Source organism: Phenylobacterium sp., assembly GCF_013822795.1.
Taxonomy (GTDB): Bacteria; Pseudomonadota; Alphaproteobacteria; order Caulobacterales; family Caulobacteraceae; genus Phenylobacterium.
Genome location: NZ_PNLB01000011.1, coordinates 1 through 56714, shown reverse-complemented (window position 1 = coordinate 56714; position 56714 = coordinate 1). Strand labels below are relative to the sequence as shown.

At 68.8% G+C, this 56714-nt stretch carries 52 protein-coding genes, 1 pseudogene and 1 riboswitch (1 of these 54 running past the window's edge); of the genes and pseudogenes, 33 read left to right on the top strand and 20 right to left on the bottom strand.

The window, feature by feature from the left end; all coding sequences use genetic code 11:
* Positions 1 to 552, bottom strand: the 5' portion of a protein-coding gene (locus C0481_RS11390; protein WP_293403738.1) for a 2OG-Fe(II) oxygenase family protein. Its footprint begins 384 nt before the window's first position; the window shows 552 of its 936 coding nt (coding positions 1-552); it begins with the start codon at positions 550 to 552; its stop codon lies beyond the left edge, outside the window.
* An 85-nt stretch (positions 553 to 637) separates the two neighbouring features.
* Here C0481_RS11390 and C0481_RS11385 point away from each other — a divergent pair, with 85 nt between their 5' ends.
* The 5 genes from C0481_RS11385 to msrA all read left to right on the top strand — a co-directional run bounded on the left by C0481_RS11385 (position 638) and on the right by msrA (position 5405).
* Positions 638 to 1312, top strand: coding sequence for an OmpA family protein (locus C0481_RS11385; protein WP_293403736.1), 675 nt, complete (start codon positions 638 to 640; stop codon positions 1310 to 1312).
* 167 nt (positions 1313 to 1479) lie between these two features.
* Positions 1480 to 3306 carry a monovalent cation:proton antiporter-2 (CPA2) family protein gene (locus C0481_RS11380; protein WP_293403734.1) on the top strand — a complete coding sequence of 609 codons (1827 nt, stop codon included), beginning with the start codon at positions 1480 to 1482 and terminating at the stop codon, positions 3304 to 3306.
* Between the two features lie 72 nt (positions 3307 to 3378).
* Complete coding sequence (locus C0481_RS11375; protein WP_293403732.1) at positions 3379 to 4098, top strand: CoA transferase subunit A; 720 nt, start codon at positions 3379 to 3381, stop codon at positions 4096 to 4098.
* 1 nt (position 4099) lies between these two features.
* On the top strand, positions 4100 to 4741 hold the full coding sequence (locus tag C0481_RS11370) for a 3-oxoacid CoA-transferase subunit B (RefSeq protein ID WP_293403730.1): 642 nt from the start codon (positions 4100 to 4102) through the stop codon (positions 4739 to 4741).
* Positions 4742 to 4826: 85 nt separating this feature from the next.
* Positions 4827 to 5405 carry a peptide-methionine (S)-S-oxide reductase MsrA gene (gene msrA / locus C0481_RS11365; RefSeq protein ID WP_293403728.1) on the top strand — a complete coding sequence of 193 codons (579 nt, stop codon included), beginning with the start codon at positions 4827 to 4829 and terminating at the stop codon, positions 5403 to 5405.
* Here the strand turns inward: msrA and C0481_RS11360 are convergent.
* Positions 5374 to 6930, bottom strand: coding sequence for a glycosyltransferase family 39 protein (locus tag C0481_RS11360; protein WP_363223468.1), 1557 nt, complete (start codon positions 6928 to 6930; stop codon positions 5374 to 5376). The genes msrA and C0481_RS11360 overlap by 32 nt on opposite strands.
* Before the next feature lie 272 nt (positions 6931 to 7202).
* Here C0481_RS11360 and C0481_RS11355 point away from each other — a divergent pair, with 272 nt between their 5' ends.
* From C0481_RS11355 to C0481_RS11330, 6 genes are all read left to right on the top strand, one after another.
* Positions 7203 to 10457 (top strand): TonB-dependent receptor, encoded by a 3255-nt coding sequence (locus C0481_RS11355; protein WP_293403726.1) that lies wholly within the window; start codon positions 7203 to 7205, stop codon positions 10455 to 10457.
* 125 nt (positions 10458 to 10582) lie between these two features.
* Positions 10583 to 11590 carry an agmatine deiminase family protein gene (locus C0481_RS11350; protein WP_293403724.1) on the top strand — a complete coding sequence of 336 codons (1008 nt, stop codon included), beginning with the start codon at positions 10583 to 10585 and terminating at the stop codon, positions 11588 to 11590.
* A complete protein-coding gene (gene aguB / locus C0481_RS11345) occupies positions 11590 to 12468 on the top strand; it encodes an N-carbamoylputrescine amidase (protein ID WP_293403722.1) in 879 nt (292 codons plus the stop codon). The genes C0481_RS11350 and aguB overlap by 1 nt, the downstream gene beginning before the upstream one ends.
* A 157-nt stretch (positions 12469 to 12625) precedes the next feature.
* A complete protein-coding gene (locus C0481_RS11340; RefSeq protein WP_293403720.1) occupies positions 12626 to 13150 on the top strand; it encodes a GNAT family N-acetyltransferase in 525 nt (174 codons plus the stop codon).
* Entirely contained in the window at positions 13147 to 13683 is a 537-nt protein-coding gene (locus C0481_RS11335) for a GNAT family N-acetyltransferase (RefSeq protein WP_293403718.1), read from the top strand. Before C0481_RS11340 ends, C0481_RS11335 begins: the two co-directional genes overlap by 4 nt.
* Complete coding sequence (locus tag C0481_RS11330; RefSeq protein ID WP_293403716.1) at positions 13680 to 14213, top strand: GNAT family N-acetyltransferase; 534 nt, start codon at positions 13680 to 13682, stop codon at positions 14211 to 14213. The genes C0481_RS11335 and C0481_RS11330 overlap by 4 nt, the downstream gene beginning before the upstream one ends.
* Here C0481_RS11330 and C0481_RS11325 read toward each other — a convergent pair.
* A complete protein-coding gene (locus tag C0481_RS11325) occupies positions 14210 to 15010 on the bottom strand; it encodes a phosphatase PAP2 family protein (RefSeq protein ID WP_293403714.1) in 801 nt (266 codons plus the stop codon). The genes C0481_RS11330 and C0481_RS11325 overlap by 4 nt on opposite strands.
* A 55-nt stretch (positions 15011 to 15065) precedes the next feature.
* Positions 15066 to 15944, bottom strand: a complete 879-nt coding sequence (locus C0481_RS11320) for a MaoC/PaaZ C-terminal domain-containing protein (RefSeq protein ID WP_293403712.1) — start codon at positions 15942 to 15944, stop codon at positions 15066 to 15068.
* Between the two features lie 206 nt (positions 15945 to 16150).
* Here C0481_RS11320 and C0481_RS11315 point away from each other — a divergent pair, with 206 nt between their 5' ends.
* On the top strand, positions 16151 to 16954 hold the full coding sequence (locus C0481_RS11315; RefSeq protein WP_293403710.1) for a SapC family protein: 804 nt from the start codon (positions 16151 to 16153) through the stop codon (positions 16952 to 16954).
* A 64-nt stretch (positions 16955 to 17018) separates the two neighbouring features.
* On the opposite strand, the gene C0481_RS11310 is transcribed toward C0481_RS11315, so the two are convergent.
* Positions 17019 to 17411: an acyl dehydratase gene (locus C0481_RS11310; protein WP_293403892.1), complete on the bottom strand. Its 393-nt coding sequence runs from the start codon at positions 17409 to 17411 to the stop codon at positions 17019 to 17021.
* 114 nt (positions 17412 to 17525) lie between these two features.
* Between C0481_RS11310 and C0481_RS11305 the strand changes: the two genes are divergently transcribed.
* The 12 genes from C0481_RS11305 to hisG all read left to right on the top strand — a co-directional run bounded on the left by C0481_RS11305 (position 17526) and on the right by hisG (position 29354).
* On the top strand, positions 17526 to 18170 hold the full coding sequence (locus tag C0481_RS11305; RefSeq protein ID WP_293403708.1) for a CatB-related O-acetyltransferase: 645 nt from the start codon (positions 17526 to 17528) through the stop codon (positions 18168 to 18170).
* On the top strand, positions 18167 to 18454 hold the full coding sequence (locus C0481_RS11300; RefSeq protein ID WP_293403706.1) for a hypothetical protein: 288 nt from the start codon (positions 18167 to 18169) through the stop codon (positions 18452 to 18454). The genes C0481_RS11305 and C0481_RS11300 overlap by 4 nt, the downstream gene beginning before the upstream one ends.
* Positions 18455 to 18533: 79 nt before the next feature.
* The gene (locus tag C0481_RS11295; RefSeq protein WP_293403704.1) at positions 18534 to 20666 is read left to right on the top strand and encodes a protein-disulfide reductase DsbD domain-containing protein; all 2133 of its coding nucleotides are present in this window, start codon (positions 18534 to 18536) and stop codon (positions 20664 to 20666) included.
* A 19-nt stretch (positions 20667 to 20685) separates the two neighbouring features.
* The gene (locus C0481_RS11290) at positions 20686 to 21294 is read left to right on the top strand and encodes a thioredoxin family protein (protein WP_293403702.1); all 609 of its coding nucleotides are present in this window, start codon (positions 20686 to 20688) and stop codon (positions 21292 to 21294) included.
* Between the two features lie 177 nt (positions 21295 to 21471).
* Positions 21472 to 23088 carry a glucose-6-phosphate isomerase gene (gene pgi, locus C0481_RS11285; RefSeq protein ID WP_293403700.1) on the top strand — a complete coding sequence of 539 codons (1617 nt, stop codon included), beginning with the start codon at positions 21472 to 21474 and terminating at the stop codon, positions 23086 to 23088.
* Positions 23089 to 23116: 28 nt separating this feature from the next.
* A complete protein-coding gene (locus C0481_RS11280) occupies positions 23117 to 23971 on the top strand; it encodes an SDR family NAD(P)-dependent oxidoreductase (protein ID WP_293403698.1) in 855 nt (284 codons plus the stop codon).
* Between the two features lie 77 nt (positions 23972 to 24048).
* Entirely contained in the window at positions 24049 to 24411 is a 363-nt protein-coding gene (locus C0481_RS11275) for a metalloregulator ArsR/SmtB family transcription factor (protein WP_293403696.1), read from the top strand.
* Positions 24395 to 24865 (top strand): SRPBCC domain-containing protein, encoded by a 471-nt coding sequence (locus C0481_RS11270; RefSeq protein ID WP_293403694.1) that lies wholly within the window; start codon positions 24395 to 24397, stop codon positions 24863 to 24865. The genes C0481_RS11275 and C0481_RS11270 overlap by 17 nt, the downstream gene beginning before the upstream one ends.
* A 2-nt stretch (positions 24866 to 24867) precedes the next feature.
* On the top strand, positions 24868 to 25518 hold the full coding sequence (locus C0481_RS11265; RefSeq protein WP_363223460.1) for a glutathione S-transferase family protein: 651 nt from the start codon (positions 24868 to 24870) through the stop codon (positions 25516 to 25518).
* A 289-nt stretch (positions 25519 to 25807) separates the two neighbouring features.
* A complete protein-coding gene (gene hisS, locus C0481_RS11260; RefSeq protein WP_293403692.1) occupies positions 25808 to 27277 on the top strand; it encodes a histidine--tRNA ligase in 1470 nt (489 codons plus the stop codon).
* Positions 27274 to 28407, top strand: a complete 1134-nt coding sequence (locus C0481_RS11255; protein ID WP_293403690.1) for an ATP phosphoribosyltransferase regulatory subunit — start codon at positions 27274 to 27276, stop codon at positions 28405 to 28407. Before hisS ends, C0481_RS11255 begins: the two co-directional genes overlap by 4 nt.
* Positions 28404 to 29354, top strand: coding sequence for an ATP phosphoribosyltransferase (hisG, locus tag C0481_RS11250; protein ID WP_293403688.1), 951 nt, complete (start codon positions 28404 to 28406; stop codon positions 29352 to 29354). Before C0481_RS11255 ends, hisG begins: the two co-directional genes overlap by 4 nt.
* A 357-nt stretch (positions 29355 to 29711) precedes the next feature.
* Here hisG and C0481_RS11245 read toward each other — a convergent pair whose 3' ends face one another.
* From C0481_RS11245 to C0481_RS11220, 6 genes are all read right to left on the bottom strand, one after another.
* Complete coding sequence (locus tag C0481_RS11245; RefSeq protein ID WP_293403686.1) at positions 29712 to 31757, bottom strand: M13-type metalloendopeptidase; 2046 nt, start codon at positions 31755 to 31757, stop codon at positions 29712 to 29714.
* Between the two features lie 89 nt (positions 31758 to 31846).
* The gene (locus C0481_RS11240; protein WP_293403684.1) at positions 31847 to 33481 is read right to left on the bottom strand and encodes an AMP-binding protein; all 1635 of its coding nucleotides are present in this window, start codon (positions 33479 to 33481) and stop codon (positions 31847 to 31849) included.
* A gap of 102 nt (positions 33482 to 33583) precedes the next feature.
* Positions 33584 to 34081 carry a copper chaperone PCu(A)C gene (locus C0481_RS11235; RefSeq protein ID WP_293403682.1) on the bottom strand — a complete coding sequence of 166 codons (498 nt, stop codon included), beginning with the start codon at positions 34079 to 34081 and terminating at the stop codon, positions 33584 to 33586.
* Positions 34082 to 34091: 10 nt separating this feature from the next.
* Positions 34092 to 34580, bottom strand: coding sequence for a YcnI family protein (locus tag C0481_RS11230; protein ID WP_293403680.1), 489 nt, complete (start codon positions 34578 to 34580; stop codon positions 34092 to 34094).
* Positions 34568 to 36619 (bottom strand): TonB-dependent receptor, encoded by a 2052-nt coding sequence (locus C0481_RS11225; protein WP_293403678.1) that lies wholly within the window; start codon positions 36617 to 36619, stop codon positions 34568 to 34570. The genes C0481_RS11230 and C0481_RS11225 overlap by 13 nt, the downstream gene beginning before the upstream one ends.
* Positions 36620 to 36686: 67 nt before the next feature.
* Positions 36687 to 37019 (bottom strand): DUF2946 domain-containing protein, encoded by a 333-nt coding sequence (locus C0481_RS11220; protein WP_293403676.1) that lies wholly within the window; start codon positions 37017 to 37019, stop codon positions 36687 to 36689.
* Positions 37020 to 37163: 144 nt separating this feature from the next.
* On the opposite strand from C0481_RS11220, the gene C0481_RS11215 reads away from it, so the two are divergent.
* The 3 genes from C0481_RS11215 to C0481_RS11205 all read left to right on the top strand — a co-directional run bounded on the left by C0481_RS11215 (position 37164) and on the right by C0481_RS11205 (position 42568).
* Entirely contained in the window at positions 37164 to 38969 is a 1806-nt protein-coding gene (locus tag C0481_RS11215) for a cation:proton antiporter (protein ID WP_293403674.1), read from the top strand.
* A gap of 489 nt (positions 38970 to 39458) precedes the next feature.
* Positions 39459 to 40649, top strand: a complete 1191-nt coding sequence (locus C0481_RS11210) for an OmpA family protein (RefSeq protein ID WP_293403672.1) — start codon at positions 39459 to 39461, stop codon at positions 40647 to 40649.
* A 134-nt stretch (positions 40650 to 40783) separates the two neighbouring features.
* Entirely contained in the window at positions 40784 to 42568 is a 1785-nt protein-coding gene (locus tag C0481_RS11205) for an SLC13 family permease (protein ID WP_293403670.1), read from the top strand.
* Here C0481_RS11205 and C0481_RS11200 read toward each other — a convergent pair.
* Positions 42565 to 43122, bottom strand: coding sequence for a TMEM165/GDT1 family protein (locus tag C0481_RS11200; protein WP_293403668.1), 558 nt, complete (start codon positions 43120 to 43122; stop codon positions 42565 to 42567). The two genes, C0481_RS11205 and C0481_RS11200, sit on opposite strands and share 4 nt — an antisense overlap.
* A 79-nt stretch (positions 43123 to 43201) precedes the next feature.
* Positions 43202 to 43348, bottom strand: a riboswitch (yybP-ykoY riboswitch).
* A 324-nt stretch (positions 43349 to 43672) separates the two neighbouring features.
* Here C0481_RS11200 and C0481_RS11195 point away from each other — a divergent pair.
* The 3 genes from C0481_RS11195 to C0481_RS11185 all read left to right on the top strand — a co-directional run bounded on the left by C0481_RS11195 (position 43673) and on the right by C0481_RS11185 (position 47096).
* Complete coding sequence (locus tag C0481_RS11195) at positions 43673 to 45538, top strand: ribonucleoside-diphosphate reductase subunit alpha (RefSeq protein WP_293403666.1); 1866 nt, start codon at positions 43673 to 43675, stop codon at positions 45536 to 45538.
* 306 nt (positions 45539 to 45844) lie between these two features.
* Positions 45845 to 46681 (top strand): lipid A-modifier LpxR family protein, encoded by an 837-nt coding sequence (locus tag C0481_RS11190; RefSeq protein WP_293403664.1) that lies wholly within the window; start codon positions 45845 to 45847, stop codon positions 46679 to 46681.
* A gap of 169 nt (positions 46682 to 46850) precedes the next feature.
* Positions 46851 to 47096 carry a DUF2798 domain-containing protein gene (locus C0481_RS11185; RefSeq protein WP_293403662.1) on the top strand — a complete coding sequence of 82 codons (246 nt, stop codon included), beginning with the start codon at positions 46851 to 46853 and terminating at the stop codon, positions 47094 to 47096.
* 17 nt (positions 47097 to 47113) lie between these two features.
* Here C0481_RS11185 and C0481_RS11180 read toward each other — a convergent pair whose 3' ends face one another.
* Positions 47114 to 47767: a glutathione S-transferase family protein gene (locus tag C0481_RS11180; protein ID WP_293403660.1), complete on the bottom strand. Its 654-nt coding sequence runs from the start codon at positions 47765 to 47767 to the stop codon at positions 47114 to 47116.
* 128 nt (positions 47768 to 47895) lie between these two features.
* Between C0481_RS11180 and C0481_RS11175 the strand changes: the two genes are divergently transcribed.
* Positions 47896 to 48924, top strand: a complete 1029-nt coding sequence (locus C0481_RS11175; protein ID WP_293403658.1) for a ribonucleotide-diphosphate reductase subunit beta — start codon at positions 47896 to 47898, stop codon at positions 48922 to 48924.
* 89 nt (positions 48925 to 49013) lie between these two features.
* Here C0481_RS11175 and C0481_RS11170 read toward each other — a convergent pair whose 3' ends face one another.
* Both C0481_RS11170 and C0481_RS11165 read right to left on the bottom strand, forming a co-directional pair.
* Complete coding sequence (locus C0481_RS11170; RefSeq protein ID WP_293403656.1) at positions 49014 to 49307, bottom strand: hypothetical protein; 294 nt, start codon at positions 49305 to 49307, stop codon at positions 49014 to 49016.
* Positions 49308 to 49898 (bottom strand): class I SAM-dependent methyltransferase, encoded by a 591-nt coding sequence (locus tag C0481_RS11165; RefSeq protein WP_293403654.1) that lies wholly within the window; start codon positions 49896 to 49898, stop codon positions 49308 to 49310. It abuts the gene before it with no gap.
* Between the two features lie 77 nt (positions 49899 to 49975).
* Between C0481_RS11165 and C0481_RS11160 the strand changes: the two are divergent.
* A pseudogene (locus C0481_RS11160) lies at positions 49976 to 50751 on the top strand (enoyl-CoA hydratase/isomerase family protein).
* Between the two features lie 3 nt (positions 50752 to 50754).
* Here C0481_RS11160 and C0481_RS11155 read toward each other — a convergent pair.
* Positions 50755 to 51474 (bottom strand): carbonic anhydrase, encoded by a 720-nt coding sequence (locus tag C0481_RS11155; RefSeq protein ID WP_293403652.1) that lies wholly within the window; start codon positions 51472 to 51474, stop codon positions 50755 to 50757.
* Positions 51475 to 51665: 191 nt separating this feature from the next.
* On the opposite strand from C0481_RS11155, the gene fabV reads away from it, so the two are divergent.
* Positions 51666 to 52829: an enoyl-ACP reductase FabV gene (fabV, locus tag C0481_RS11150; RefSeq protein WP_293403650.1), complete on the top strand. Its 1164-nt coding sequence runs from the start codon at positions 51666 to 51668 to the stop codon at positions 52827 to 52829.
* A 16-nt stretch (positions 52830 to 52845) separates the two neighbouring features.
* On the opposite strand, the gene htpX is transcribed toward fabV, so the two are convergent.
* The 4 genes from htpX to C0481_RS11130 form a co-directional block, all read right to left on the bottom strand.
* On the bottom strand, positions 52846 to 53814 hold the full coding sequence (htpX, locus tag C0481_RS11145; RefSeq protein WP_293403648.1) for a zinc metalloprotease HtpX: 969 nt from the start codon (positions 53812 to 53814) through the stop codon (positions 52846 to 52848).
* Between the two features lie 68 nt (positions 53815 to 53882).
* Positions 53883 to 54716, bottom strand: a complete 834-nt coding sequence (locus tag C0481_RS11140) for an alpha/beta hydrolase (protein ID WP_293403646.1) — start codon at positions 54714 to 54716, stop codon at positions 53883 to 53885.
* A 113-nt stretch (positions 54717 to 54829) separates the two neighbouring features.
* Positions 54830 to 56308: an EAL domain-containing protein gene (locus tag C0481_RS11135; protein ID WP_293403644.1), complete on the bottom strand. Its 1479-nt coding sequence runs from the start codon at positions 56306 to 56308 to the stop codon at positions 54830 to 54832.
* Positions 56309 to 56498: 190 nt separating this feature from the next.
* The coding region (locus tag C0481_RS11130) for a cation:dicarboxylase symporter family transporter (protein WP_293403642.1) at positions 56499 to 56714 on the bottom strand (216 nt) is incomplete at its 5' end.

Sequence of the window (56714 nt, the reverse complement as noted above, 5' to 3'; positions counted from 1 at the left end):
GTTGGGGCCGTCCTTGGGCACCGGCGGATAGTGCAGCAGCCGCAGGATCGAGTTGCCGAAGTTCACGGTCGGATCAAAGAACTGGCGGTCCAGTTTCAGGTAGGCGGCGATGGCTTCCAGCACCTGGCGGCCCATGCCGTCCAGCGCGTTGAACAGCCAGGCGATCTCGCGGTGAAATTCGGGAACCTCAGCTGGCCAGACATTGTCGGGCATGAACTCGCCGAACGGATGGCCGGCCGGCAGGTCGCGGCCCATGTGCCAGAATTCCTTGAGGTCGAAGTGCTTGGCGTCCTTGGCGGTCTCGATGCCGAACGGGGTGTAGCCGCGTTGGCCGCCGATCCCGACGACATAGGCGCGCTTCACCGCCTCCGGCAGGGCGAAGAACGCCTTGGTCGCCGCCAGCGCCGCTTCGATGCGCGCCTGCGGCAGGTCGTGATCAGAGATCACCGCGAAGCCGTAACGGGCGAACGACCCGCCTAGATCCTGGGAAAAACCGTCGAAGTCGCCGTCGAAACGCTTGAACGAAACCGGCTTGATTGTCTCTGTCGTCACGTCTGAACCTTCGTCCCGGCTCGCGGGAACCTTGACCGTAGCGCTCGCGTTCGCACCTGAGTTTCACGATCGAGGAGATCGCTTAATGCGCAAACTGACCGCCCTCGGGGCTTGTATCCTGGGGGCAGGGGCCCTTGCCGCCTGCACCACCACCGACCCCTACACCGGACAGGTCGTCCGCAACAACTCCGGCACCGGCGCGATCGCCGGGGCGCTGGGCGGGGCCGCGCTCGGCTACCTGACCAACACCAACCGCAGCGAGCAGGGTCGCAAGAATGCGCTGATCGGAGCGGGCATCGGCGCGCTCGCGGGCGCGGGCGTCGGCAACTACATGGATCGCCAGCAGGCCGAACTGCGCCGCGAACTGGCCGGCAGCGGTGTCGAGGTGCAGCGCCAGGGCGACAACATCGTCCTGCAGATGCCCAGCGACGTGACCTTCGGCTTCGACCGTTCGGACATCCAGCCGCAGTTCTACGGCGCGCTCGACGACGTGGCGCGCAGCCTGAACAACTATCCGCAGACCCTGGTCGACGTCATCGGCCATGCCGACTCCACCGGCCGCGCCGACTACAATCAGACGCTCTCGGAACGCCGGGCGCTGTCGGTGGCCGACTACCTGACCGGGCGCGGCGGCGTGCTGCGCGACCGTCTCTATGTCGAAGGCCGCGGGTCGACCCAGCCGATCGCCGACAACTCGACCGACGCCGGCCGGGCCAAGAACCGCCGGGTCGAGATCGTCCTGCGGCCCTATACGGGCTGACGGGCGCGGGCCTGCCCCCAGAGCGGGCAGGCCCGCTCCCTGCGCCGCTCCGGCGGCGGCCCCCGTTGCACCAGGGGGGCTTTTGACACCACATACGCGCGAGAGCCGTCCCGCTCGGAGGGGCGGCGAAGCGTATTGGAGCGTCGATGGCGGCAGAGGCTGCGGGGATGAATCTTGGGCACGCCGTCGCCCTGCTGGCCGCCGGCGTCGTGGCCGTGCCTCTGTTCCGCAAGCTCGGCCTGGGGTCGGTGCTCGGCTACCTGGCCGCCGGCCTGGTCATCGGTCCGTTCGGGCTGAAGCTGTTCGCTGATCCCGAAGCCATCCTGCACGTCGCCGAGCTCGGCGTGGTGCTCTTCCTGTTCCTGATCGGCCTGGAGATGCGGCCCAGCAAACTCTGGAGCCTGCGCGGCGAGATCTTCGGTCTTGGCGCGGCCCAGGTGCTGGTCTGCTGCGCGCTGCTGTCGGGCGTGGCCATCCTCGGCGGGCTGCTGCCTGCGGCGGCGGTTATCGGGGCCAGCGGCTTCGTGCTGTCGTCCACGGCCGTGATCATGAAGATGCTCGACGAACGCGGCGAGACCTCGACGGAGGCTGGCCAGCGCGCGGTCTCGATCCTGCTGCTCGAAGATCTGGCGGTGGTGCCGCTGCTGGCGCTGGTCGTGGTGCTCGGCTCGATGAGCGGCGGCGCGGTCGAGAGCGGCCGCCCGGTCTGGCTCGGCCTGCTGATCGGCCTCGGCTGCATCGCCGTGGTGATCGCCGCCGGCCGCTGGCTGCTGAACCCGTTCTTCCAGATCCTGGCCCGCACCGGCGCGCGCGAGATCATGACTGCCGCCGCTCTGCTGGTGGTGCTCGGCACGGCGCTGTTCATGCAGTGGGGCGGGCTCTCCATGGCCATGGGCGCGTTCCTGGCCGGGGTGCTGCTGTCGGAATCGACCTTCCGCTTCCAGCTCGAGGCCGACATCGAGCCGTTCCGCGGCATCCTGCTCGGCCTGTTCTTCCTCAGTGTCGGCATGTCGCTCGACCTGTCGGTGGTGGCGGCCGAGTGGGGTCTGATCGTGCTCGGCGTGCTGGCCTTCATGGTCGTCAAGGCGGCCGGCATCTACGGCGTCGCGCGGCTGTTCAAGGCCGGCAACACCGAGGCGATCCAGCGCGCGGCGCTGTTCGCCCAGGGCGGCGAGTTCGCTTTCGTGCTCTACGCCGCAGCGGTCGCCGCCGGCGTCATGGATGGGCGCACCAGCGCGGCGATGACCGCCGTCGTCATCATGTCCATGGCGCTGACGCCGCTGGTCGTGATCGTGCTGAACCGGGTGCTGCCGCCGCCGAAGGAGTCGATGGACGGGGTCGAACTGGCCGCCAACCTCGAGGGCCGCGTGCTGATGATCGGCTTTGGCCGCTTCGCCCAGGTGGTCAGCCAGCCGCTGCTGGCCCGCGGCATGGAAGTCTCGCTGATCGAGACCGACGTCGAGATGATCCGCGCCGCCGGCACCTTCGGCTTCAAGGTCTATTACGGCGACGGCACCCGGCTCGACGTGCTGCGCGCCTCCGGCGCGACCAACGCCGAGGCGATCCTGGTCTGCGTCGACAAGCCCGAGGTCGCCGACAAGATCGTCGAACTGATCAAGGCCGAGTTCCCGCTGGCCAAGCTGTTCGTGCGCGCGTTCGACCGCGGCCACTCGCTGCGGCTGATCAAGGCCGGGGTCGACTACCAGATCCGCGAGACCTTCGAGTCGGCCCTGGCGTTCGGCAAGAACGTCCTCATTGAACTGGGCGTCGACGAGGTCGAGGCCGCCGAGATCACCCGCGACGTCCGCCGTCGCGACACCGAGCGGCTGGAGCTGCAGGTCGCCGGCGGCATCGCCGAGGGGCGCTGGCTGATGCGCGGCAACATGCAGACCCCGACACCCGAGCCGTTCTCCGTCCCCCGCAAGGAGGGCGAGGCCGGCAACAAGGAGGCGGCCGACGCCATGAAAAAGTCGCCCAAGGCCTTGGCTGAGTAATTCTTCGCCATCTGGTGAATTTTTTCACCCGACCCTGTTCTCAACGACGCGCTGGCAGCTTAAAGGGGCCTCATGGCTGGAAAGACCCGCAACGACGCCGTGGACGCCCTGGCTGGGCTGCTCTTTGACGGCATGACCATCATGGCCGGAGGCTTCGGCCTCTGCGGCATCCCCGAGAACCTGATCGGCGCGATCAAGGAATCCGGCGTCAAAAACCTGACGGTGGTTTCCAACAACTGCGGGATCGACGGCTTCGGCCTCGGCGTCCTGCTCGAGAGCGGCCAGATCAAGAAGATGATCTCGTCCTATGTCGGCGAGAACAAGCTGTTCGAGCAGCTGTACCTCTCCGGCGCGCTGGAGCTGGAGTTCAACCCGCAGGGCACCCTGGCCGAGCGCATCCGCGCCGGCGGCGCCGGCATCCCGGCCTTCTTCACCAAGACCGGCGTCGGCACGCTGGTGGCCGAGGGCAAGGAGGTCCGCGACTTCGACGGCGAGACCTACGTGATGGAGCGCGGCCTTGTCGCCGACCTCTCGATCGTCAAGGCCCACACCGGCGACGCCGAGGGCAACCTCGTCTACCGAAAGACCGCCCGGAACTTCAATCCGATGATGGCCACGGCCGGCAAGGTCACCGTCGCCGAGGTCGAGAACCTCGTGGCGATCGGCTCGATCGACAAGGACCACATCCACACCCCCGGCATCTTCGTCGACCGCATCATCAAGGGCGCGGTCTACGAGAAACGCATCGAACGCGTGACCACGCGTCCCCGCGAAGAAAAGGCGAGCGCGTAAAATGGCCTGGACCCGCGACGAGATGGCCGCCCGCGCCGCCAAGGAACTGCGCGACGGCTTCTATGTGAACCTGGGCATCGGCATCCCGACCCTGGTCGCCAACTACATTCCCGACGGCATGCACGTGACGCTGCAGAGCGAGAACGGCATGTTGGGCATGGGCCCCTTCCCCTATGAGGGCGAAGAGGACGCCGACCTGATCAACGCCGGCAAGCAGACCATCACCGAGCTACCGAGCTCGTCCTACTTCTCCAGCGCCGACTCGTTCGGGATGATCCGCGGCGGCCACATCGCCCTGTCGATCCTGGGCGGCATGCAGGTGGCCGCGAACGGCGACCTCGCCAACTGGATGGTGCCCGGCAAGATGGTCAAGGGCATGGGCGGGGCCATGGATCTGGTGGCGGGCGTGAAGCGCGTCGTCGTGGTCATGGACCATTGCGAGAAGTCGGGCGCGCCCAAGCTGCTCAAGGAATGCAGCCTGCCGCTGACCGGCGCCGGCGTCGTCGACCTGCTGATCACCGAACTCGGCGTCTTCGAGATCAACCGCGGCAAGACCCCGGTGAAGCTGATCGAGCTGGCCCCCGGCGTCACCGCCGACGAGGTGAAGGCCAAGACCGAGGCGGCGTTCGAGGTCGCGGTCTAAGGCATCCGAGGCGGCCGGGCGTCCGTATCTCCACCAGACCGCGGCGGGTCTTGTTCCGCCGCCTCGAGGTGAGATCATGACGTCCATGAAGACCCTTCGCACCGCCGCCGCCCTGGCGACGCTGAGCATGCTGGCCCTGGCTCCGGTCGCGCAGGCCGCGACCGCGGTGTTCGCCGGCGGCTGCTTCTGGTCGACCGAAAAGGCGATGGAGAGCCTGCCCGGCGTGACCAGCGTCGTGTCCGGCTACGCCGGCGGCGCCATGCAAAGCCCGACCTATCAGAACCACCGCGGCCATCTGGAGGCGGTGAAGGTCACCTACGATCCGGCGAAGATCAGCTACGCCAAGCTGGTCGACGGCTTCTTCCATCATATCGACCCGACCGACGCCAGCGGGCAGATCTGCGATCGCGGGCCGTCCTACACGACCGCGGTGTTCGTCGAGGGCGGGGCTGAGACGGCGACGGCTCAGGCGGTGAAGGCGCAGGTCGCCAAGACGCTGGGCAAGCCGGTCGCCACCCGCGTCCTGACCGGGGGAAAGTTCTGGCCGGCCGAGGCCTATCACCAGGATTACGCCAAGAAGAACCCGGCCAACTACGAGGCCTACCGTATCGGCTGCGGCCGCGACCGGGCGCTCAAGGCCGTTTGGGGATCGGCTTACCGGTGACCGGGTCGCGCGGGGCTGGCGCGAAGCCCTCGGCGATGAACAGCTCGGCCTTGCGCTTGCGCTTGCGGTCTAGCCAGATGCTGACGATCTCTTCGCTCGAGGTAGCGCGGAAATCGGCCTTCATCTCATCAATGAACACCTGCTCCAGGCTGACGGCCAGTACGCGCTTGCCGTCGGCCGCGGTCAGCGGGGCGACGGTCTCGGCCTGGTTCTGCGGATGGGCCTCGCGCACCCACATCTTCAGCGGCGGCTCGCCGTTCTGGCCGAAGTACTCGCGGCCGTAATAGGCCGCGGCGTTGAACAGGAAACGGTCGTTGACGGCGATGGCGCTCAGCGAGCCGGGCGGTTCGCGCATGGCGCGGTCGGCCATGGCCTCGGTCATCTGCTCCCAGCCCTTGGCGCGCTTGAAGGCGTTCGACAGCCCGACGCGATCGGCGAAGCCCGGGTTCAGCACGCAGGCCAGGAACACCGCGGCCACCGCGCCCTGCAGCGCCAGCGCCGCGATCAGCCACCCGCGGGCGCGCCAACGCACCAGCCAGGCGGCGACCACGATCACGCCGGGGACGTAGCCGGCTCCCGACCAGTTGGCGTTGGCGCGGCTGATGAACGCCTGGCCGGTGACGATCAGGATCGCCGGCAGGGCGAAGCACAGCAGCAGCACGTCGGCCGGCTGCAGTCGGCGGCGGAAGGCCAGCACCGCAGCCCCGCCGATCAGAACCGCGAACGGGATCGGCCCGAACACCCCGAACTGGGAGGCGAGGAAGTCACCGAGCTCGCCGAGATTGAACAGCTGGCGTCCGCCCCAGGCGGCGTTGGCCGCGGTGTGCTGCACGGTCGAGAAGCCGTGCGCGGCGTTCCAGATCAGGTTGGGCGACAGGATCGCCAACAGGGCGCCTAGAGCGGCGAGCGCCGACTTCAGGTTCCAGATCCGGCGCGCGTCAGGCGACAGCGCCAGGTGCAGGCCCAGGCCGATCAGTCCGTACACGGCCGCGTACTTCGAGAGGAACGCCAGGCCGAGCGCCGCGCCGAAGCCGGCGGCCAGCCAGAGCCGGCGGCGCGCATCCCCGGCCGGCATCTCGACATAGGCCAGCAGCGCCAGGGCCAGGAACAGGAGTAGCGGCGCGTCGGTCGCGGCGACCAGCGAGGACAGCTGCACCGCCGGCATCAGCAGGTACAGCACCGCGGCGGCGAAGCCGGTGGTCGAATCGTAGAGCCGCCGGCCGATCGCGAACACGCAGAAGGTGGTCACCGCGTGCAGCAGCGGAGCTGCGAACCGCACCCACGGCTCAGCGTCGCCGCCGATCGAGGTCGTCGCCCAGATCAGCCACGCCACCATCGGTGGTTTGGAATAGTAGCCCCAGTCGAGGGTCCGCGACCAAAGCCAGTACTGAGCCTCGTCGGGATAGAGCTCGAGCGGGGTGGCGAACAGAGCGACCATCCGCACGGCGGTCAGCGCCAGGGTGATCATCAGGACGGCGCGCCAATGGCGGTCGATTCCGTGCTCTGACAGTGGTTTGGTGGACAAGGCCGCCTCTTTGCGTCGCATAGGGCCGGAAATTTGCGCGCGCCAGCGTGTCTGTAAAGCGACAGGCGCCAGCTTATTTGGCGTCCGTCACGTCAAGTGACCAGGTCGTCACGATTCCGTCACCCACGGGCGAATTTTCCAAGCTATAGGGACCACCAGAAGTGGGGGGCATGGACCCAGCGTTCATCCCATTTCCGATGGATTAGGGGACCTCAATGCGAATGATGAATAGGCTCGCCGGCGGCGCGGCGTTGACTGCACTTGTGTGCGCCATGTCCAGCGCGGTGTACGCGCAGGAAACCACCGGCTCTGTGCGTGGTCAGGTTACGGATGAAAGCGGCGCGGGCGTGGCCGGCGCCACGGTGACGGTGACTCACGTCCCGACCGGCGCGACCTCGACCTCGGTCACCGGCGCCGACGGTTACTTCTCGGCCCGCGGCCTGCGCGTTGGCGGCCCGTACCGCATCGTCGCCACCGCGGCGGATTTCGAACGCACCCAAGCGACGCTGCAAAGCGTCGGGGTCGGCGACCCGGCCAACGTCCAGCTCGACATGTTCCGCGCGGGCTCCGCTGCGGTCGAAGAGCTGGTGGTCACCGGTGCGCTGGCCGCGCCGAGCCAAGGCGGCCCGTCGACGAACTTCACGGCCGCCGCGATCGAGTCGCTGCCGTCGATCAGCCGCGACATCAAGGACTTCGCTCGCCTCGACCCGTTCGCGACCATCGACGTCTCGAACCAGGACGCGCTGTCCTTCGCCGGCACCAACACCCGCTTCAACCAGCTGACCGTCAACGGCGTCCGCCAGAACGACGACTTCGGCCTGAACAACAACGGCTATCCGACCCAGCGCTCGCCGTTCCCGCTGGACGCCGTCGGCGCGGTCAACGTCTCGATCGCCCCCTACAGCCCGATCAACAACGGCTTCACCGGCGGCCAGATCAACGCCGTGCTTAAGTCGGGCGGCAACGACTTCTCGGGCTCGCTGTTCGGCGAAAAAAGCGGCCGCGACTTCCAGGGCGACACCATCCGCGGCAAGCCGGCCGGTTCGGCCTTCGAGGAAAAGACCTGGGGCTTCACCCTGGGCGGCCCGATCATCAAGGACACCCTGTTCTTCTTCGCCGCCTACGAAAAGTTCGACGGCGAGCTGGGCTTCGACGAGGGCCCGGTCGACTCGGGCGCTTCGGTCGTCATCCCGCGCATCACCACCGGCGCGGTCGACCAGTTCCAGGCCGACACCAAGCGCCTCTACGGCTACGATCCGGGCAACTTCCTGTCGGGCGCCTTCCCGGTCGAGGACGAGAAGAAGCTCGTCAAACTGGACTGGAACATCACCGACAACCACCGCGCCGAGTTCTCGTGGCAGAGCACGAAGGGCAACTCGCTGAACGGCTCGGTCACCTCGACCTTCGCCCAGGGCAACAGCGTCACCCAGCCGCGGATCGGCCTCGAAACCAACGACTACAACAAGGTCGAGGAGCTGACGGTCTACACCGCCCAGCTGAACTCGCAGTGGACGGACGCCTTCTCGACCGAGCTGCGCTACTCGCGCAAGGAAACCGACACCCAGCAGCTGCCGCTCGGCGGCCTGAGCGTCGGCCAAGTCGACGTCACCGTGAACGACATGCCGGGCGTGCTGCCGGGCGCGGGCAGCGCCCAGTTCCGCTACGGGGCCGACATCAACCGTCACGACAACTATCTGAACGTGAAGGTCGACACCCTCGAGGCGATCGCCCGCTACCACTACGGCATCCACGACTTCATGGTCGGTCTGCGGACCGAACAGGACGACGTCTTCAACGTCTTTGTCGCCAACTCGCTCGGCAGCTACACCTTCTCGAGCTACGCCAACTACCTGAACAAGGTCGCCTCGGGCTTCACCCTGACCGGCGGCGTCGATCCGAACGGCGGCACGGTTCCGGCGACCCTGGGCACCGCCCGCCTCGGCGCGGCCACCTTCGGTTACCGCCTGACCAGCGCCTATGCGGAAGATCGCATCCAGATCTTGCCGAACCTCGATGTTCTGGCGGGCGTGCGCCTCGACAGCTACTCGATGGACGACATGCCGACCTACAACTCGGCGTTCCAGTCGCGGAATGGCTTCTCGAACCAGCAGAACCTCGACGGCAAGTTCGTCGTGCTGCCGCGGGTGTCGTTCAACTGGGCGCCGATGGACCGCCTGCGCGTCTCCGGCGGCTTCGGCGGCTTCTCGTCGACCGGCCTGAACGTCTGGGTCTCGAACGCCTTCTCGAACAACGGCGTCAACCAGACCAACGCCGTCTGCACCGGCGCCAACCTGACCAACGTCGACATCACCAAGGCGCCGACGGGCTGCACGTTCACCCCGCGCGGCGGCAACACCAACGTCGTCAGCCCGACATTCCAGATCCCGGTGACCTGGAAGGGCAACCTGTCGGTCGGCTATGAGTTCGACCTCGGCCGCTTCGGCGACGGCTGGCTGGTCCAGGCCGACTACGTGCGCATGTCGAACCAGAACGCGCTGTACTGGACCGACCTGCGCGCCCGTCAGATCGGCGTCGCGCCGGACGGTCGTCCGGTCTACGGCCGCACGACCACGGGCGACCTGACCGGCAACTCCTACGACATGATGCTGGCCAACACCGACAAGGGCGGCTCGGAATCCTACGCGATCACCATCGCCAAGGAGTGGAACGAAGGCTTCCTGGAAGGTCTGGGCGGCAAGTTCATCTACACCCACACCGAGGCGACCGACGCCAACCCGATGACCAGCTCGATCGCCCAGTCGAGCTACACCCGGTTCGCTTCGTTCGACGTCCAGAACCCGCCGGCGGCGACGTCTGACTACGAGATCCGCGAGCGCTTCGCGTTCGACGTCTCGTACGCCCGCAAGTTCTTCGGCGACAACGAGACCTCGATCCGCATGTTCGCGCAAAGCCGCACCGGCCTGCCGTTCAGCTACACCTTCGCCAACAGCGCCACGAGCGGCTTCGACAACGACTTCGGCAACTCGGTCTCGAGCTACTCGGGCCGCCAAGCCTCGTCGAACGCGCTGCTCTACGTCCCGGCGGCGAGCGGCGGCCAGGTCACCGCGACCTCGGACCCGCGCGTCAACTACGCGGCCGGCTTCGACGTGGCGGCGTTCAACGCCTTCCTGCAGCAATCGGGCCTGATCGGCTACGCGGGCAAGATCGTGCCGCGGAACTCGCATACCAACCCGGACGTGACCACGGTCGACCTGCGCATCAGCCAGGAACTGCCGGCCTTCTTCCCGAACGGCGCCAAGCTCGAGGTCTACATGGACATCGAGAACCTCGGGAACCTGCTCAACGACGAGTGGGGCATTGTCGAGCAGTACGACTTCTACCGCGGCGTGCCGGTGGTGAACGTCCAGTGCGGCAATGGCGCGGCCGGCGCCTGCGCGGCTCCGGGCGCGACCTACACCTACTCGGGCACCGGCGTCGGCGGCGCCTTCCAGCAGCCGGTGAAGCCGTTCCTGCGCAGCGAAAACTCGCTGTGGCAGATCAAGATCGGCGCGAAGTACAAGTTCTAAGACCTCGGGCTTAGAACCAGATCGAAGGGGGCGGCTCGGCGACGGGCCGCCCCTTTTTCTATGCGACGCTTGACGGGGGGGCCGCGTCCGCCCATCTGCGCGCGTTCATTGGATGAAGGCAGGCCATGACCGTTCTCGTTCCCGCCGAATGGGCTCCGCACCGCGCCATGTGGCTGGGCTTCCCCAGCCATGAGGACCTTTGGGAGGACGATCTCCCCCAGGCCCAGGAAGAGGTCGCGGCTCTGGCGCGCGCCCTGGCGGGCCCCGGCGCTGAGCGCGTGCGTCTGCTGACCGGCAGCGCCGCCGGCGAGGCCGACGCCCGTCGCCTGCTCGGCGACGTGGCCGGGATCGAGATCGTGCCCGGCCGCTTCGGCGACATCTGGCTGCGCGACACCGGCCCGATCTTCGCCAAGAGCGGCGGCGCCGACGTCGCCCAGGGGTTCCAGTTCAACGGCTGGGGCGGCAAGTACCAGCTGGACCACGACGACGAGGTCGCCGCCCAGATCGCGACCGCGTCGGGCGTGAAGCTGAACGCCCACGACTTCATCCTGGAGGGCGGCGCGGTCGACCACGACGGCGCCGGCACGGTGCTGACCACCGGCCAGTGCGTGCTCAACCCCAACCGCAACGCGGGCTGGACGCAGGATGTCGCGGAAGCCGCGTTCGCCCAGGCGTTCGGCGCGACCAAGACCATCTGGCTCGGCGATGGCCTGGCCAACGACCACACCGACGGCCACGTCGATAACCTGGCCCGCTTCGTGGCGCCGGGCGTGGCGGTCTGCCCGGTCGGATTCGGGCGCGGCGACGTCAATATCGAGGCCTATGACGACGCCGCCCGGCGACTTGCCGAGGCGACCGATGCGGCGGGCCGCGAGCTGAAGGTCGTGCGTATTCCTTCGCCCGGCTGGATCGAGGGCGCCGAGGGCAAGGCCGCGCCGGCCAGCCACATGAACTTCATCATCGCCAACGGCGCGGTGATCATGCCGACCTATGGCGAGGGTCAGGCGGCCGATCTGGCGCTACAGGCCTTGGAAAGCGTGTTCCCGGATCGCAAGGTGATCGGCCTGCCGTCGATGGCCATCCTGACCGGCGGCGGATCCTTCCACTGCATCACCCAGCAGGAGCCCGCCTGATGGCCCGCACGATCAACGTCGCCGCGATCCAGACCAGTTACGGCATGGACCTGGCGGCCAACATCAAGAAGACCGAAGCCTTCATCCGCGAGGCCGCGGGCAAGGGCGCGCAGGTGATCCTGCCCTCGGAGCTGTTCCAGGGGCCGTACTTCTGCGTGGCGCAGGAGGAGCATTGGTTCACCCAGGCCTATCCCTGGCGCGAGCATCCTTGCGTCGTCGCCCTGGCGCCGCTGGCGGCCGAGCTGGGCGTGGTGATCCCGGTCTCGATCTTCGAGAAGGAAGGTCCGCACTACTTCAACAGCCTGGTGATGATCGACGCCGACGGCTCGCTGATGGGGGTCTATCGCAAGAGCCATATCCCCGACGGGCCGGGCTACATGGAGAAGTACTACTTCCGGCCCGGCGACACCGGCTTCAAGGTCTGGGACACCCGCTTCGGCCGGCTGGGCGTCGGCATCTGCTGGGACCAGTGGTACCCCGAGTGCGCCCGCGCCATGGCGCTGATGGGCGCCGAGGTGCTGTTCTACCCGACCGCCATCGGCTCGGAGCCGCATGACCCCAGCCTCGACACCGCGCTGCCCTGGCGGCGCGCCATGCAGGGCCACGCGGTCTCCAACGTCATTCCGGTGGTCGGCGCCAACCGCATCGGCTTCGAGCCCTGGGACGGCTACCCGAACGGCGGCCAGACCTTCTACGGCTCGTCGTTCATCGCCGACCATCGCGGCGACCTGGTCTCGGAATTGGGCCGCGGCGACGAAGGCATCGTCCAGGCCAGCTTCGACCTGGACTTCCTGCAGACCCATCGCGCCGCCTGGGGCTTCTTCCGCGACCGCCGCACCGATCTCTACGGGGCGCTCGCACAGGGGCGGCCGGCCTAACTGAGTGTGTCATCCCGGAAGCCACGCAGTGGCTGTCCCGGACCCATGAACGTCGATGGCGCCGGAAGCGGCGACGCCTTGCCACCTTCCGCCAGACGGTGCGAATGGGTCCCGGACAAACCCTTCGGGTTTTCCGGGATGACAGTTAGGCTGAGGCATGATCGAGACGCCCCGCCTTGTCCTGCGCCGCTTCCGCGAGGAGGACCGCGAAGCCTTCGCGGCGATCAACGGCGACCCCCGGGTCAGCGACTGGCTGGGCGGTCCGATCGACCGCGCGGCCAGCGATCGGACGCTGAACCGCATCAACGCCGAGATCGACGAGCTGGGCTGGGGCCTGTGGGCGGCCGAACTCAAGGCCGACGGCCGGTTGATCGGCATGATCGGGCTCGCGCCCGTCACCGACCTCCCGGTCGCGCCGGCGATCGAGATGGGCTGGCGGCTCAGCCCGGACGTCTGGGGGCAGGGCCTGGCCACCGAGGGCGCAAAGGCCGCGCTCGACTGGGCCTTCGAACATATCGACGCGCCGGAGTTCATCGCCTTCACGGCGGCGACCAACCTCGCCTCGCAGGCGGTGATGCGGCGCATCGGCATGGTCGCCGACCCCGCCCGCGACTTCGATCATCCGCGCCTGGCGGCCGACCATCCACTTCGGCGTCACGTCCTCTACACGGCCCGCCGATGAGGCTGGAGACCGAGAGGCTGATCCTGCGCCAATGGCGCGACGAAGACCTCGACGACCTGGCCGCGATGTCCGCCGATCTTGAGGTGATGGAGTGGATGGGCGGCGTGCTGACGCGCGAGGAGGCCCGAGCCTTCATGGATCGCGCCCACGCTTCGTTCGCCCGCCACGGCATGGGCCGCTTCGCCGTCGTGACTAAGGCGGATGAGGCCTTCGTCGGCGTCACCGGCCTGATGCCCGGCCACGAGATGCTCGCCGATGTGCTGGCGTCCTTCACCGACATGAGCTGGGTCCTGCGTCGCGAGGCCTGGGGGCAGGGCTACATGACCGAGGCCTGCCGGGCGGTGATCGCCGACGGCTTCGGCCGCCTGGACCTGCCGGAAATCACCGCCATGACGGCGCCGGCCAATCTGCGCTCGCAGGCGGTCATGCGACGCCTCGGGATGGTCGCCGAGCCGAGCCTCGACTTCGACCACCCGCTGTATCCGGATGGCCATCGCCTGCGCCGCAGTCTCGTTCACAAGGCGCGCCGATGATCGAAACCGAACGCCTGATCCTGCGCCAATGGCGCGAGGAGGACCTCGAGCCGTTCGCGGCGATGTCGCGCGACGAGGAGGTCATGCGCTGGCTGGGCGGGGTGCTGACCCGTGAGCGGGCCCGCGCCTACATGGAGCGCGCCCACGACGCCTTCGCCCGGCTCGGCATGTGTCGCTATGCGATCGAGCGGCGGTCGGACGGCGCCTTCATCGGGTCCTGCGGCCTGATGCCCTCATTCGAGGATCTGCCGGTGCCGCCGTTCATCGACGTGGGGTGGCGGCTGAGCCGCCAGGCCTGGGGCCATGGCTATGCGACCGAGGCCGCCCGCGCCGTCCTCGACGACGGCTTCACCCGCCTCGACCTCCCCGAGATCGACGCCATCACTGCAGCCGTCAACCTGCGCTCTCGCGCGGTGATGGAGCGGCTCGGCATGACCTACGACGCCGAACTGAGCGGCTTCCCGGGACCGGGCCACGAACTGGGCGATCCGATGCGCCCGACCGTGCTCTATCGGGCTGTGCGGCCCTAGGCGGCGCAACCGCTCGGCGCAGCCTTGGCGCGGGCGATTTCGCTGCGGGCCTTCTTCATGTCGCTCTGGAACTGCGGATCGCCATGCAGCCGCGCGACCATGGCGCTGGCCAGGGTGCGGCCGGCCTCGATGTCGCTGGCGTAGTGCACGCCGCAGATGATCCGGCTCTCGCCGATCTGCTTGCCGACTTCCAGCATGGCGTCGGCCTTGGCCGGCGCCAGTTCGGCGAGGATCAGCGCCCAGGCCCAGCCGGTCATCGAGTGGCCGGACGGATAGGAGGCGTTGGTCTTCATCCAGTCCTCGCGCGGGATGCAGATCGGCTTGTCGTCGCCGATCATCGGGCGCGGGCGGTCATAGTGGTCCTTGGCGGGCTTGCCGACCGCGCGCACGTCCAGCTCGACGCGGTGCATGATCTTCAGGGCCGTGGGCGTCTGCTTCTCGTCGATCGAGACGCCCAGCTTGCAGGCGTACTGCTTCAGCGCTCCGCCGCCCCACAGGTCGTTCTCGACGACCGCCTGCTTCCAGCGCGGCGAGCCGGCCAGGGCGCGGGTCTCTTCATAGCGGGCGCGGTCGGCCTGGCCGGTCAGGCTCTGCGGCGTCGGCGGCGGACCGAGCAGGGCCGCGCCGTCGAGATCGCTCTCGGCGAGATAGCCGGTCAGGTCGGTCGGCAGCGGATTGAGCGGCGCGGGCGCCAGGCTCTCGTCCACCGGCGGCGCGTCGGGCGCGGAGGTGGCGGCGCAGGCGGCGAGACCGGCGGCCATGGCCACGCCGGCGACAATGCTGAAGCTACGGATCATGGCGCCTCTCTAGAACGGCTCCCAAGCCTTGGGAACCGTTCCGGAGGCGGACGAACTACCGCAGGACGGTCAGCCCGTTCTTGATGACGGTGACGTTGCGCGCCTTCACGCGCGCCTCGAACGAGATGTTCTTGCCGTCTTTCCAGAGGTCGACCGTGATGGTGTCGCCCGGGAACACCGGCGCCGAGAAGCGGGCCTGGTGCGAATAGATCTGGTCGGGATCGAAGTCGGTGATCGCTTGGAGCACGGCGCGGCAGGTGATGCCGTAGGTGCACAGGCCGTGCAGGATCGGCCGGTCGAAGCCCGCCCGCTTGGCGATGTCCGGATCGGAGTGCAGCGGGTTGCGGTCTCCGTTCAGACGATAGAGCAGCGCCTGGTCAGGCAGGGTGTCGAAGTCGACCGAGATGTCCGGCGCGCGGGTCGGGACCACGTGCGGTTCGGGCGCGCCTTCCGACGGGCCGCCGAAGCCGCCGTCGCCGCGGGCGAAGGTGGAGCCGGTCAGGGTGGCGACTTTTTCACCCTTCTCGTCGGTCCAGATGGTCTCGTTGATGATGACCGCGCCCTTGCCCTCGCCCTTGTCGAAGGCGCCGGCCGTGCGGCTCTGGGCGGTGTAGGTGCCGCCGGCGGTGAGCGGCTTGTGCAGTTCGACCTTTTGTTCGCCATGCACGACCATCAGGAAGTTGATCTGGCTCGGGCGATGGTCGGCCGGCATTTCCGGAGCCGGCCCGGTCGCCTTGGCGCCGGCGGCCAGAACGGTCGCGGCGGTCGGGATGACCTTGAGATTCTTTTCGTAGACGAAGGCCAGCTCCGTCTCGTTCATGGGATCGCGGCCCATGCCCACGCCCAGGGCGTAGAGCATCACGTCCTTGTCCCCGTAAGTGAAAGTACGGGCGGGGGTCTTCTGATTCAGAATGTCGGGATAAAAGATCGGCAAAATATATCCTCCGGTATGTGGCCTTGGCGGCCTTATCGAATGGGGCGAATTGAAGCGGTTCGCCCCGGCGGAGGCAAGCGGGCTGCGTGCAGGTTTGCGGGCGCCTGCCCGATCAGGTAGAAGCGGCGACTTCGCTCGAGACGGCGCACCTAAGAAACGCCCGCTCGCGCAACCCCATTATCGCCCAGGATCATCGAAGGTATTTCATGGCGAACGAAACCCCGACCGGCATGGGTCAGATCACCGGCAACGTGCTTTTCTATTCGAAGCCGGAACCGCTCTCCATCGACCTGCACAGCGGCCTGGGCGTGAAGAGCCTGCCGGGCCCGTTCACCTTCGCCAAGGAAGGTCACGCGGTCCCGCTGACGGTCACCGAATTTGGCGTCTCGTCGCTCTGCGGCCCGATCATCTTCGTCGGCGACGACAAGATCCCGCTGGCGGTCATGGGCCTGAACCTCGGCCAGAACATGTTCCTGCAGGAAAACGGCCTGTTCGAGCCGGGCGTCTACGTCCCGGCCTATATCCGCCGCTATCCGTTCGTCTTCGCGACCGACAACAACGCCGGCCAGATGGTGCTCTGCATCGACCGCTCGGCCGAGTTCATCGTCGATAAGGCCGAAGCCGACATGCTGTTCTTCGACGCGGACGGCAAGCCGACCGAGTACACCCAGAACTGCATCAACTTCTGCAACGACTACGAGATGGAGCGCCAGCGCACCCAGAGCTTCGTGGACCTGCTGAAGGGCCTGGACCTGTTCGAGACCAAGAAGGCGCTCTTCACCCCGACCAATCCGGACGGCAGCGCCGGCCCGCAGCAGACCATCGCCGAGTACTTCGGCGTCTCGGAAGAGAAGCTGAACGCCCTGCCGCACGACAAGTTCATCGAGCTGCGCGACAACGGCGCCCTGGCCCAGATCTATGCCCACCTGGTCTCGCTGGCCGGCTGGGATCGCCTGATCGCCCTGGCCATGGCCCGCGCGCCGCAGGTCCCCGCGGCCGCCAACGCCTAAGGCGTGGTCTGGAGCTGAACTTCGGAACGGCGGGCCTTGCGGCCCGCCGTTTTCGTTTCTGGCTCTACCGCGCGAAGACGCTGCGGGTCAGGCAGGAGAAGACCAGCCGACCGGCCTCGTCGAGCAGGTCATGCTGGGCGATGATGATGCCCTTGCCGTCGCCGACCGGGTCCTTGCCCATCACGGTCATGCGGCCGCGCAGGGTCTCGCCGGCCGGCGGGTTGCGCGCCCAGCGCAGGGCGTCGACGCCCAGACGTTTGGTCTGCGGCCACTCCATCGCCGAGGCGGCGTCCAGCCGGCACCACAGCGCATAGACCATGGCGTCCGGCGCGCCCCGCTCCAGCGGCCAGCCTGGCGCGAAGGCGGTGATGAAGGCTTCGAGCGCGGCGGGCTCGACCGGGATCTCTCCCAACGAAACCACCTGACCCATTTCGATGTCATCGAACGACGCGGGCACGGTACGCACTCCAATCTCGGAAAAACGCTGATTCGCCGATCATCGCGCCTGACGGTGACAAGTCGAGCTTTTGTGCTTTGTTTCGAGCAGGGCCCGCGTCTAGACAGCAGCGTCATGACTTCACCCAAGCACTGGTCTCGCGTCGAGTACCTCCACGAGACGGTCAAGAACCCCAACATCCACATCCGCGGGACTGGCAGCTACTATAGCGACGCCTGGTCGGGCTCGTTCGAGGACAGCGTCGTCCGCTATCACTATGGCGACGCCTACAGCCTGGCGGCCTGGGAGCCGCAGTGGCCGATCGATCAGCTCCACATCGGCGACTATGTCTGCATCGGCGCCGAGGCGGTGATCCTGATGGGCGGCAACCACACGCACCGCACCGACTGGTTCAGCCTCTATCCGTTCGCCGACGTCATCCTCGACGCCTACGTCGGCAAGGGCGATACGGTGATCGGCGACGGCGCCTGGATCGGCATGCGGGCCATGCTGATGCCCGGCGTCACGATCGGCGAGGGCGCCGTGGTCGCCTCGGGCGCGATCGTGACCAAGGACGTCGCGCCCTACATGATCGTGGCCGGCAATCCGGCGGTTCCGGTTCGTCCGCGGTTCCCCGACGCGACCGTGGCGGCTTTGACGGCGCTGGGGATCTATGGCTGGAGCAAGTCCAAGTTCGAGGCGCTGCGGCCTCTGCTCTGCGCCGATGACATCGCCGCCCTGCAGGCGGCCGCGGCCCATTACGACCGGGAACATGCGTGAGCGGCTGGCTGATCGGGGTGATGATCGAACTGGCGGGGGAGCCGGCGCCCGTGCGCCACTTCTTCGCGGTCGGCCACGAGGACCGCAACAAGGCTGAATGGACCGCCATCGACCGCGCCATGCTGATCGGCGGCGTGGCGACCAGTCCGGTGAAGGGGCTGGAGCCGGTCCACGTCATCGGGCCGCTGGCCCCGCGCACCGTCAAGACGCTGGCGCTGAAACCCGGCGAGGTGCGCCCCTTGGGCTGGAAATGGCCGCGCCGCTGGTTGGCCCTGGCCGAATAGGACCCTCGCGACGTCAGCGTCGCTTTGCGCGCGGGCTCCGGCGGGCCATATAGCGGACGTACCTGATCGGGATGACCGGATGACGCGCCTTCTTGCGAAGCTCCTGGCGGCTTTCACTCTCGTCTGGGCGCTGCCTGCGGCCGCCCAGCCGGTGGACACCGGCCACCTGGTCGCTGAACTGGTGGCGCGCGACCAGTCGATCGCGCCGGGCGCGACCACCTACGTCGCCCTGCGCCAGAAGATCGACAAGGGTTGGCACACCTACTGGCGCAATTCCGGCGACAGCGGCGAGGCCACCCGGATCGCCTGGACCCTGCCGGGCGGCTGGACCGCCGGCGAGATCGTCTGGCCCGCGCCCACGCGCCAGCCGACCGGGCCGCTGATGAACTACGGCTACAAGGACGAGGTGCTGCTGCCGGTGCCGATCACCGCGCCGGCCAGCGCCAAGCCGGGCGAGACCGTCACCCTCAAGGCCCAGGCCTCGTTCCTGGTCTGCGAGGAGATCTGCGTTCCCGAGGACGCCGAGCTGACCCTGTCGCTGCCGGTCGCCGAGGGCCTGGCCGAGCCGAACCCCGAGTGGAGCGGTCCGATCGCCAAGACCCTGGCCAATGCGCCGGCCCCGGCCGGCCTCTCCGGCGCCTTCTCCAAGCAGGGGGCGATGCTGGCTCTGGCCATCACCGGCGAGGCGCTGAAGGGCGTCGACCTCTCGGACGCCTACTTCTTCCCCTTCGACTCCACGGTCATCGACCACGCCAAGCCGCAGGCCATCGAGCGCGGCCCCGACGGCCTGACCCTGGCCCTGACGCCGGGCTACGCTTTCCAGCAGCCGCAGACCCCGACCGCCATGGCCGGGGTGCTGACCGTGGGCGGCAAATCCTACGAGATCTCCGCCGCCGAGGGGGCGCTCCCAGCCGGCGCTGCGGGCCTCGGCCCGCCCGCCAAGACCGGCGGCGGCGCGGGCGGCTCGCTTGGCCTGCCGCTGGCCGCGGCCTTCGCCTTCCTGGGCGGCCTGATCCTCAACCTGATGCCTTGCGTCTTCCCGATCCTGGCGATGAAAGCCGCCTCGCTGGCCGGCCACGCGCACGACCGCCGCGCTGCGCAAGGACAGGGGCTGGCCTTCCTGGTCGGGGTGCTGGCCACCTTCCTGGCGCTGGCCCTGGCGCTGATCGCCGTGCGCGCCGGCGGCGCGGCCGTCGGCTGGGGCTTCCAGCTGCAGTCGCCGCCGGTGGTGGCTGGACTGGCCCTGCTGATGTTGGCTGTGGCCCTTAATCTGTCGGGCGTGTTCGAGGTCGGCTCCTCGCTGCAGGGCGTCGGCACGGGTCTGGCCGGCAAGCGCGGCTTGGCCGGAGCCTTCTTCACCGGCGCCCTGGCCGTGGTGGTCGCCGCGCCCTGCACCGCGCCGTTCATGGCCCCGGCCCTTGGCTGGGCGCTGACCCAGAGCGCGCCCGCCGCCCTGACCGTCTTCCTGGCGCTCGGCCTCGGCTTCGCCGCGCCGTTCGCCCTGGCCGCCTTCGTGCCGGGGCTGCTGGCCCGCCTGCCCAAGCCCGGCCCGTGGATGGACGGGTTCAAGAAGCTGTTGGCGTTCCCGATGTACGGCGCGGCCGCCTGGTTGGTCTGGGTCCTGACCCTGCAGGCCGGCGACACCGCCCTGGCGCGGATCTTCATGGCGGCGATCGTGCTGGCGCTGGGCGCCTGGCTGCTCGGCGTCGCCCAGCGCCGCCATGCAAACGGCGCCTCGGTGATCGCGCCCGCCGCCGTGGGCGGGGTGCTGGCGCTGATCGCCGCGCTCGCCGCCATCTGGCCGAACTACGCCGAGCCCGGCGCGGCGGTCGCCGCTTCCGGCGGCGGCGGCAAGGCGAACGTCCCCTACGAACCCTATTCGCCCGAGAAGCTCGCCGCGGCCCAGGCCGCCGGCAAGCCGGTGTTGGTGAACTTCACCGCCGCCTGGTGCGTGACCTGCCAGGTCAACGAGCGCGTGGCTCTGACCAGCCAGGCGGTCGCCGACGCCTTCAAGGACACCGGTGCGGTCTACTTGAAGGCGGACTGGACGCGAAAAGATGCAGAGATCGAGGCCGAACTCGCCAAGCACGGGCGTGCGGGCGTTCCCCTCTACCTCGTGTATGGCGCCAAGGGCGGCGAGGGCGTTATCCTGCCGCAGATCCTTACCGAAGGCCTCGTCGTCCGGGCTCTGAAGGACGCGCAAGGCCGCTGATCCCGCAAAGGAGGCACCCATGCTCAGTCGTTCGATCCTCTTCGCCGCCGCGCTCGCGCTCACGGCGCCCGCCGCCTATGCCGCCCCTGTCGTCGGCCAGGCCGCCCCCGCCTTCACCGTCAAGGACGCCGACGGCAAGACCCGCTCGCTGTCGGAGTTCAAGGGCAAGACTGTGGTCCTCGAATGGACCAACGACGGCTGCCCCTACGTTCAGAAGCACTACAAGTCCGGCAACATGCAGGGCCTGCAGAAGGGCGCCGCAAAGGACGGCGTGGTCTGGCTGACCCTGATCTCCTCGGCGCCGGGCAAGCAAGGCTATGTCGAGGGCGCCCAGGCCAAGGGTTGGAAGGCGACCAACGGCGCCGGCTCCACGGCCCTGCTGCTCGATCCCGCCGGCCAGGTCGGCCGCGCCTACGCGGCCAAGACCACGCCGCACATGTACATCGTCGATCAGACCGGCAAGCTCGCCTACATGGGCGGCATCGACGACAGGCCGACCGCCGATCCGGCTAGCCTCAAGGGCGCCAAGAACTACGTCTCGGCGGCGTTGTCGGACATCAAGGCCGGTCGCGCGGTGTCGACCCCGGTCAGCAAGCCCTACGGCTGCACGATCAAGTACTCGGAGTAGGGCCTCAGGCGGCGCCCGCGGCCAGCCAGCGCGGCGGTTGGCCGGACGACCGGGCGCATTGCGTCGGCGCGCGAGACGTCGGCCGCGACCTTCCTGGAATCGCCCAAGACACGCCGGGCGCCTTTTGCTAACGGCGATACCGTAAACGCCCCGCTATCGCCTTCAGAAGGGTTTCGCATGACCGACCTCGCCGCCGCCTGGACCACGCTGGAAACCGCCGCCCAGGACGCCCGCGAGCGTCGCATCGCCGACCTGTTCAAATCCGAGCCCGACCGCCTGGACCGGCTCAGCGTCGAGGCGCCGGAGCTGCTGCTCGACCTGTCGAAGCAGCCCTGGTCGCTGGGCGAGTTCGAGACCGCCCTGGACCTGGCCCGCGCCGGCGGGATCGAGGCCGCCCGCGATCGCCAGTTCGCTGGCGAGGCGGTCAATCCCTCCGAGGACCGCGCCGCCCTGCACATGGCCCTGCGCGCGCCGAAGGGCGCGGCCTTCGCAGCCAAGGGCGAGCCGGTTTCGGCCGAGGTCGACGCCACGCGCGCCGCCATGGCCGCCATCGCCGACGCCATCCGCTCGGGCGGCAAGCGCGGGGCGACGGGCCAGGCGTTCAGCGCCATCGTCCATATCGGCATCGGCGGCTCGGACTTCGGCCCGCGCCTGGTCTGGGAGGCGCTGCGTCCGCTAGCGCCCCAGATCGAGCTGCGCTTCGCCGCCAACGTCGATCCGGCCGACATGGCCCTGGCGCTCGACGGCCTCGACCCGGCCCGCACCCTGGTGGTTGTGGTCTCCAAGACCTTCACCACCCAGGAGACCATCGCCAACGCCACCGTCGCCCGCGCCTGGCTGCGTGCCGCGCTCGGCCAGGCCGGCGACGCGCACCTGCTCGCCGTCTCCGCGGCGCCCGCGGTGGCCCAGGCCTTCGGCGTCCCGGCCGACCAGATCTTCGGGTTCCGCGACTGGGTCGGCGGCCGCTATTCGGTGTGGTCGGCGGTCGGGCTGTCCTGCGTGATCGCGCTCGGTCCCGAGGCGTTCGAGGAGCTGCTGGCCGGTGCGCGCGCCATGGACGACCACTTCCGCCGCGCGCCGCTGGCGGCCAACGCCCCGGTGCTGCTGGCCCTGGCTCACATCTTCAACCGCAACGGCCTCCACCGCCCGATCCGCGCGGTGGTGCCCTACGCCCAGCGCCTGCGGCTGCTGCCCAACTTCCTCCAGCAGCTGGAGATGGAATCCAACGGTAAGCAGGCCGGGGTCGACGGAAAGCCGGTCCCCCGCGCCACCGCTGCGGCGGTGTTCGGCGACGCCGGCACGAACGTCCAGCACGCCTTCTTCCAGCTGATGCACCAGGGAACCGACATCATCCCGCTGGACATCGTCGCCGTGGCGCAGGCCACCGAGGGCGAGCCGTCCAACCAGACCAAGCTGCTGGCCAACGCCATCGCCCAGGCCGAGGCGCTGATGGTCGGCAAGCCGGAAAGCGAAGTGCGCGCCGAGTTGGCCGTTCAGGGCATGGCCCCCGCCGCCATCGACGTTCTCGCCCCGCAGAAGACTTTTCACGGGAACCGGCCGTCCAGCTTCATCCTGCTGGACCGTCTGACGCCCCAGGCGCTGGGCGCGCTGATCGCGCTCTACGAGCACAAGACCTTCGTCGAAGGCGTGCTTTGGCGGATCAACAGCTTCGACCAGTGGGGCGTGGAGCTGGGCAAGACGCTGGCGACCCGCATCCTCGGCGAACTGGAAGGCGGGCCGCGCGGCGCGCATGATCCGTCGACCGAGCGGCTGGTGAGCCGGCTCAAGGTCTAAGTCAGAACAACAACAGGGGGAGGCCCACATGCGCGACCTGACCGGAAAAACCGCGTTCATCACGGGCGGGGCCAGCGGCCTTGGCCTGGCCATGGCCCACGCCTTCGGCGGGGCGGGCATGAACGTCATGCTGGCCGACATCGAAGACGCGCCGCTGAAGGCGGCCGTCGCAGACCTCGAAGCCCGCCAGGTCCGCACCGCCAGCGTCTTGTGCGACGTCGGGGACCGCGCCGCCGTGGTCGCCGCCGCCCAGGCGACGGTCGAGACCTTCGGCAAGGTGCATGTGGTCTGCAACAACGCCGGGGTCGGCGCCGGCGGTCCGATCGGCGAAGTGAAGCCCGCCGACTGGGACTGGATCGTCGCGGTCAATCTGATGGGCGTGGTCTACGGCATGGAGGCTTTCCTGCCGCACGTCCGCGCGCACGGCGAGGGCGGCTGCTTCGTCAACACCGCCTCGATGGCCGGGATGATCTCGGTGCCGGGCATGGAGCCCTACACCGCCACCAAGTACGCCGTGGTCGGCATGTCCGAGGGTTGGGCCGGTCAACTGGCGCCTGAGAACATCAACGTCGCCGTGCTCTGCCCGGGCTTCGTGAAGACCAAGATCAACCAGTCCGGCCGCACCCGTCAGGCCAAGTACGGCGGACCCGCCGAGCCGGCCGCGACGCCCGGCGGCTCGCTCGTCGACAGCGGCATCGATCCGGAACGCGTCGGCCAGCGGGTGCTGGAAGCGGTGCAGGCCGACGAGCGCTACATCTTCACCCATCCCGATATGCGCGCCCTGGTCCAGGGCCGCTTCGGGCGGATCATGGCCGGCTTCGACGCCGCCGACGCCAGCCCGGCGCTGGCCGGCATGGAGTACGTCACCCCCGCCCTGGGCTAGCTCGATCGACACCTCTTTCGGCAGCTATCGACTCGGGCCTTGCATTTAACTGATGGGTTAATTAACTTATAGGTTAAATGAAAACGACGCCCGACCCGCTCAGCACCACCTTCCAGGCCCTGGCCGATCCGACCCGGCGCGCGATCCTGGCGCGCCTCGCCCTGGGCGAGGCCTCCGTCTCTGATCTCGCCCAGCCGTTCGAGATCAGCCTGCCGGCGGTCTCCCGGCATCTGAAGGTGCTCGAACAGGCCGGCCTTGTTTCACGGACGCGCGAAGCCCAATGGCGGCCCTGTCAGTTGAATGCGGGGCCGCTCAAGGACGCCGCCGGCTGGATCGAGCACTACCGCCGGTTCTGGGACGGCAGCTTCGAGCGGATGGACGCTTATCTTGCGGAACTGCAGGCCAACAAGGAGGCCAAGGATCATGAGCGCGACGACTAACGCCGCCGTCCTCCAGGACGACGAACTGCTCATCGAGCGCGTATTCGAAGCTCCGCCCGAGCTGGTCTTCGAAGTTTGGACCAAGCCCGAGCACCTGATGCGATGGTGGGGGCCGAAGGACTTCGTCACCACCACCTTCGAGCAGGACTTCCGCGTCGGCGGCGCCTATCGCGCCTGTATTCGCGACGACAAGGGCGCCGACCACTGGATGCAGGGCGCCTACAAGGAAATCGTGCCGGCCGAACGCATCGTCATGAGCTTCGGCTGGGCCGACGGCGCGATGGACGTGCGTGACCACACCGTCACCGTCACCTTTGGGCGGCTGGCCGGCGGCCGCACCTTGTTCCGCTTCCACCAGACTTCGTTCGCCACGGTCGAGGCCCGCGACTCCCACATCGGCGGTTGGAGTTCGCTGCTCGACAAGCTGGCCGTCTACCTCGCCAAGGAGTCCTGATCATGATCGAGGTTTCCGCCTTCAAGTGGGTTCCGCCCTTCGCCCGCGGCCTGGTCCGCGACCTGCGCGTCCGCTGGGCGCTCGAGGAGGCCGGTCTGCCCTATCGCGCCCGGCTGATCGATTTCGATGACCGCGAGACCGCCGCCTACCGCGCCTTGCAGCCGTTCGGTCAGGTCCCCGTCTATCGCGACGGCGAGCTGGAGCTGTTCGAGAGCGGGGCGATCGTGCTGCACATCGCCGCCCGCGCGCCTGGTCTCGTGCCGGCCGACCCGGCGGGGCAGGCCCGCGCCACCACCTGGCTGTTCGCCGCCCTCAACTCGATCGAGCCGCCGATCCAGAACCTGGCCGAGCTCGATCTCTTCAACGCTGACCAGGAGTGGGCCCGCCTGCGGCGTCCGGGCCTCGTCGCCTTCGTCGAGCAACGGCTGGGCGAACTGGCCGCCAACCTCGGCGACAAGGACTATCTGGAGGCGGACGGCTTCACCGTCGGCGACCTGATGATGGTCACGGTGCTGCGCAACCTGCGCCACACCGACCTGATGGCGAAGTTCCCGAACCTGGCCGCCTACCAGGCGAGGTGCGAGGCGCGGCCGGCCTTCCAGACGGCGCTGGCCGCCCAGCTGGGCGACTTCGCCGAGCTGCAGCCGGCCTGAGCTTCCGACTCGCTATCTTCACACATTGCGTCTAAGACCCGGGTCGCAATGACCCGGGTTTCGCACCATCACGGCCATCACCATCCGACCGCACACGCGGGATCGGCCTGGGATCGCATGGCCTAAAAGCGACCCCCGCCCGAGCCACCCGCACCAGCGGATGGGGCTCCGGGCATCCCAGCTCCATCCGTCGAACATCTCCTTCCAAAGGACCCGACGAATGGACATCTCCGCTTCCCAAACCCAGCCGCGCCTTGCCGCGCGCGCTGCGACCCGCTAGGCGAGCGCCATGACCGACGCTCCCCGCCCCGAGGCCCGCGCCCCGCGCGGTTTCAACGACCGCCGCGCCCGTGATCTGGCCGCCGAGCGCCAGATCCTGGCCAAGGTCTCCGCCGTCTATGAACGCTATGGCTTCGAAGCCTTCGACACCGGGGCCTTCGAGTACGCCGACGCCCTGGGCAAGTTCCTGCCCGACGCCGACCGTCCGAACGAGGGCGTCTTCGCCCTGCAGGACGACGACGAACAGTGGATGGCCCTGCGCTACGACCTGACCGCGCCGCTGGCGCGGTTTGTGGCCGAGACCAAGGAGGGCCTGCCCAAGCCGTTCCGCCGCTACGCGTTCGGCCCGGTCTGGCGCAACGAGAAGCCCGGCCCCGGCCGCTTCCGCGAATTCATCCAGTGCGACGCCGACACCGTCGGCTCGGCCCGGCCCGAGGCTGACGCCGAGATCATCGCCATGGCGGTCGAGGGCCTGGAGGCCGCGGGCCTGCCGGCCGGCTCGGCGGTCATCAAGATCAACAACCGCAAGCTCCTCAATGGCCTGCTGACCACGGCCGGCGTCCAGAACGACGTCCAGAAGCTGGCGGTGCTGCGCGCCGTCGACAAGCTCGACCGCCTGGGTCCGGAAGGCGTGCGGCTGCTGCTGGGCGAAGGCCGCAAGGACGAGTCCGGCGACTTCACCAAGGGCGCGGGCCTCAACGCCGCCGGCGCCGAAGCGGTGCTGGCCTTCGTCGGCGCGGGCCTCAGCGGCCGTGCGGAGACGCTTGATCAAATCGCGAACATCATCGGCGGTTCGGCCGAGGGCGACGCCGGCCTCGCCGAACTCGCCGCGATCGACAAGGCCCTGACCAGCCTCGGCGTCGGCGTCGAGCGCGCCGCCTTCGATCCCTCGATCGTGCGTGGGCTGGAATACTACACCGGCGCGGTGTTCGAGGCCGAACTGCTGCTCAAGACCAAGGACGAAAAGGGCCGCGGCGTCCGCTTCGGCTCGATCGGCGGCGGCGGCCGCTATGACGACCTCGTCGCCCGCTTCACCGGCGAGCAGGTGCCGGCCACCGGCTTCTCGTTCGGCGTCTCGCGCCTGGTCTCGGCGCTGCGCGCCGCTGGCCGCGACCTCGGCGACGCCGTCCGCGGCCCGGTGGTGGTGATCGCCTTCACCCCCGACGACATGGCCCACTACTTCTCGGTGGTCGGCGAACTGCGCGCCGCCGGCATCCCGGCCGAGGTCTATCTCGGCTCGGCCGGCATGAAGGCCCAGATGAAGTACGCCGACCGCCGCATGGCGCCGGCCGCGATCATGCTGGGCGGCGACGAGATCGCCGCCGGCAAGGTCACCATCAAGGACCTCGACCTCGGCCGCGTCCTGTCCTCGGGCGTCGCCGATAACGCCGAGTGGCGCGAGCAGCGTCCGGGGCAGCAGACCATCGACCGCGCCGAACTGGTCGCAGCGGTGCGCAAGATCCTCGAGGCCGGCCAGTGAGCGCCGAACCCGCCGTTCCCGCCGAGCCGCTGGCCGCGATCCGCGCGCCGTTCCTGGACCAGGCCGCCGAGGTCGTCGATGCGCCGATCCTGCAGCCGCTCGGCCTGCTGCTGGAACTGGCCGGCGAGGCCATGCGCCCGCGGCTGTTCGTCGTGCAGTCGGAAGGCGGGCAGGAGACCTGCCTGCGTCCGGACTTCACTGTCCCGGTGGTGCGCCAGCACCTCGAAAGCGGCCGTTCCTCCGGCCGCTATTTTTATGAGGGCAAGGCCTTCCGCGCCTCCCCCGAGCCGGGCCGCCCCGATGAGTTCCGCCAGATCGGGCTGGAAAGCTTCGACGGGGCCGAGGCCTCAGTGGTGCAGGCCGACGCTCAGATCGCCGCCCTGGCCTGGCGTTCGGCCCAGGCCGGCGGGCGCAGCGACCTGTCGCTGTGGCTCGGCGACATCGCGCTCTTCGCGGCCTTCGTCGACACCTTGGGCCTGGCCGCCCCGCTGGCCGCCCGCGTGAAGCGGGTCGCGGCCCGCCCGCGGCTGCTGGCCGCCGAACTGGCCCGCGCCGACGGCGTGGCCGCAGCCCCGGCCGAGGACGGCAAGCTCGCCGGCCTGCTCTCGGGGCTTTCGGAAGCAGACGCCGCCACGGTGCTGGAAGAGGTCTGGGCCCTGGCCGGGATCGATCCGGTCGGCGGCCGCGGCCCCGCCGCGATCGCCCAGCGCCTGATCCGCCGGGCCCAGGCCGCCCAGGCCCCGGCCCTGACCCCGGACCAGGCCGACCGCATTCGCCGCTTCCTGGCCATCGAAGACGCGCCGCAGGGCGCCTTCGCGGCCGTGCGCGCCGTGGCCGGCGCCGGCGCGCTGGACGCGCCGCTGGCGGCCTGGAGCGAGCGCCTGGACCTGCTGGCCGCCGCCGGCGTGCCGTCGGCGCAGATGCGCTTCTCCACCGCGCTCGGCCACGCCTTCGACTACTACGACGGCCTGACCTTCGAGATCCGTTCGGCGGCCTTGGACCCCGAGCGCAGCGTCGCCGTCGGCGGGCGCTATGACAGCCTGCCCTCGCGGCTGGGCGGAACGGCCGGCGCGCGGGCCGTCGGATGCGTGGTCCGGCCCTGGCGGGCCTGGGCGGGAGGCGAGTCGTGAGCGAACCCCTTATTCTCGCCGTCCCTTCCAAGGGGCGCCTGAAGGAGCAGGTCGAGGCCTGGCTCGGCGACTGCGGGCTGAAACTGTCCGTGGCCGGCGGATCGCGCGGCTACATGGCAGAGCTCAAGGGCGTGCCCGGCATCCAGGTGCGGCTGCTCTCGGCCGGCGACATCGCCGAAGCCTTGGACCTCGGCGAAGTGCACATGGGAATCACCGGCGAGGACCTGCTGCGTGAGCGCGGCGGCGACGTCGACGCCCGGGTGCTGCTGCTGCGGGCGCTCGGCTTCGGTCGCGCTGACCTGGTCGTCGCCGTGCCCAAGAGCTGGATCGACGTCGAGTCGATGGCCGACCTGGAAGAGGTGGGCCACGATCTGCTCGCCCGCTCGGGCCGGCGGATGCGGGTGGCGACCAAGTATCTGGTCCAGACCCGCGCCTTCTTCGCCCGGCACGGCGTCGCCGACTACCGGATCACCGAGTCCGGCGGGGCGACCGAAGGCGCGCCGGCCGCCGGCTCCGCCGAGCTGGTGGTCGACATCACCACCACGGGCGCGACGCTGGTCGCCAACGGCCTGAAAGTCCTTGGCGACGGGGTGATCCTGAAGAGCCAGGCTCAGCTGACGGCCTCGCTGCGAGCATCCTGGAGCCAAGATCAACTTGCGGCCGCCGAGCGGCTGCTGCGGGTGATCGAGGCCCGCGCCGCGGCCCACGACAGCGCCACTCTGATCTGGCCGTCCGACCCGCGCGAGAGCGCGGTGGTCGAGGCGTTGGTCGCGGGCGGAGCTAGCCGCCGCCCCAACGGCCTGCTCGTTCCGGCGGGCAAGGTCGCCGAGGCGTCGTTGGCCCTGGCGGCGGTTGGAATCGGACCGGTCACGGCCTCGCGGCCCGACTTCGTCTATGACGTTGGTTGTGCCCCGAGCGATGAACTACGCAGGCGAGTGCGTAATTGACAATACCGTCAAAAAGAATCCCGCAAATCGCCGAAAAAGTCTCACTCGCGTAAATCTGATCGATAAATCCCTAGGTCTTCGATTTCGGCGCATTGACTCGGGTCAGAAATTACCGTTTTCTCAGTCCTGCGAGAGACATGACGGCCACCAAGTCCGACAGTCTCCGGCGTTTCGGGGAGGAAACGCCCGCTCTATAAGAGCGACTGCTCAAAATAAGGCCCGCTGCGATTATCCCCCGCAGCGGGCCAAATTTTTGCCCGAAGCAAATTTTGACTCATCCGTCAAAAATGTCGGCGACCAAAGAAAAGGGCGGCGACCCGGCTGGGCGCCGCCCTTCTTTGTCGCGTCAGGCGCGGCCTACCAGATCTTCACGCGGTCGCCGGGGGCCAGATACATGCCGTCGCCGGCCTTGACGCCGAACGCCTCGTAGAAGGCGTCGATGTTCTTCACCGGCACGTCGACGCGGTACTTCGGCGGCGAATGCGGGTCCGAGACCAGCTGCTGGCGCATCATGTCGTCACGGTACTTGCCGCGCCACACCTGCGCCCAGCCCAGGAACACCCGCTGGTCGCCGGTGACGCCCTCAAGAACCGGCGAGGGCTGGCCGTTCAGCGACAGACGATAGGCGTCCAGCGCCACCAACAGGCCGCCGAGGTCGGCGATGTTCTCGCCCATGGTCAGCTCGCCGTTGATGCGCGCGCCGGGCAGCACCTCGACCGCCGAGTACTGGGCCCCGAACTTCTTGGCCTGGGCGTCGAACTTGGCGGCGTCCTCGGCGGTCCACCAGTCGGTCAGCTTCCCGTCGCCGTCCGACTTGCGGCCCTGGTCGTCGAAGCCGTGGGTGATCTCGTGGCCGATCACCCCGCCGATCGCGCCGTAGTTCACCGCCGGGTCGCCGTCAGGATCGAAGAACGGCGGCTGCAGGATCGCGGCCGGGAAGGCGATCTCGTTCTTGGTCGACAGGTAGTAGGCGTTGATGGTGGCCGGGGTCATCAGCCACTCGTCCTTGTCGACCGGGCCGCCCAGGCGCGCGACGCGGTAGTCCCAGTCAAAGGCGCTGGCGCGTTTGACGTTGCCGTAGAGGTCGCCGTCCTTGATCTCCAGGCCCGAGAAGTCGCGCCACTTGTCCGGATAGCCGATCTTGGCGCCGAACTTCGACAGCTTCTCCAGGGCCTTGGCCTTGGTCGCTGGGCCCATCCACTCGAGCTTCTCAATCCGGCCCTTCATGGCGATTTTGACGTTGGCGACCAGCGTCTCCATCTTCGCCTTGCTCTCCGGCGGGAAGTAGGCCGCGACATAGAGCTCGCCCAGCGGGTCGCCGACATTGTTGTCGGTCGCCGCAACGGCCCGCTTCCAGCGCGGACGCTGCTCGGGCTGGCCCGACAGGGTCTTGTTGCGGAACTCGAAGCTGGCCTGGACGAAGTCCTTGGACAGGTACGGCGCGGCCTGGTCGACCAGGTGGAACGCCGACCACGCCTTCAAGGTGTCCATCGGCGTATCGGCGAAGATCTTGGCGATCTTCGGGAAGGCGGTGTTCTGGGCGACGATGACCCGGTCGACCTTCTCCAGCTTGGCGCCCTTCAGGTACGCGGCCCAGTCGAAGCCCGGCGCGTACTTCGAAAGCTCGGCGACGGTGTAGGGGTTGTAGGTCTTGTCGTCGTCGCGGCTCTCGGCCTTGGTCCACGACGCCTCGGCGATCTGGGTCTCCAGGGCGACGATGGCGGCGGCGCGCTCGGCGGGCTTGTCCCAGCCGGCCAGGCTCAGCTGCTTGGCGACATAGGCCTCGTAGGCGGCCTTCTGGGTCTTGAAGCGGTCGGCCAGGTAATAGTCGCGGTCGGGCATGCCCAGCCCGCCCTGGTTCACATAGACCGTGTACTGATCGGGGGCCTTGGCGTCGTCATGGATGTAGGTCCCGAAGAACGCGCCGCCGAACTGGCGCATGGTCGCGCCCATCAGTTCGGAGAGCTCGGCCTTGGTCTTGATCTTGCGGATGACGGCCAGGTCGCCGGCCAGCGGCTTGGCGCCCAGCGCCTCGACGGCGGCCTCGTCCATGTAGCTGCGGTAGAAGGCGCCGACCTGCGCCTGGCCGCCGGTCGCCGCCTTGTTGGCCGCGGCCGCTTCGGCCACCGCGCGCATGCGCTGCTGCGACAGGTCCTGCAGGGCGTCGAACGCGCCGAAGCGCGAGCGGTCGGCGGGGATTTCCAGCTTCTTCAGGTACGCGCCGTTGGCGTATTCGAAGAAGTCGTGCGAGGGGGCGACAGACGTGTCGCGGCCGGCCATGTCGAAGCCCCAGGGGCCCATCCGGGGCGCCTTGGAAAGGTCGGGCAGGTTGTCCGCCAGCGCCGGGGCCGACACGCAGAGAAGGGCGACGGCGGAAGCCGCGCCCAGCCACAGGGTCTTCATCGGTATTTTCGAGCCTTCTGAGGGTCTTACGAAGAGGGCGCGACCGTGGACCGGCCGCGCCCTCTGAAGCACGTTACTTTTTTGTTACGTTAGGCGTCCGCAGCCAGGGCGGCGATCGCCTGGGCCTTCAGCGCCTTGTAGTCGAGCTTGCCGTTCGGAGCGCGGGCCACGGGGGCCAGCACCAGCTCGCGCGGGGCCTTGTAGTCGGCGAGCAGGCCCTTCACGTGGGCCGACAGGTCGGCCAGGGTCGGCAGGTTGTCGCCGCCGAAGTCCACGATCGCGCCGATGCGCTCGCCGAACCGCGGGTCGGGCAGGCCGACCACGGCGGCGTCGCGCACGCCCGGGAAGCGCTTCAGGGCTTCCTCGACCTCTTCCGGGAAGACCTTCTCGCCGCCGGTGTTGATCACCTGCGAGCCGCGGCCCAGCAGGGTGATCGAGCCGTCCGCCTCGACGGTCGCCCAGTCGCCCGGCACGCTCCAGCGGCGGCCTTCGAAGGTGCGGAAGGTCTTGGCCGACTTTTCCTCGTCCTTGTAGTAGCCGATCGGGGTGTGACCGCCGACGGCGACCAGGCCGCGGACGCCGGAACCGGCTTCGACCCGCACGCCGTCCTCGGTGAACACCGCCGCATTGGGGCCGGTCACGAACTTGGCGGTGCCGGTGGCCTGGCCCGCGCCCGAGGTCGAGGACGCCAGGCCGAGCGCTTCGGACGAGCCGAGGCTGTCCATCAGCATCACGTTCGGCAGGTGCTTCAGCAGGCCCTGCTTGTTCTCCAGGCCCCACATCGCGCCCGACGAGGCGATGCGCTTCAGCGACGGCATGGTCCAGCGGCCCGGATTGGCGTCCAGGGTCTCCAGCATCGGCGCGGCGAAGGCCGGGCCGACGATGATCAGGCCGGCGGCTTCCAGGCGCTCGACCTCGTCGAACAGCACCGCCGGGTCGAACTTGCGGCCGGTCAGGGTGGCGACCGCGCCGCCGCCGATCAGGGTGCCGAACGAGATGAACTGGCCGGTGGCGTGCATGAGCGGCGCGACCGGGATGGTGATGTTCAGCGGCGCGCCCGAGGCGTCGACCGCCTTGGCCCGCTGGCCGGCTTCGGCGACGGTTTCCAGCGGCGGCAGGCCAAGCAGCAGGTTGGCCCCGCCGCCCAGCGCCTTGAACAGGTCCTCCTGGCGCCACATCACGCCCTTGGGCATGCCGGTGGTGCCGCCGGTGTACATGATCAGCAGGTCGTCGGCCGTGCGGCCCCAGGGGGCTTCGAAGCGATCAGCGCCGCCGCCGGCGACGATGGCGTCGTAGTCCGCCGCCCATTCGGGGACCGGATGGCCGGCTTCCGGCACGGCGATCCAGATCTTCACCTTGGGCAGGCGGCCGCGCACCTTGTCGGCCATCTCGGCGAACGAGGCGTGGAACACCACGGCCTCGGCGTCGGCGTTGTCGAACAGATAGGTCAGCTCGTCGCCGCCGTAGCGATAGTTGGTGTTGAAGGGGGCCAGGCCCGCCTTGAACGCGGCGTAGTAGCTCTCGAGGTACTCGGGGCCGTTATAGAGATAGGCCGCAACCTTCGACTGCTGGGTCAGGCCGGCGTCGACCATGGCCTTGGCCAGGGCGTTGGCGCGGCGGTCGAAATCGCACCAGCTCAGGCGGCGCTCGCCATGGATGAGGGCGGGGCGGTCAGGGGTCGCGTCGGCGACGGACTCCCAGAGGTTGGCGTAATTCCAAACCAAGGACGATCCTCCATTCTTAAAATATGGAGGGCATAGACGACGCGGGGGGCGGCGCTGTCAACGCCGCCCATGGGTCAACGCGCCGCCTTGCTGCGTAACGCCTCAGTGATGATGGTGGGCGTCGGCGGCCGGGGCCTTGGCGCCAGCTGCGCCGGGGGCGCCCGCCGCCACCTGGAACTCGACCTTCAGCTTCGCGCCGCTCTTGAACACCAGGGTCGCAGGGACCTTGTCGCCGAGCTTGGTCGCCTTGGTCAGACCCAGGAACATCACGTGATAGCCGCCGGGCGCGAAGGCCACCTGCTTGCCGGCCGGGATGGCGACCCCGGCGTCCTGCCGCTCCATCTTCATCACCCCGCCGGCGGTCGAGGAGCGATGCACCTCGGTCTTGCGGGCGGCGGGCGTTTCGACCGCGACCAAGGTGTCGGCCGCGGCGCCGCGGTTGACGATGGTCAGGAAGCCGCCGCCGTTGCCGTTCGCGGCCGCCGGTCGGCTCCACGGATCGACGACTTCCAGCGACCCGAGGCGATAGCTCGCCGCCTGGGCGGCGGTGGAAAGGGTCAGGGCCGCAGTGGCCGCGGCGATGATCGCAAGGTGTCGCATGGGACGTCCTCTAGTGCTGATGGGTTTCGGCCGCAGCGGCCTTGGGGGTGACGACGAGCGCGGGGGCCGGATGGCTGGCCCGTTCGCCCGGCGCGGGGATCTCGGTCCATTGGCTCGCGTCGGAACCGCAGGACTGCACGGTCGGGAAGTAAAGCGTCGCGGCCTGGTCGGGCAGTTTGAACAGCACCGCGAACTCGTCGAACTGGTCGCCCGGCAGTTCGCCGCGCCAGGTGACGGCGGTGACCTTGCCGTCCTGGCGCTCGATCTCCAGCGTCCAGCCCGGCTTGGGGCGGGGCCGGGCCGAGGCCATCTCAAGCGGGATCTCGATGCGCAGCGCCGTGGTCGCCGCATCGCCGCAGCCATGACCGACACGGAACACGACGGCCTGGTAGGCGCCGGCCTCCGCGCGACCCGGATCGGCGACCACATGCGCCGCCGCCGCGCCGGGCAGGGCGACGAGCGCCGCCGCCCCGATCAGCAAGGTCCTCAGAACGCCCATGTCACGCCTCCGAACACCGAGCGGCCTTCGCCGGGGAAGAACACCGCCTTGGAGACGCCGGGCGCCTGCGCGTCGGTGACGGCGCTGAAGTTCGAGACATAGCGCTCGTCGGCCAGGTTGCGCGCCTCGACGAAGACGCTGACCCCGTCCGGCCCGCGCCAGCCGCCGCCCAGCGACCAGATCGCATAGGAGGGCGCCTTCAGGGTGTTGGCGTAGTCGACATAGGTGTCGGTGATCGACCATTCGAGCGAGGGGGCGATGAACCAGCCGCTGGGGTGATCGTAGCGCAGTTCGGCCCGGTAGAGATGCTCGGGCACGACCGGCAGGTGGTTGTCGCCATAGACGCTGTCGCCGTCGAAGCGGAAGTCCGACCAGGCGTAGGTCTGGCGCAGCCTTAGCCCCCCGACCCGCCAGTCGAGCCCGGCCTCCAGCCCCTGGTGGATGGTCGATCCGGCGTTGAAGGTGGCGGCTGGAATGCTCGGCGAGACCACGAAGTTCAGCAGCTCGTTCTCGAGCTCGGCGCGATAGAAGGCGACGTCCCAGGAGACGGCGCCGCGCCGGCCGCGGGTCCCGACCTCGGCGGTCCAGGCCTCCTGCGCCTCCAGCGGCGCGAAGCCGACGAACTGCCCGGTCTGGACCAGGGCGCTGAAGTTGGGCGGCTCCACCGACTTGGTCAGGTTGGCGAAGGCCTGCGCCCCGTCCTGCGCCTGCCAAAGCAGCCCGATGCGCGGGGCGAACCATTCGTAGGTGATCGAACGATCGGCGCTGCGGTTGAGATTGTTGCGGAACTGGCGATTGGCCGAGCCCAGCGAGCCGCCGCCGACCAGGGCCAGCTGGTCGGTGACGAACAGGCGGCCCTCGGCGAAGACGTCGAGCGCGCGGGCGTTCTGGCGGCTGTCGGCACGCTTGTCGCCCTTCGAGGACTTCAGGTTCACCCATTGCAGCGCGTCCAGGTCGCCCAGCCGCGCCGAGGCGCCGACGAACAGGTCGGCCCGCCGGCCGGCCAGCTCGCCTTCGACGTCCAGCCGACCGAAGGCGCCCCAGTTGCGGCTCTCCTGGTCGATAACCTGGAAGATCGGATGGTCGAGGTCCTTCCAGCTGGCATAGACCCCGCCCTCGAACACCGCGTTGTCAGCCACCCGCCAGCGGGTCTGCAGCGTGCCGCGGACGCTGCGCATGTTGCGCTGGTATTCGTTGGCCAGGTTGCCGGGGCTGGCCTTGCGCGGCGAGTTCAGCGCCTGGCTCAGCTCGACAGCGCCGGGGATCTCCTGGTCGACATTGTGCCCCGACAGGATGAAGCGCAGCTCGCGGTCCTCGCCGAAGCTGCGGCCGATGTTCAGCGAGACGTGCTGGGCGGTCTGGTCGCTCTGCTCGCGCCAGCCGTTGGCCGAGATCGCGGTGGCGGCGGCGAACATGTCCCACTCGCCCCACTGCCGGGCGACCTCGCCGTGGCCGCGGATCGTGCGGTACGACCCGCCATCCAGCCGCAGCAGATTCTGCGCCCCGGCGTCCTTGCCGGTCGGGGTCACCATGTTGATCGCCCCGCCTAGCAGCGCGCCGCCGAAGCGCAGGGCGTTGCCGCCCTTATAGACCTCGGTGAAGCGGGCGATCAGCGGGTCGATCTGCTGGAAGTCGCCATAGCCGTCGGCCTCGTTGAACGGCACGCCGTCCTGAGCCAGCAACGTGCCGCGGTTGTGGTTGGGATTGCCGATCCCCGAGCCGCGGATCGAGAGCCGGGTGTCGTCGCCCCACTTCTTCTGGGCGTAGACGCCGGGCACGTCGCGCAGGGTTTCGGCCAGCCCCTGGGCGTAGCGGTCGCGATAGGCCTCGGCGGAGATCACCGCCACCGCGCCGGGGGTCTCGGACAGCCGGCGCCGGGCGTCGGCGACGACCGGCGGGTCTTCGGGATCGGGATTGGCGGTGACGATCACCGCGTCGACCAGGGGCCCGGCCTCGTCGGCGTGGGCCAAGGCGGGCAGCGAAAGAGCGGTGGCGGCGAGCAGCAGCGCGCGCGGCGAGGCGCGCAGGAAAGCGAACATGGTCGATGGTGTCCCTGGACGTACGAGAAGAGCCGCAGGCGCGCGGGGCGCTGCGGTCGGTTTCGGCTCAGACGTTCAGGGAAGGGGGGCCTTGGCCGGGCGGGCGCGGGGGCGCGCGGGCGCGGGGCTGGGCGGTCGCGGCGGGCGCCGCATGGCGGACCATGACGGCGGCGTAGGCCACCGGCGCGATCGCCAGTTCGGGAGTGACGACGACCGCCAAGGTGGCGGCCAGACAGTCGTGACAGGGCAGGCCGGCGAAGCCGCTCTTGCGCTCCTGGCCGTCGGCGCCGATGACCACGGTCTTGGCCCCGGTCTCGGTGCAGAGCTCGACGCGGACGGTGGAAAACGATTCGGCCGCCATGGCCGCACCCGGCAGCAACGCCTGGGCAAGCAGCGCCACAAGGGCCGCCAGGACCCCCAGGCTCGCCCGCGTCGCGCGCTTTTTTCGGCCGAAGTGCATGGGCGGGCGTCTTAAGCGCTGCCCGACGGGTTACGCAAGAGGCGTCGAAACCCCATAGTGGCGCTCATCACAGAAGGAGAGCGCATGGAAGGTCACGTTTCGCCCGGCGAATATAAGGACGTCGTCCTCTTCCTCGCCACCGCTGGCGTAATCGTGCCCTTGTTCCGCCGTTGGCGGATCAGCCCCATCCTCGGTTTTCTCGGCGCGGGAGTCGTGCTCGGCCCTTTCGGCCTGGGCGCTCTCAGCGACGCCTTCCCTTTTCTGAGCTCGATCACGATCGCTCAGCCTGACGAGATCGCCCAACTGGCCGAGTTCGGGGTGGTCTTCCTGCTGTTCATGATCGGGCTGGAGCTGTCGTGGGAGCGCTTGCGCCTGATGCGGCGTTGGGTGTTCGGCATGGGCGCGCTGCAGGTGACGCTCTGCCTGGCGGCCATTGCCCTGGCCGGCATGACTCTGGGCCTCGACATCGCGCCGGCCGTGGCCATCGGCGCGGCCTTGGCGCTGTCCTCGACCGCCGTGGTCATGCAGATCCTGACCGAGCACAAGCGCCAGCACTCGCCGGCTGGCCGCGCGACCTTCTCGGTGCTGCTGTTCCAGGACCTGGCGGTCGCCCCGATCCTGGTCACCCTGGCGATCATCGGCCGCGGCGGCGACGGCGAGGCGTTCTCGCCGAGCCTGCTGCTACTGGCCTTCGCTCCGGCGGCGCTGGGGGTGATGATCCTCGTCGCCTTCGGCCGGCTGCTGTTGCGCCCGATGCTCAAGTCCGTGGCCCGGGCCAAGAGCGAAGAGCTGTTCATGGCCGCCTGCCTGCTGGTGGTCATCGGGGCCGGCCTGGTCAGCGCGCTCACCGGCCTGTCGATGGCGCTGGGCGCCTTCATCGCCGGCCTGCTGCTGGCCGAGACCGAGTACCGGCACGAGGTCGAGGTCACCATCGAGCCGTTCAAGGGCCTGCTGCTCGGACTGTTCTTCCTCTCGGTCGGCATCGGTCTGGACCTGTCGCTGCTCGCCGCACAGCCCTGGGCGATCCTCGGCATGGCGGTGGGCGTCGTGGCGCTCAACGCCACGGTGGTGTTCGGCCTCGGGCGATTGTTCGGCCTGCCGTGGCGCGGCGCGCTGGAGGCCGGCCTGCTGCTCGCCGGCGGCGGCGAGTTCGCCTACGTCATTCTCTCGGCGGCGATGGGCGACGGCATCGTCCCGCGGCCGCTGGGCCAGATGGTGCTGGTCTCCTCGACCATCTCGATGATGTGCATTCCGCTGCTGGCGGCGCTGGGCCTGAAGCTCGGCGGCCGCAAGACCGGCGGCCAGGGGCTGGCCCCCGATCCGGTCCCCGCGCCCGCCGCCGATCCGGCCGAGGCCGAGGCGCCCAAGGTGCTGGTTGTCGGCTATGGGCGGGTCGGCAAGCTGGTCGGCGACATGCTGCACCGGCACGACATCGCCTGGGTGGCGGCCGAACGCGATCCCAAGCTGGTCGAGGCCGCCCGCCGCGCCGGCGAGGCGATCTATTTCGGCGACGCCTCGCGCCAGGAGTTCCTGCGCCGTTGCGGGCTGGAGACCGCCCCGGCCCTGGTGGTGACCATGGATGCGCCCGAAGGGGTGGAGGCGATCGTCGCCACCGCCCGGGCCATGCGCCCGGACCTGACCATCGTCGCCCGCGCCCGCGACGCGCGTCAGGCCCAACGGCTCTACGAGCTCGGCGCCACCGACGCTGTGCCTGAGACCGTTGAAGCTAGTTTACAATTGTCCGAAGCGGTTCTGGTTGAGATCGGTGTGCCAATGGGACTAATCATCGCATCGATCCACGAGCGGCGAGACGAGTTCCGAAAGGCGCTCAACCGTCCCGAGGCTCTGGGGGGACGAGTCCGGCGCTACCGACGCGCGCAAGAAAACTGACAGCTGCGGCGGAACTAAGCCGTAGGGGGGACGTTGTCCGCTCGAACCGGAGACGAGATTCGCGTCTTAGGCGAAGGGGGAGTGACCAGCCAGACAATTGAGCGTTTGCCTGAGGTATGCGGATGTTCGCGTGTCGAGCGGACTGGACGGTCCCGGTGAGTGCGCTCATAGTTCAAGAGAATCAACCGGCTTCAGTCGGGCGGCGCGCGCGCTGGGTAGCGCGCCCGCATTTTCGAACTGGATCGGATAACAAGAATTCGGCGTCGCGATGTAGCCCAGGGCGCATCGTTGGCGACCGAACGAGGGATATGTCTCTCGCCCCGAAGTTGATCGCCGAGGGGAAGAATGTGTAACGTCCTGGGGTTGGATTTGAGAGGCGCCACGAATTGGCGAAGGTGTTGCTCCGGCGACACTTTCGTAATGGTTGGGCCTTGATATAACAGCGCTGGGTCATTTGGCCGCAGCAGAGGGCAAGAGAGGGCTCTGAATATGAAATTCAAACTCCTAGCGGGGGCCGCCCTGGCTGCGGTCTTCGCCGCGTCGGGGGCTTCGGCGCAAGAAGTCGGTTGGTACGGCGCTGTCGACCTCGGCTACCACTGGCCGGACGGCATCGACGGTGAATCGTCGAACAACGCCGCTGGCGGCTCGCCCTATAACTGGACCTTCAACCAGGAAGAGGATTGGACCGGCTTTGCTCGTCTCGGCTACCAGCTGAACGAACATTGGCGCGTCGAACTCGAAGGCGGCTACCGTCCGGGCGACATCGAGTCGATCCGCGGTGGTTCGAACAATTCGATCCTCGGCCTCTGCACCCCGGGCGTGGTCCGCTCGGCCGCCGCTCCGAACTGCGGCTCGGCCTCGGGCGACGTGACGTCGTGGACCCTGATGGGCAACGTGATCTATGACATCGCGCCCAACGCGGTGATCAATCCGTTCGTCGGCGCCGGTATCGGTATCAACCACGTGACCGTCGACTCCGTCGGCCAGTTCTCGTCGGTGACCGGTGCGTTCAACGCCGCCAACCCGTCGATCCAGAACCTGACCATCGACGACGACGACACCGCCCTGGCCTGGCAGCTGATCGCTGGTCTGGCCTGGCGCGCGACCGACCGCCTGAACGTCGACCTGACCTACCGCTACCTGGGCGGCACGGACCTCGACTTCGCGTCGACCGGTTCGCACGCTCTGCAGCCGGGCGTCTTCACGGGCGAATACACGGACCAGTCGGTGACCGTCGGCCTGCGCTACTCGTTCGCGCCGCCGCCGCCCCCGCCGCCGCCTCCGCCGCCCCCGCCGCCGCCTCCGCCCCCGCCGCCGCCTCCTCCGCCGCCTCCGCCGGCGTATGAAGCCAAGCAATTCATCGTCTACTTCCCGTTCGATCAGTACGTGCTGACGCCGGAAGCCCAGACGGTGATCCAGGAAGCTGCGACCTACGCGACCAGCGGCAACGCGACTCGCCTGATCGTGGTCGGCCACACCGACACCTCGGGTTCGGCTGCGTACAACGTCCGCCTGTCGGAACGTCGTGCTAAGGCCACCGCCGACGCCCTCGTGGGCCTGGGCGTGAACCAAGCTGCGCTGCAAGTGGATTGGAAGGGCGAAACCCAACTCGCCGTCCCGACCGCCGACGGCGTGAAGGAACCGCTGAACCGCCGCTCGACGATCGACATCAACTTCTAAGTCGATCTCGGCGCTCAGCCGAACTAGCGAGGAGCCCGGCCGCAAGGCCGGGCTCTTTTGCTTTGAGGCCGCAGCTTTCGCCGACGTGCGGCGTTGTCCAAGCTCCACCGCAGCGGGTGGGGCGAGGGGCGACGATGACGCTCGACCAGGGATTGGCCTTCGGACTCATCGCGCTGACCATCGGCGCCTTCATCTGGGGCCGCTTTCGTTATGACGTCGTCGCGGTCTGCGCCTTGCTGGCCGGCGTCGCGATCGGCGTGGTGCCGGCCAAGAGCGCCTTCGACGGGTTCTCCAACGACATCACGGTGATCATCGCCGCGGCCCTGGTGGTCAGCGCCGCCTTCGCCAAGTCCGGCATCGTCGAGGCGGTGCTGCGCCCGCTGATCCCAAAGCTGAAGACCGAGCGCAGCCAGGTTCCGGTGCTGACTGCGGCGGTGACGGTGCTCTCGACCGCCACCAAGAACGTCGGCGCGCTGGCGATCCTGATGCCGGTGGCGCTGCAGCTGTCGCGCCGCACAGGCTCCTCGCCATCGCGGCTGCTGATGCCGATGGCGTTCGGGGCGATGCTCGGCGGCATCGTCACCCTGGTCGGCACCGCGCCCAACATCATCGTCTCTCAGGTTCGCGAAGAGCTGCTCGGCAAGCCGTTCGGCATGTACGACTATTCGCCGGTCGGCCTGGCCCTGGCGGTGGTCGGCTTCGTGTTCCTGGCGTTCGCCTACCGCATCCTGCCCAAGGACCGCGCCCCAGCGGTGAACCTCGAAGAGGCGCTGGCCGCCAACGCCTACATCACCGAGGTCGAGGCCCCCGACGACTGGACCCTGGCCGGCGCCCGAATCGGCGAACTGCACGAGTTGGCCGGCGGCGAGGCTCGGGTGATGATGCTGCTCAGCGGCGGCCGCCGCCGCGCCCGGCCGCACCCCAACACCAAGGTTCGCCCCGGCGACGTGCTGCTGCTGCAGGGCGAGCCCCAGGCCCTCGACGAACTGATCAATCGCGGCAAGCTGCGGCTGACCCGATCGGACCGTCCGGTCGCCATGGAGGAGCCGACCGACGAGGTGCGCGTCGTCGAGGCGGTGGTCGGCGGCGAATCGGAGCTGATCGGCCGCTCGGCCCAGCAATCTGACCTCTACGGCCAGCATGGGGTGAACCTGCTGGCGGTCAGCCGCTCGGGCTTTGATCTCAAACAGAGCCCCAGCCGCATCCGCCTGCGCGCCGGCGACATCGTCGTGCTGCAGGGATCCGAGCGCACTCTGCCTTTGGCTCTGGCCGCCCTTGGTCTGTTGCCGCTAGCCGAACGCGAGGTGCGGCTCGGCGGCATCCGCCATGCGGTCGCCCCGGCTGTCATCCTGGCTGCGGCCATGGTGCTGGTCGCTTTCCAGGTCGTGCCGGTCGCCATCGCCTTCTTCGGCGCGGCGGTGGCGATGATCATCGTCGGCGCCCTGCGCATGCGCGAGGCCTACGCCGCCGTCGACGGGCCGTTGATCGTGCTGATAGCCGCGATGATCCCGGTGTCGGAGGCGATCCAAACCACCGGCGGGGCCGAGCTGATCGGCGGCTGGCTCTCCAGCATGTTCCGCGGCCAGTCGCCGATGATCGCGCTGGTGTCGATTATGGCGGTGGCCATGGCCGCCACGCCGTTCCTGAACAACGCCGCGACGGTGCTGATCGTCGCCCCGGTCGGAGCCAGCATGGCCCGTCAGCTGGGCCTCAATCCGGACCCGTTCCTGATGGCGGTGGCGGTGGGCGCGGCGTCCGACTTCCTCACGCCCATCGGCCACCAGTGCAACACCCTGGTGATGGGGCCGGGCGGCTACCGCTTCGCCGACTATCCGAGGCTCGGCGCGCCCCTGACCCTGCTGGTGCTGGTCCTGGGCGCGCCGCTGATCGCGTGGTTCTGGCCGCTGAGCGCCGGCTAGCTCGCGATCAGGATCCAGGCGCCGATCGCCGCGAACGCCGCCGCCGCCGCCCAACGGATGTACTTGAGCGGCAGGCGCGTGGCCGCGGCCTCGCCGATCAGCACCGCCGGCACGTTGGCGATCATCATGCCGAGCGTGGTGCCGGCCGCGACCACCAGCACCTGGTGGAACTTCGCGGCCAGGGCGACGGTCGCCACCTGGGTCTTGTCGCCCATCTCCACGAGGAAGAACGCCACCAGGGTGGTCAGGAACACGCCGGCCCGGTCCTTGGGCTTGTCGCTTTCCTCGAACTTGTCGGGAATCAGCGCCCAGATCCCGAATCCGATGAAGGCCACGCCCAGCACCCACTTCATCCACGGGCCGTTCAGCAGCGACGCCGCGGCGACCCCGACCCAGGCGGCCAGGGCGTGGTTGGCGATGGTGGCGACGAGAATGCCGAGGATGATCGGCGCGGGTTTTCGGAACCGCGCGGCCAGCAGCAGGGCCAGAAGTTGGGTCTTGTCGCCGATTTCGGCGACGGCCACGAGGCCGGTCGAGACGAGGAAGGCTTCCATGGAGAACGGGCGTCCGGGCGGGGTCGAGACATACCAATGGCTTTCCGCGCCGCCGACCCCGCATGGACCGACGCACGAAAGCCAAAGGTCTCGCCAAGCACCCGGCCGCCGAGGCGACTCAGGATCTTTGCCGAACACGCCATGCCTCGGATCAATTGATCTTCGGCAAGTTTGTTGACGTGTCCCCCGCTGGAGCTACGGGCGGCTACTCCCCAGTGACGGCGTGTGGATAGGGTGGTGGTTGGCGGTGGGCAAGTGCGAACGACTCGCGATTAAATCGCCCCCAGATTTCACAGTCTCGTGAGCAGGGGCTTTGTCCGGGCCCGGAGCGCCTGTGGAAAACTCAAGCCCGCCAAGCTCTGGCCGCAAAGGTAAATGAGGCGTTAACGAAATTCTCGTGGGGATGACCGCTCCAGACCGTTGACGAGTCATTAGCCTTCGTGGCCCCATATGGAGCGTATCGGGGGCGGGGCAGCCACTAGATATAGCGGTGAATACGGCCGGGCGGTGTCCCGGAGGCAAAGCGTCTGATAGTTATGGGTTTTGGGGCATGAGCAGCGGCGAAGCGGTGATGCGAACGGTTTCGGAAGCGACCCAGACGGCCCCGGATCGGGCTGACCGGCCCGCGCTTCAGCTCGTTCGAAAGGTCGAGGTCGATCGCTCGCGCGACGCCCTGCTGACCGAGTTCGGCAAGACGACCCTCGAAGACCGCTACTTGCTGGCCGGCGAGAGCTACCAGGACATGTTCGCCCGCGTCGCGACGGCCTACGCCGACGACGCCGAGCATGCCCAGCGCGTCTACGACTACATCTCGAACCTCTGGTTCATGCCGGCCACCCCGGTGCTCTCGAACGGCGGCGCCGGTCGCGGCCTGCCGATCTCCTGCTTCCTGAACGCGGTCGGCGACTCGCTCGACGGCATCCAGAGCGTCTGGAACGAGAACGTCGCCCTGGCCTCGAACGGCGGCGGCATCGGCACCTACTGGGGCGGCGTCCGCTCCATCGGCGAAAAGGTCAAGGGCGCGGGCCAGACCAGCGGCATCATCCCCTTCATCCGCGTGATGGACTCGCTGACCCTGGCGATCAGCCAAGGTTCGCTGCGCCGCGGCTCGGCCGCGGTCTATCTCGACATCCACCACCCGGAGATCGAGGAGTTCCTCGAAATCCGCAAACCCTCGGGCGACTTCAATCGCAAGTCCCTGAACCTGCACCACGGCATCAACATCACCGACGAGTTCATGGAAGCGGTGCGCGAAGGGGCCATGTTCGGCCTGCGCTCGCCCAAGGACCAGGAAGTCCTGCGTGAGGTCGACGCCCGCTCGCTGTGGCAGAAGATCCTCGAGATCCGCCTGCAGACCGGCGAGCCCTACCTGATCTTCTCCGACACCGTGAACCGCTCGATGCCGCAGCATCAGCGCGACCTTGGCCTGTCGGTGCGTCAGTCGAACCTGTGCTCGGAGATCATGCTCCACACCGGGACCGACCACCTGGGCCGCGAGCGCACCGCCGTCTGCTGCCTCTCCTCGGTCAACGCCGAGAAGTTCATGGAGTGGCGCGACCATCCGACCTTCGTCGAGGACGTGATGCGCTTCCTCGACAACGTGCTCGAAGATTTCATCCGCAGCGCGCCGCCGGAGATGGCCAATGCGGTCTACGCCGCCCAGCGCGAGCGCTCGGTGGGTCTGGGCTTGATGGGCTTCCACTCCTTCCTGCAGATGCAGAACGTGCCGTTCGAGAGCGCCCTGGCCAAGAGCTGGAACATGCGCCTGTTCAAGCACCTGCGCCGTCAGTGCGACGCGGCCTCGCGCAAGCTGGCCGCCGAACGCGGCGCCTGCCCGGACGCGGCCGAGAAGGGCGTCATGGAGCGCTTCAGCCATAAGCTGGCCATCGCCCCGACCGCCTCGATCTCGATCATCTGCGGCGGCACCAGCGCCGGCATCGAGCCGATCCCGGCCAACATCTACACCCACAAGACCCTGTCGGGTTCGTTCGCGGTGAAGAACCCCTACCTGGAGCGCCTGCTCGACGAGAAGGGCAAGAACACCTCGCAGATCTGGGACTCGATCCTGGAGAACGAAGGCTCGGTCCAGCACCTCGACTTCATCAGCCAGGACGAGAAGGACGTCTTCAAGACCGCCTTCGAACTCGACCAGCGCTGGGTCATCGAGTTGGCCGCCGACCGCACCCCGGACATCTGCCAGTCGCAGTCGGTCAACGTCTTCCTGCCGGGCGACGTCGATAAGTGGGACCTGCACATGCTGCACTGGCAGGCCTGGGAGCGTGGCTGCAAGTCGCTCTACTACCTGCGCTCCAAGTCGGTGCAGCGCGCCGCTCACGCCGGCGGCGAGGGCGTGGCCATGGTCATCGACGCGCCGTCCGAGCGCACCGATTACGAAGAGTGCCTGGCCTGCCAATAGGCGGGTTCTAACCCCCGCCCTCCGGGCGAGGCGGATCTTCAGAGACCTGGATCGAGGGGCCGTCGCGCCCCTCGATTGCTGTCTGGGCGGCGGCCGTCCGCCTGGCCGCGGCGCGCACAAATTGCGCGCATTATCCTTGTTTTGTCCCAGTCTGGCGCATTGCCGCGCCTCCTGATGCGCCACCTCAGGTGTAAACCCGATGTGACGCAGGGCAGAGGAACGGATTTCCCGTTGGCGTCATTCCATCATCATGGAAGGGTGCTTGTTGAGCCGCACGCTCAACGATGCGGTACGGGAGAAACGCTGATGAGGCCGTTGGCTGGGCTGGCCATCGCCTTGAGTTTTGGCGCTGCGACGGGGGTCGCCGCCCAAACACCGAGGCCTGTAGGCGCCGCGGACGCGAAGGACGCGGCTTTTGCGCCGGACAAGGCGCCGAAGATCCGACAGGACGACTTCTCCAACATGGTCGAGCGCGAGCAATTCGCCGCCGACGGCGCTCCGGTGCGCTGGACGACCAGCAACTTCCAACTCGGCAAGACCCCGCGCGGCTCGGTCGACAACCTGCGCCTCAGCGTCGGCGGCACGGAGCGCTCGCCCAGCGGCCTGCCGTCCAACATCGATCCGCGCGCGGCCCAGTTCGACGCCGACGCCTACGAGGTGGCGGTCAGCCGCGACTGGGCGCCGGTGCGCATGCGGGCCGGCGAGCTCGACGTCGCCGTCACCCCGCATACGGGCGTGGGCCTCTCCAACAGCGGCGGCCAGGCCGAGGCCGGCGCCACGCTGACCGTCGCCCAGAAGCGCGACGATGAGGTCGAGGACCGCCTCAATGATCTCGGCGTCCGTGACGGCAAGGCCTATGGCGATCAGGGGCGCTGGTACCTGTTCGCCGCCGCCAGCGGCCGCGCCGTCGGCCTCAACGTGCTGCGCAACGGCAATAGCTGGGACGGCCAGGGCTGGACGACCGATCCGTCCAGCGCCCTGGTCGGCGACGCCCACGTCGGGGTCGCTTATCGCAAGGGCGCGATGCAGACCTCGTTCGGCTACATCCACCGGGAGGTGAAGGGCGAACACATGGTCTTCGGCCAGGAGACCAAGGAAGACTCGGTGCTAGCGTTCACCTTCTCGATCAAACCGCAGAAGTGACGCAGCTGGCGGGGCTTGAGATATATCGGGATGCCGCTATGACGGGGCCCGCAGCGCGTCCCGTGCTTCCGTAAGCGTTTACGTTAGCCAACGCATCCACCCTGCCCAGCCGGGCGAGGGCTGGTCCTGTCGGGGCCGGATGCATCGCGCGGCGCTTACGGAGTTCCATATGTCTGCACTTCCCCGCCGGCTGCCCGCGCGTTTCGCCGGCGTCGTCATGCCATTCGTCCTTTCGATCCTGATGACCTTCATCGTCTCCGGGATCTCGACCCTCAAGAGCGTCGGCGCCACCCCGGCCATGCCCGCTGCCTGGATGGGCGCTTGGGCGGTCTCCTGGCTGGTCGCCTTTCCAGCTCTGCTGCTGCTGCTGCCGGTCGTTCGCCGCATCGTCGCCCTGATCGTCGAGCCGGCCTGAATAGGCTGGGAGGGCGCTCAGCCCTCCCATGCTCCTTCGAACGGCATCCGTTCGGCCCAGAACGCGGCCAGCCGCGGCTCGGCGTCGACCCGGCGAACGACCTCGGCCAGCTTGGGGGCGACCTGGTAGAAGACCTTGCGCCGCGGGGTCCAGCGCGACATCACCGCCACATAGAGGTCGAGCACGCTCAAGGCGTCGCTCAGGATGTAGTCGCTGGGCGCGACCTGTTCGTCCATCATCCGCCAGCAGTCGGCGATCCGCTGGGCGGTGCGTTCGCTGATCACCTGCTCGGCCGCCGGGTCCGCCGCCAACCGGCTCGGATCGTCGCGCACCCAGAACATCGAATAGACCTGCGCCGGCAGGTAGATCATCCAGCGCAGGAACTGCGCCCGCTCGGCGGCGTCGATCGCCGGCGCCAGGCCCGCCTGCGGATGGCGGTCGGCCAGGTGGATGAGGATCGCGGCGCTCTCGGTCAGCAATTCGCCGTCCGGCGTGATCACCGCCGGCACCTGGCGCTGGCGGTTGATCTGGCCCACCGCGTCGGCCGCGGCCCGGCTGGCCCAGGGCGCGTTTTCGACCACCCGATAGGGCAGGCCCAGCAAGGTCAGCGTCGCTTCGACAGGCACCGAGCCCGATCCCGCGGCGCCGTGGACGACGTATGGCTGGTTCATTATCCTGCTCCCAAATGTTCACAACATGTTGGGGCGTCGCGCCAATTCGCCCCTAGATGTTGTCGCAAATCGGTGGCTAAACTTGCCGCGTTAACACACATCCGCAGTCAGATTCGAAAGCCGCACCCGTGACCGCGACGTCCGCTCAGCCCGGCCTGCTCACTCCGTCCTTCGCCTACAAGCCGTTCCGCTATCCGTGGGCGTACGACTTCTGGAAGAAGCAGCAGCAGGTCCACTGGATGCCCGAAGAGGTGCCGCTGGGCGAGGACCTCAAGGACTGGGCGGCCAAGCTCAACGACAAGGAGCGCAACCTCCTCACCCAGATCTTCCGGTTCTTCACGCAATCGGACGTCGAGGTGAACGACAACTACATGGAACGCTACAGCCGCGTCTTCAAACCCACCGAGGTGAAGATGATGCTGTCGGCCTTCTCCAACATGGAGACGATCCACATCGCCGCCTACGCCCTGCTGCTCGAGACCATCGGCATGCCCGATAGCGAGTTCACGGCGTTCCTCGACTACCAGGCGATGCGCGACAAGCACGACTACATGCAGAAGTTCGGCGTCGACTCGAACGCCGACATCGCTCGCACCCTGGCCATGTTCGGCGGCTTCACCGAGGGCCTGCAGCTGTTCGCCAGCTTCGCGATGCTGATGAACTTCCCGCGCCACAACAAGATGAAGGGCATGGGCCAGATCGTCTCGTGGTCTGTGCGCGACGAGAGCCTGCACTGCGAAGGCATCATCAAGCTCTACCACGCGTTCAACAAAGAGACCGGCGCGGTCACCAAGAGCGTCGGCGACGACATCGTCGACTGCTGCAAGACCGTGGTCGGCCTGGAGGACAAGTTCATCGACCTGGCCTTCGAGGCCGGCGAGATCCAGGGCATGACCCCGGACGACATCAAGGCCTACATCCGCTTCATCGCCGACTGGCGCCTGCGCCAGCTGGCGCTGCCGGAAGTCTACGGCGTGAAGGAAAACCCGCTGCCCTGGCTGCAGTCGATGCTCTCGGGCGTCGAGCACGCCAACTTCTTCGAGGCCCGCTCGACCGAGTACTCGAAGGCCGCGACCAAGGGCCAGTGGCACGGCGCCGACGGCGTCTGGTCGTCGTTCGACAACATGCTGGCCAAGCGCAGCGAAGCTGCGGAGTAGCCGCTGACAGTTCCTCCCCCGCTGGGGGAGGTGGCGCGCGCAGCGCGACGGAGGGGGCCTGCTGATGCAGCTGGGCCCCCTCAGTGTATTTAGAGCTCTTCGTCGATCGTCGCGGTCTGGTACGCGCCGATCTCAGCCTTGCCCGAAGCGGGGTCCACGAGCACCGAGTAGCCGGGGCCCGCGGGTTGGGGATGCGGGACGACGACCCAAACGACGCCGTCCCCTGTGACTTCATATCGTCCGGCCGGCGCGTATCCCTGGCGCTCGAGCTCAATCTTCGCGACTTCGATCGCCTGGGCCGCCGACGTGACGCGCATCGGCTTCTCGGCGCACCCGATCGGCGCGAAAGCCAGCGCGGCAGCGATGACCGTCCGTCCGATCATCTACTTCACCGCATCCACGAACCACCAGTCGCGCATCACCCCGTCGAAGCCGCCGCCCTGGCCGGCGGTGAGCTCCAGCGCCGACCAATCCCCCGCCGCGCCATAGGCCGCGCGCAGACTCTGCTCGGTCGGGAAGTTGTAGTATCGGCCCAGGCTGTCGCGCCCGCCGCCGTCGCCTGCCTTGAACCCGGCGTTGAACCGCCCGCCCGGCTTGAGCGCCCGATGGATGCGTCCCAGCACGTCGGCCAGCCCGGCCTCCGGCACATGCAGCAGGCAGGCGTTGGCCCACACCGCGTCATAGGCGGCGACCTCGTCCAGCTCTTCGAACCGCATGACCCGCACTGGCCGTCCCAGCCGCGCCTGCGCCTCCGCCGCCAGGCCGGCCGAACCGTCGGTGGGCGTCACGTCGAACCCGGCGGCGGTCATCAATTCGGCGTCCTGGCCCGCGCCGCAGCCCAGCTCCAGGATGCGGGCCCGCGGCCGCAGCTGCTCGAGGAACCGGTGCAGCCGCTCCGGGGCGCCCCGCTTGCGCGCCGCATAGGCCGCCGCTTCGCGGTCGTAGAAGGCCAGGGTGTCGGCGTCGTGCAGCATGGGGGTCCCCCTTAGGTCTGGCCTCCACCTCCCACCGCGTTCATTGTCCCGTCAACGCAAGAACGAGGGGAAACGCCATGTCCAAGCTTGTCGAGACGTCCGACGCCGGTCACGTCCGCACCATCCGTCTGAACCGTCCGGAAAAGAAGAACGCGCTCTCCCAGCAGCTGGCCTGGGGCGTGATCGCGGCGATCGACGAGGCGGCGCGTGACGACAATGTCTGGGTCGTGGCGCTGACCGGTTCGGGCGACGCCTTCTGCGCCGGCCTCGATCTCTCCGGCGCCGAGCCCTACCACCCGGACTCGGCGATGACCGCCCAGCTCGACGACATCAGCTGGGTCGGCCAGTTCGTGCTCGCCCTGCGCAAGCGCTGCGACAAGCCGGTGGTCGGCGGGATCAACGGCGTCGCCGTCGGCGCGGGCCTTGCGTTCGCCTGATCGCCTCCAGCGCGCGGCTGATGGCCGGCTACACCCGCATCGGCGGCTCGCCGGACGCCGGCCTGACCATCACCCTGCCGCAGGTCATGGGCTACGAGCGCGCCATGCGCTTCATGATGGAGAACCGCACGGTCGTCGGCGCGCAGGCGCTGGAGTGGGGCATGGCCGGCGAGGCGGTCGACGACGCCAACTTCCACGCCCGGCTGGCCGAGTACTGCGCCCAGCTTTGCGAGTGGTCGCCGATCACCCTGCGCCTGCTCAAGCGCGGCATCGTGAAGTCCTACGAGTCGATCGATATGGAGCAGCAGCTCCGCTACGAGGTCTCCAACATCGGCCGCGCCTTCCGCAGCGAGGACGGCCAGGAGGCCCGCCGCGCCTTCCTCGAAAAGCGCAAGCCGGTGTTCCAGGGGCGCTAGCGCTCAGACCAGGGTCACCCGGCCGCTCGCCAACGCGTAGTAGGCCGGGACGACTTTCAGCTCGCCCTTCTTGATCAGCTCGGCCAGCACCGGCGAGGCGGTCGCCAGCAGCGCGGCCTGGATGCGGGCGTTGGCCTTGGCTGTGGCCTCCGGATCGGGCCCGGCCTGGTCGACCGCCGCGCGCAGCGGCCGGTAGAGGGCGCTGATCTGGCCGGGGACCGGCTTGCCGTCGATCGCCGCCTTGACCGCCCCGCAGCTCTCGTGGCCCAGGACCATGATCACCCGGGTCCCCAGCACCGCCGCCCCGTACTCCAGGGTGGCGATCAGCTCGGCGGTGGCGAAGTTGCCGGCCACGCGGGCGACGAACAGCTGGCCGATGCTCTGGTCGAAGATCAGCTCGACCGGGATGCGGCTGTCGGCGCAGGCCAGCACTGCGGCGAACGGCTCCTGCTTGGCGAACGTCCCCTGTTTGAGGATCGCCAGATCCTCCTGGAACGAGTTCAGCGCCTTGGCGACGAACCGGGCGTTGCCGGCCATCAGCCGCTCCAGCGCCGCGTCCGGGGCCAGCGAGGACTGGGCCCGGGCCACGCCGCCGGCCGCCAACGCGCAACCCGCGGCGAATCCGGCCGCCAGGAACCTGCGCCGCTGGACGCTGGTCGGCGCGCTTGAGTGGACGCTGCAACCACATGCGCCGGACGGCGCCGGAACCGGGAACTGGGTCATGGGCGTCTTACCCCTCAGCGATCCCCATGAAACTAGACCTCAACTACGGCGACGCCGCCAGCGCGATCCGGCGGGCTAGGGATTCGACCCGAGGTCGCGGCGCGCCGCGGTTGAGCCTTGGCGTTGTGTTGGCCTCACCGACGCGTCACGCTATGCCGGACTGTCCCGCCAACATCGACAGGCTAGGCGAAGTGATCATCGAGCCCCGCATCCGCGGCTTCATCTGCACCACGGCGCACCCGGACGGATGCGCCGCCAACGTCCGTCAGCAAATTGAGCTTGTCCGGTCACGCGGCCCCCTCGTTGGTCCAAAGCGTGTTCTCGTGCTCGGCTGCTCGGCGGGATACGGCCTGGCCTCGCGCATCGTGACGACCTTCGGATGCGGCGCCGACACCGTCGGCGTGTCGTTCGAAAAGGAGCCGACCGAGACCCGGACCGCGACCGCGGGCTGGTACAACAACCGGGCGTTCGAACTCGAAGCCGCCGCCGCCGGCCGCAAGGCGGTCACGCTCGAAGGCGACGCGTTCTCGGACGAGATGCGCCAGAAGGTCCTGGCGAGCGTCCGCGAGGAGCTCGGGCAGATCGACATGCTGGTCTACAGCATGGCCGCGCCGGTCCGCACCGATCCGCGCGATGGGCAAACCTATCGCTCGGTCATCAAGCCGCTGGGCGAGACCGTGCGCGTAAAGAGCCTCAACACCGACAAGGCTGAGGTCTTCGAAAGCGAGTTGGCGCCCGCCACTCCGGAGGAGACGGCGGCCACGATCAAGGTCATGGGCGGCGAGGACTGGGAGATGTGGGTCGACGCCCTGGCCGGGGCCGGCTTGCTCGCTGACGGCTTTCAGACCCTGAACTACACCTACATCGGCTCGCAGTTCACCTGGCCCATCTACTGGCACGCCACCCTCGGCAAGGCCAAGGAGGACGTCGACCGCGCGGCCGGCGCCATCCGCGGGCGCCTGGGCCCGGACGCCGCGCGCGTCGTCGCGCTGAAGGCGGTCGTCACCCAGGCGAGCTCGGCCATCCCGGTGGTGCCGCTCTACGGGGTGGTGCTGTTCAAGGTGATGAAAGAGATGGGGCTGCACGAGGGCTGCATCGAGCAGGTCGACCGCTTGTTCCGCGAGGCGCTGCCAAAGCACGACTATGACGAGGCGGGCCGCATTCGCATGGACGACTGGGAACTGTCGGCGCCCGTCCAGGCCGAGGTGGAGCGGCGCTGGCCGTCGCTCGACACCCAGAGCCTCGGCGAACTCGGCGACCTCGCCGGTTTCCGGGCTGACTTCCTGAAGATCTTCGGCTTCGGCGTGCCTGGCGTCGACTATGCCGCCGACGTCGATCCGCGGGTCGTGCGCTGACGGGCGCCGCCTCGGCCTAGCTGTTCCAGGGGCCGCCCTGCGGCTTGCGCGGCTCGGTGGTCGGCACGGCGGTCGCGCCGCCGCGCCAGCGGCCGCCGCCGCTGACGATCGGCTCCTGCTGGCGCGGCGGGGCGCTGCCGCCCATCTTCATCAGCGCGGCGACGCGGTTGCCGGTCGCCGGGTGGGTCGAGAACAGATTGTCCGCGCCGCGGCCCGCCAGCGGGTTGATGATGAACATCTGGCCGGTCGCCGGATTGCGCTCGGCGGTGACGTTGACGATGCCGTGGGCGTAGGCCTCGATCTTCTGCAGCGCGCTGGCCAGGGCCTGCGGGTCGCCGCTGATCTCGGCGCCGTGCTTGTCGGCCTCGTACTCGCGGCCGCGGCTGATCGCCATCTGCACCAGCGCCGCGGCCATCGGGGCCAGCACCATCAGCGCGATGGTGCCGATGATCCCGCCCGGACGCTCGCGGTCGTTGCCGCCGAAGAACAGCGCGAAGTTGGCCAGCGAGGAGATCGCCCCGGCCAGGGTCGCGGTGATGGTCATGGTCAGGGTGTCGCGGTTCTTCACGTGCGCCAGCTCGTGCGCCATCACCCCGCGGATCTCACGGCGGTCCAGCATGCGCAGCAGGCCGACGGTGGCGGCCACGGCGGCGTGCTCGGGATCGCGGCCGGTGGCGAAGGCGTTCGGCTGCTCGGTCTCCATCACATAGACCTTCGGGCGCGGCAGGTTCGCGCGGTCGGCCAGCTCGTAGACGTCGCTCACGTAGTTGCGCAGCAGCGGATCGGAGGTGCTCACGTCGACTTCGCGCGCGCCGTACATGCGCAGCACGATCTTGTCGGAGTTCCAGTAGCTGAAGAAGTTCATCGCCACGCCGAGGGCGAGCGCGATGGCCATGCCGGTCGGTCCGCCGATCAGGTAGCCGATGCCGACGAACAGGGCGGTCAGGCCCGCCAGCAGCATGAAGGTGCGAAGATGGTTGTGCATGGCGGCGGATATGGGGGCGCAGAGGGCGGCTGCGCAAGGCGTAGCCTCCCTCTCGCCGTTCGATTCCGTCAGGCCTGGATGAAGGCCAGCAGGTCTGGATTGATGATCTCGGGATGGGTCGTGCACATGCCGTGCGGCAGGCCCGGATAGACCTTCAGCTCGCCCTGCTTAAGCAGCTTGATCGCCAGCAGCGCGGAGTCGGCGATCGGCACGATCTGGTCGTCGTCGCCGTGCATGATCAGCACCGGGACGTCGATCGTGCGCAGGTCCTCGGTGAAGTCGGTCTCCGAGAACGCCTTGATGCACTCATAGTGGGCGTTGGCCGCGCCCATCATCCCCTGGCGCCACCAGTTGTCGATCACGCCCTCCGACACCTTCGCGCCCGATCGGTTGAAGCCGTAGAACGGCCCGGCCGGCACGTCGTGGAAGAACTGCGCCCGGTTGGCGACCAGCGCGGCGCGGAAGCCGTCGAACACCTCGATCGGCAGGCCGCCAGGGTTCTTGTCCGACTTGACCATGATCGGCGGCACCGCCCCGATCAGCACCGCCTTGCCGACCCGGCCGCCGCCGCCGTGACGGGCGACGTAGCGGGCGACTTCGCCGCCGCCGGTCGAGTGGCCGATGTGGATCGCGTCCTTCAAGTCCAGGTGCGCGGCCAGCGCCGCCACGTCCGCGGCGTAGGTGTCCATCTCGTGCCCGCCCGAGGTCTGGGTCGAGCGCCCGTGTCCGCGGCGGTCATGCGCGATGACGCGGAAGCCCTTGGCCAGGAAGAACATCATCTGGGCGTCCCAGTCGTCGGCGCTGAGCGGCCAGCCGTGATGGAACACCAGCGGGCGTCCGGCGCCCCAGTCCTTGTAGAAGATTTCGGCGCCGTCGGTGGTGGTGATGGTCGGCATCGTCATTGCTCCGCATTGGATCGCCGTCGCGCCGCTGAGCGCGGCGCCGGCATCTCGCGGGCGGAGCCGAAGTTTGTCGAGTCGGGCCGGCGCCCTAGCTGCGGGGCGTCGAGAATTGCCTAGAAGGCGGCCATGCGCAGGGTCGCGGCGGCGGCCATGATCCGGTCGGTCGGCGCCTCGGCGCCGGCCGCCTGCTCGCGCATCAGCGCCTCGCAGGCGTCGCCCGGCATCGGGCGGGCGAACAGATAGCCCTGCATGCGGTCGGCGCCGGCGGCGCGCAGGAAGATGGCCTGCGCCTCGTCCTCCACCCCTTCGGCGACGATGCGGGCGTCCAGCGACTTGGCGGCGCTGAGCATGGCGCGCACCAGCTTGGAGACCCGCGGGTCGCGGCCGACCCCGCCGATCAGCGACTGGTCCAGCTTCACCGTATGGATCGGCAGCTGCAGCAGCGCGCGCAGGTTCGAATAGCCGGTGCCGAAGTCGTCGAGGGCGATGCGCACCCCGCGCGAGGCCAGCCGTTCGATGTGGCGGCGGGCCAGACTGAGGTCGTGGACCAGGAAGGTCTCGGTGATCTCGACGGTCAGCGCCGTGGCCGGCAGGTCGGTGTCGGCCAGCCGGGCGATCAGCTTGCGCGAGAAGGCCGGGTCCATCAGCTCGCGCTGAGAGACGTTGCACGAGATCGTGTCGATCAAGCCCTCGGAAACCCAGGGCGAGGCGCGCTGACAGGCGGACTGGAAGATCGCCCCGTCCAACTCGGCGATCAGGCCCAGCTCCTCGGCCAGCGGCACAAACACGCCGGGGGGGATCATGCCGCGCTCGGCGTGGTTCCAGCGGGCCAGCACCTCGGCGGCGATGATGCGGCCGTCGGCGGCGTTCACCACCGGCTGGAACCAGGGGACGATGTCGCCGGCCGGGATCGCCCGGCGAAGCTCGGTCTCCAGGCTGTGGCGCGCCTCGGTGGCCTTGCGCAGGTCCTCGTCGAAGGCCGACCAGCGGCTGCCGCCGGCGGTCTTGGCGCGATAAAGCGCGATGTCGGCGAAGCGCTGCAGGTCGGCGGCGTCGGCGGCGTCGGTCGGATAGACCGCCAGCCCGACCGAGGCGCCCGGCGCGATCGCCCGCCCGTAGATGGTGTGGGTCTGGGTCAGGGCGTGGGTCAGTTCGGCGGCCCGTGCGGTCGCCTCGCGGCCGGCTGCGATCACCGCGAACTCGTCGCCGCCCAGGCGCGAGACCACGTCGCCCTCGCGAGCGGCGGCCTTCAGCCGGCGGCCGATCTCGACCAGCAGCTGGTCGCCGGCGTCATGGCCGAGGCTGTCGTTGAGGTTCTTGAAGCGGTCGAGGTCGATGACCAGCAGCGCCACCGGCTCGCCGCTGTGCTGCGCCTCCTCCAGGCGCCCGACCAGCGCAGCGGTGAAGGCGCCGCGGTTCAGCAGCCCGGTCAGGCTGTCGGTCCGCGCCAGGTGCAGGGTCAGCGCGCGCTCGGTCTCGAGATCCTCGATGCGCGCGGCCAGGCTCTCGGAGACCCGACGCAGCTCTTGGCGCGCTTCGATGAGCAGCGCTTCGGCGTCGCGCGCCGCAGGTGCGGGAAGGGCGGAGGTCACGGCGGATCAGGCCCCCGGACGCCGTCCGCGCGGGCCCTTGGAATCCGCCATGGATCCCAGGAACTCCGTCAAGACGATGCCCTTCATGCCGCCCCCTTCGCGCGCCCTGAGAAATCAAGGTTACGCGTAATATGCGACAATCCCGGAATCGTCCGTTAACGGGCGCCCGCAAAGGCGCCCGTCAGGACCATTAGGCGCGGGCGGTTTCGCCCTCGCTCGGCTCCTCGATCTGGTTCTCCCACTTGGCGACCACCGCGGCGGCCACCGAGTTGCCGACCACGTTGGTGGCCGAGCGGCCCATGTCGAGCAGGTGGTCGACGCCGAGGATCAGCAGCAGGCCGGCCTCGGGCAGGTCGAAGTAGGTGAGGGTGGCGGCGATCACCACCAGCGAGGCGCGCGGCACCCC

Coding starts and splice junctions, on each gene's coding strand:
- C0481_RS11385 (WP_293403736.1), top strand. CDS start 638: ATGCGCAAACTGACCGCCCTCGGGGCTTGTATCCTGGGGGCAGGGGCC.
- C0481_RS11380 (WP_293403734.1), top strand. CDS start 1,480: ATGAATCTTGGGCACGCCGTCGCCCTGCTGGCCGCCGGCGTCGTGGCC.
- C0481_RS11375 (WP_293403732.1), top strand. CDS start 3,379: ATGGCTGGAAAGACCCGCAACGACGCCGTGGACGCCCTGGCTGGGCTG.
- C0481_RS11370 (WP_293403730.1), top strand. CDS start 4,100: ATGGCCTGGACCCGCGACGAGATGGCCGCCCGCGCCGCCAAGGAACTG.
- msrA (WP_293403728.1), top strand. CDS start 4,827: ATGAAGACCCTTCGCACCGCCGCCGCCCTGGCGACGCTGAGCATGCTG.
- C0481_RS11355 (WP_293403726.1), top strand. CDS start 7,203: ATGTCCAGCGCGGTGTACGCGCAGGAAACCACCGGCTCTGTGCGTGGT.
- C0481_RS11350 (WP_293403724.1), top strand. CDS start 10,583: ATGACCGTTCTCGTTCCCGCCGAATGGGCTCCGCACCGCGCCATGTGG.
- aguB (WP_293403722.1), top strand. CDS start 11,590: ATGGCCCGCACGATCAACGTCGCCGCGATCCAGACCAGTTACGGCATG.
- C0481_RS11340 (WP_293403720.1), top strand. CDS start 12,626: ATGATCGAGACGCCCCGCCTTGTCCTGCGCCGCTTCCGCGAGGAGGAC.
- C0481_RS11335 (WP_293403718.1), top strand. CDS start 13,147: ATGAGGCTGGAGACCGAGAGGCTGATCCTGCGCCAATGGCGCGACGAA.
- C0481_RS11330 (WP_293403716.1), top strand. CDS start 13,680: ATGATCGAAACCGAACGCCTGATCCTGCGCCAATGGCGCGAGGAGGAC.
- C0481_RS11325 (WP_293403714.1), bottom strand. CDS start 15,010: ATGATCCGTAGCTTCAGCATTGTCGCCGGCGTGGCCATGGCCGCCGGT.
- C0481_RS11315 (WP_293403710.1), top strand. CDS start 16,151: ATGGCGAACGAAACCCCGACCGGCATGGGTCAGATCACCGGCAACGTG.
- C0481_RS11305 (WP_293403708.1), top strand. CDS start 17,526: ATGACTTCACCCAAGCACTGGTCTCGCGTCGAGTACCTCCACGAGACG.
- C0481_RS11295 (WP_293403704.1), top strand. CDS start 18,534: ATGACGCGCCTTCTTGCGAAGCTCCTGGCGGCTTTCACTCTCGTCTGG.
- C0481_RS11290 (WP_293403702.1), top strand. CDS start 20,686: ATGCTCAGTCGTTCGATCCTCTTCGCCGCCGCGCTCGCGCTCACGGCG.
- pgi (WP_293403700.1), top strand. CDS start 21,472: ATGACCGACCTCGCCGCCGCCTGGACCACGCTGGAAACCGCCGCCCAG.
- C0481_RS11280 (WP_293403698.1), top strand. CDS start 23,117: ATGCGCGACCTGACCGGAAAAACCGCGTTCATCACGGGCGGGGCCAGC.
- C0481_RS11275 (WP_293403696.1), top strand. CDS start 24,049: ATGAAAACGACGCCCGACCCGCTCAGCACCACCTTCCAGGCCCTGGCC.
- C0481_RS11270 (WP_293403694.1), top strand. CDS start 24,395: ATGAGCGCGACGACTAACGCCGCCGTCCTCCAGGACGACGAACTGCTC.
- C0481_RS11265 (WP_363223460.1), top strand. CDS start 24,868: ATGATCGAGGTTTCCGCCTTCAAGTGGGTTCCGCCCTTCGCCCGCGGC.
- hisS (WP_293403692.1), top strand. CDS start 25,808: ATGACCGACGCTCCCCGCCCCGAGGCCCGCGCCCCGCGCGGTTTCAAC.
- C0481_RS11245 (WP_293403686.1), bottom strand. CDS start 31,757: ATGAAGACCCTGTGGCTGGGCGCGGCTTCCGCCGTCGCCCTTCTCTGC.
- C0481_RS11235 (WP_293403682.1), bottom strand. CDS start 34,081: ATGCGACACCTTGCGATCATCGCCGCGGCCACTGCGGCCCTGACCCTT.
- C0481_RS11230 (WP_293403680.1), bottom strand. CDS start 34,580: ATGGGCGTTCTGAGGACCTTGCTGATCGGGGCGGCGGCGCTCGTCGCC.
- C0481_RS11225 (WP_293403678.1), bottom strand. CDS start 36,619: ATGTTCGCTTTCCTGCGCGCCTCGCCGCGCGCGCTGCTGCTCGCCGCC.
- C0481_RS11215 (WP_293403674.1), top strand. CDS start 37,164: ATGGAAGGTCACGTTTCGCCCGGCGAATATAAGGACGTCGTCCTCTTC.
- C0481_RS11210 (WP_293403672.1), top strand. CDS start 39,459: ATGAAATTCAAACTCCTAGCGGGGGCCGCCCTGGCTGCGGTCTTCGCC.
- C0481_RS11205 (WP_293403670.1), top strand. CDS start 40,784: ATGACGCTCGACCAGGGATTGGCCTTCGGACTCATCGCGCTGACCATC.
- C0481_RS11200 (WP_293403668.1), bottom strand. CDS start 43,122: ATGGAAGCCTTCCTCGTCTCGACCGGCCTCGTGGCCGTCGCCGAAATC.
- C0481_RS11195 (WP_293403666.1), top strand. CDS start 43,673: ATGAGCAGCGGCGAAGCGGTGATGCGAACGGTTTCGGAAGCGACCCAG.
- C0481_RS11190 (WP_293403664.1), top strand. CDS start 45,845: ATGAGGCCGTTGGCTGGGCTGGCCATCGCCTTGAGTTTTGGCGCTGCG.
- C0481_RS11185 (WP_293403662.1), top strand. CDS start 46,851: ATGTCTGCACTTCCCCGCCGGCTGCCCGCGCGTTTCGCCGGCGTCGTC.
- C0481_RS11180 (WP_293403660.1), bottom strand. CDS start 47,767: ATGAACCAGCCATACGTCGTCCACGGCGCCGCGGGATCGGGCTCGGTG.
- C0481_RS11170 (WP_293403656.1), bottom strand. CDS start 49,307: ATGATCGGACGGACGGTCATCGCTGCCGCGCTGGCTTTCGCGCCGATC.
- C0481_RS11165 (WP_293403654.1), bottom strand. CDS start 49,898: ATGCTGCACGACGCCGACACCCTGGCCTTCTACGACCGCGAAGCGGCG.
- C0481_RS11155 (WP_293403652.1), bottom strand. CDS start 51,474: ATGACCCAGTTCCCGGTTCCGGCGCCGTCCGGCGCATGTGGTTGCAGC.
- htpX (WP_293403648.1), bottom strand. CDS start 53,814: ATGCACAACCATCTTCGCACCTTCATGCTGCTGGCGGGCCTGACCGCC.
- C0481_RS11140 (WP_293403646.1), bottom strand. CDS start 54,716: ATGACGATGCCGACCATCACCACCACCGACGGCGCCGAAATCTTCTAC.